Source organism: Pseudoalteromonas sp. 3D05 (genome assembly GCF_002723455.1).
GTDB lineage: Bacteria > Pseudomonadota > Gammaproteobacteria > Enterobacterales > Alteromonadaceae > Pseudoalteromonas.
The window spans coordinates 1-57,671 of record NZ_PDUS01000014.1; the positions used below are offsets into that span (position 1 = coordinate 1).

Annotated in this window: 53 protein-coding genes (1 of these 53 running past the window's edge); 19 read left to right on the forward strand and 34 right to left on the reverse strand. The window is 39.1% G+C overall.

Features of this window, described 5'->3' with window-relative positions:
- Positions 1 to 155: 155 nt before the first annotated feature.
- A complete protein-coding gene (locus tag CSC79_RS13900) occupies positions 156 to 623 on the forward strand; it encodes a YcxB family protein (protein WP_099296368.1) in 468 nt (155 codons plus the stop codon).
- A 26-nt stretch (positions 624 to 649) separates the two neighbouring features.
- On the opposite strand, the gene csrA is transcribed toward CSC79_RS13900, so the two are convergent.
- The 6 genes from csrA to ribA all read right to left on the reverse strand — a co-directional run bounded on the left by csrA (position 650) and on the right by ribA (position 6,726).
- Positions 650 to 841 (reverse strand): carbon storage regulator CsrA, encoded by a 192-nt coding sequence (gene csrA / locus CSC79_RS13905; RefSeq protein WP_099296369.1) that lies wholly within the window; start codon positions 839 to 841, stop codon positions 650 to 652.
- A gap of 83 nt (positions 842 to 924) precedes the next feature.
- Complete coding sequence (locus CSC79_RS13910) at positions 925 to 2,148, reverse strand: aspartate kinase (RefSeq protein WP_099296370.1); 1,224 nt, start codon at positions 2,146 to 2,148, stop codon at positions 925 to 927.
- A gap of 6 nt (positions 2,149 to 2,154) precedes the next feature.
- The gene (gene alaS / locus CSC79_RS13915; protein ID WP_099296371.1) at positions 2,155 to 4,755 is read right to left on the reverse strand and encodes an alanine--tRNA ligase; all 2,601 of its coding nucleotides are present in this window, start codon (positions 4,753 to 4,755) and stop codon (positions 2,155 to 2,157) included.
- A gap of 19 nt (positions 4,756 to 4,774) precedes the next feature.
- Complete coding sequence (locus CSC79_RS13920; protein WP_099296464.1) at positions 4,775 to 5,227, reverse strand: regulatory protein RecX; 453 nt, start codon at positions 5,225 to 5,227, stop codon at positions 4,775 to 4,777.
- Between the two features lie 8 nt (positions 5,228 to 5,235).
- On the reverse strand, positions 5,236 to 6,024 hold the full coding sequence (locus CSC79_RS13925) for a BPSS1780 family membrane protein (RefSeq protein ID WP_099296372.1): 789 nt from the start codon (positions 6,022 to 6,024) through the stop codon (positions 5,236 to 5,238).
- A gap of 78 nt (positions 6,025 to 6,102) precedes the next feature.
- Positions 6,103 to 6,726 carry a GTP cyclohydrolase II gene (gene ribA / locus CSC79_RS13930; protein WP_099296373.1) on the reverse strand — a complete coding sequence of 208 codons (624 nt, stop codon included), beginning with the start codon at positions 6,724 to 6,726 and terminating at the stop codon, positions 6,103 to 6,105.
- 259 nt (positions 6,727 to 6,985) lie between these two features.
- Here ribA and CSC79_RS13935 point away from each other — a divergent pair, with 259 nt between their 5' ends.
- Positions 6,986 to 8,065: an energy transducer TonB gene (locus CSC79_RS13935; RefSeq protein ID WP_099296374.1), complete on the forward strand. Its 1,080-nt coding sequence runs from the start codon at positions 6,986 to 6,988 to the stop codon at positions 8,063 to 8,065.
- Between the two features lie 39 nt (positions 8,066 to 8,104).
- Here CSC79_RS13935 and CSC79_RS13940 read toward each other — a convergent pair whose 3' ends face one another.
- The 4 genes from CSC79_RS13940 to CSC79_RS13955 form a co-directional block, all read right to left on the reverse strand.
- On the reverse strand, positions 8,105 to 8,554 hold the full coding sequence (locus CSC79_RS13940) for a low molecular weight protein-tyrosine-phosphatase (RefSeq protein ID WP_099296375.1): 450 nt from the start codon (positions 8,552 to 8,554) through the stop codon (positions 8,105 to 8,107).
- Complete coding sequence (locus tag CSC79_RS13945; protein ID WP_099296376.1) at positions 8,554 to 8,985, reverse strand: Replicative DNA helicase; 432 nt, start codon at positions 8,983 to 8,985, stop codon at positions 8,554 to 8,556. The genes CSC79_RS13940 and CSC79_RS13945 overlap by 1 nt, the downstream gene beginning before the upstream one ends.
- Positions 8,986 to 9,035: 50 nt before the next feature.
- Positions 9,036 to 9,251, reverse strand: a complete 216-nt coding sequence (locus CSC79_RS13950) for a TIGR02450 family Trp-rich protein (RefSeq protein ID WP_099296377.1) — start codon at positions 9,249 to 9,251, stop codon at positions 9,036 to 9,038.
- A 92-nt stretch (positions 9,252 to 9,343) separates the two neighbouring features.
- Complete coding sequence (locus CSC79_RS13955) at positions 9,344 to 9,679, reverse strand: zinc ribbon domain-containing protein YjdM (protein ID WP_099296378.1); 336 nt, start codon at positions 9,677 to 9,679, stop codon at positions 9,344 to 9,346.
- A gap of 172 nt (positions 9,680 to 9,851) precedes the next feature.
- On the opposite strand from CSC79_RS13955, the gene CSC79_RS13960 reads away from it, so the two are divergent.
- Together CSC79_RS13960 and CSC79_RS13965 are read left to right on the forward strand one after the other, a co-directional pair.
- Positions 9,852 to 11,408 carry a HAMP domain-containing sensor histidine kinase gene (locus tag CSC79_RS13960; protein WP_099296379.1) on the forward strand — a complete coding sequence of 519 codons (1,557 nt, stop codon included), beginning with the start codon at positions 9,852 to 9,854 and terminating at the stop codon, positions 11,406 to 11,408.
- Entirely contained in the window at positions 11,408 to 12,085 is a 678-nt protein-coding gene (locus tag CSC79_RS13965) for a response regulator transcription factor (protein WP_099296465.1), read from the forward strand. The genes CSC79_RS13960 and CSC79_RS13965 overlap by 1 nt, the downstream gene beginning before the upstream one ends.
- Before the next feature lie 30 nt (positions 12,086 to 12,115).
- Here the strand turns inward: CSC79_RS13965 and CSC79_RS13970 are convergent, their stop codons facing one another.
- From CSC79_RS13970 to CSC79_RS13980, 3 genes are all read right to left on the reverse strand, one after another.
- Positions 12,116 to 12,979 carry a delta-class carbonic anhydrase gene (locus CSC79_RS13970; RefSeq protein ID WP_201796683.1) on the reverse strand — a complete coding sequence of 288 codons (864 nt, stop codon included), beginning with the start codon at positions 12,977 to 12,979 and terminating at the stop codon, positions 12,116 to 12,118.
- 220 nt (positions 12,980 to 13,199) lie between these two features.
- Positions 13,200 to 13,448: a hypothetical protein gene (locus CSC79_RS13975; protein WP_099296380.1), complete on the reverse strand. Its 249-nt coding sequence runs from the start codon at positions 13,446 to 13,448 to the stop codon at positions 13,200 to 13,202.
- A gap of 94 nt (positions 13,449 to 13,542) precedes the next feature.
- Positions 13,543 to 14,148, reverse strand: coding sequence for a M23 family metallopeptidase (locus CSC79_RS13980; protein ID WP_099296381.1), 606 nt, complete (start codon positions 14,146 to 14,148; stop codon positions 13,543 to 13,545).
- A 166-nt stretch (positions 14,149 to 14,314) separates the two neighbouring features.
- On the opposite strand from CSC79_RS13980, the gene CSC79_RS13985 reads away from it, so the two are divergent.
- From CSC79_RS13985 to CSC79_RS14005, 5 genes are all read left to right on the forward strand, one after another.
- Positions 14,315 to 15,463, forward strand: a complete 1,149-nt coding sequence (locus CSC79_RS13985; protein ID WP_099296382.1) for a hypothetical protein — start codon at positions 14,315 to 14,317, stop codon at positions 15,461 to 15,463.
- Between the two features lie 143 nt (positions 15,464 to 15,606).
- On the forward strand, positions 15,607 to 16,080 hold the full coding sequence (locus CSC79_RS13990; protein WP_099296383.1) for a YqhA family protein: 474 nt from the start codon (positions 15,607 to 15,609) through the stop codon (positions 16,078 to 16,080).
- A 246-nt stretch (positions 16,081 to 16,326) separates the two neighbouring features.
- Positions 16,327 to 17,226: a LysR substrate-binding domain-containing protein gene (locus CSC79_RS13995; protein ID WP_099296384.1), complete on the forward strand. Its 900-nt coding sequence runs from the start codon at positions 16,327 to 16,329 to the stop codon at positions 17,224 to 17,226.
- A gap of 392 nt (positions 17,227 to 17,618) precedes the next feature.
- Positions 17,619 to 18,158, forward strand: coding sequence for a heme NO-binding domain-containing protein (locus CSC79_RS14000; protein ID WP_099296385.1), 540 nt, complete (start codon positions 17,619 to 17,621; stop codon positions 18,156 to 18,158).
- 1 nt (position 18,159) lies between these two features.
- The gene (locus CSC79_RS14005) at positions 18,160 to 19,881 is read left to right on the forward strand and encodes a response regulator (RefSeq protein ID WP_099296386.1); all 1,722 of its coding nucleotides are present in this window, start codon (positions 18,160 to 18,162) and stop codon (positions 19,879 to 19,881) included.
- 61 nt (positions 19,882 to 19,942) lie between these two features.
- On the opposite strand, the gene CSC79_RS14010 is transcribed toward CSC79_RS14005, so the two are convergent.
- Positions 19,943 to 20,128 carry a hypothetical protein gene (locus CSC79_RS14010; RefSeq protein ID WP_099296387.1) on the reverse strand — a complete coding sequence of 62 codons (186 nt, stop codon included), beginning with the start codon at positions 20,126 to 20,128 and terminating at the stop codon, positions 19,943 to 19,945.
- Positions 20,129 to 20,300: 172 nt separating this feature from the next.
- Here CSC79_RS14010 and CSC79_RS14015 point away from each other — a divergent pair, with 172 nt between their 5' ends.
- Positions 20,301 to 22,484: a response regulator gene (locus CSC79_RS14015; RefSeq protein ID WP_099296388.1), complete on the forward strand. Its 2,184-nt coding sequence runs from the start codon at positions 20,301 to 20,303 to the stop codon at positions 22,482 to 22,484.
- Between the two features lie 109 nt (positions 22,485 to 22,593).
- Here the strand turns inward: CSC79_RS14015 and CSC79_RS14020 are convergent, their stop codons facing one another.
- The 4 genes from CSC79_RS14020 to CSC79_RS14035 form a co-directional block, all read right to left on the reverse strand.
- Positions 22,594 to 23,349 carry a transporter substrate-binding domain-containing protein gene (locus CSC79_RS14020; RefSeq protein ID WP_099296389.1) on the reverse strand — a complete coding sequence of 252 codons (756 nt, stop codon included), beginning with the start codon at positions 23,347 to 23,349 and terminating at the stop codon, positions 22,594 to 22,596.
- A gap of 562 nt (positions 23,350 to 23,911) precedes the next feature.
- A complete protein-coding gene (locus CSC79_RS14025) occupies positions 23,912 to 24,406 on the reverse strand; it encodes a hypothetical protein (protein ID WP_099296390.1) in 495 nt (164 codons plus the stop codon).
- 201 nt (positions 24,407 to 24,607) lie between these two features.
- Positions 24,608 to 25,594 (reverse strand): DNA topoisomerase IB, encoded by a 987-nt coding sequence (locus tag CSC79_RS14030; protein WP_099296391.1) that lies wholly within the window; start codon positions 25,592 to 25,594, stop codon positions 24,608 to 24,610.
- An 89-nt stretch (positions 25,595 to 25,683) separates the two neighbouring features.
- Complete coding sequence (locus tag CSC79_RS14035) at positions 25,684 to 27,750, reverse strand: catalase (RefSeq protein WP_099296392.1); 2,067 nt, start codon at positions 27,748 to 27,750, stop codon at positions 25,684 to 25,686.
- A 519-nt stretch (positions 27,751 to 28,269) separates the two neighbouring features.
- On the opposite strand from CSC79_RS14035, the gene CSC79_RS14040 reads away from it, so the two are divergent.
- Positions 28,270 to 30,861: a cellulose-binding domain-containing protein gene (locus CSC79_RS14040; protein WP_099296393.1), complete on the forward strand. Its 2,592-nt coding sequence runs from the start codon at positions 28,270 to 28,272 to the stop codon at positions 30,859 to 30,861.
- Positions 30,862 to 31,011: 150 nt separating this feature from the next.
- Here the strand turns inward: CSC79_RS14040 and CSC79_RS14045 are convergent, their stop codons facing one another.
- Entirely contained in the window at positions 31,012 to 32,448 is a 1,437-nt protein-coding gene (locus CSC79_RS14045) for a serine hydrolase domain-containing protein (RefSeq protein WP_099296394.1), read from the reverse strand.
- A 242-nt stretch (positions 32,449 to 32,690) separates the two neighbouring features.
- On the opposite strand from CSC79_RS14045, the gene CSC79_RS14050 reads away from it, so the two are divergent.
- The gene (locus CSC79_RS14050) at positions 32,691 to 34,661 is read left to right on the forward strand and encodes a winged helix-turn-helix domain-containing protein (RefSeq protein WP_099296395.1); all 1,971 of its coding nucleotides are present in this window, start codon (positions 32,691 to 32,693) and stop codon (positions 34,659 to 34,661) included.
- 13 nt (positions 34,662 to 34,674) lie between these two features.
- On the opposite strand, the gene CSC79_RS14055 is transcribed toward CSC79_RS14050, so the two are convergent.
- The 3 genes from CSC79_RS14055 to CSC79_RS14065 all read right to left on the reverse strand — a co-directional run bounded on the left by CSC79_RS14055 (position 34,675) and on the right by CSC79_RS14065 (position 37,429).
- Entirely contained in the window at positions 34,675 to 35,478 is an 804-nt protein-coding gene (locus CSC79_RS14055) for a DUF1206 domain-containing protein (protein ID WP_099296396.1), read from the reverse strand.
- Positions 35,479 to 35,807: 329 nt separating this feature from the next.
- On the reverse strand, positions 35,808 to 36,695 hold the full coding sequence (locus CSC79_RS14060) for a hypothetical protein (RefSeq protein WP_099296397.1): 888 nt from the start codon (positions 36,693 to 36,695) through the stop codon (positions 35,808 to 35,810).
- Positions 36,692 to 37,429: a hypothetical protein gene (locus tag CSC79_RS14065; protein WP_099296398.1), complete on the reverse strand. Its 738-nt coding sequence runs from the start codon at positions 37,427 to 37,429 to the stop codon at positions 36,692 to 36,694. The genes CSC79_RS14060 and CSC79_RS14065 overlap by 4 nt, the downstream gene beginning before the upstream one ends.
- A gap of 462 nt (positions 37,430 to 37,891) precedes the next feature.
- Here CSC79_RS14065 and CSC79_RS20345 point away from each other — a divergent pair, with 462 nt between their 5' ends.
- Both CSC79_RS20345 and CSC79_RS14070 read left to right on the forward strand, forming a co-directional pair.
- Positions 37,892 to 38,218: a MerR family transcriptional regulator gene (locus tag CSC79_RS20345; protein ID WP_343256251.1), complete on the forward strand. Its 327-nt coding sequence runs from the start codon at positions 37,892 to 37,894 to the stop codon at positions 38,216 to 38,218.
- 3 nt (positions 38,219 to 38,221) lie between these two features.
- Positions 38,222 to 39,061 (forward strand): class I SAM-dependent methyltransferase, encoded by an 840-nt coding sequence (locus CSC79_RS14070; RefSeq protein ID WP_343256252.1) that lies wholly within the window; start codon positions 38,222 to 38,224, stop codon positions 39,059 to 39,061.
- A gap of 61 nt (positions 39,062 to 39,122) precedes the next feature.
- On the opposite strand, the gene CSC79_RS14075 is transcribed toward CSC79_RS14070, so the two are convergent.
- Together CSC79_RS14075 and CSC79_RS14080 are read right to left on the reverse strand one after the other, a co-directional pair.
- On the reverse strand, positions 39,123 to 39,779 hold the full coding sequence (locus CSC79_RS14075) for a response regulator transcription factor (RefSeq protein ID WP_099296399.1): 657 nt from the start codon (positions 39,777 to 39,779) through the stop codon (positions 39,123 to 39,125).
- Positions 39,776 to 40,915: a histidine kinase gene (locus tag CSC79_RS14080; RefSeq protein WP_099296400.1), complete on the reverse strand. Its 1,140-nt coding sequence runs from the start codon at positions 40,913 to 40,915 to the stop codon at positions 39,776 to 39,778. The genes CSC79_RS14075 and CSC79_RS14080 overlap by 4 nt, the downstream gene beginning before the upstream one ends.
- 284 nt (positions 40,916 to 41,199) lie before the next feature.
- Here CSC79_RS14080 and CSC79_RS14085 point away from each other — a divergent pair, with 284 nt between their 5' ends.
- Complete coding sequence (locus CSC79_RS14085; protein ID WP_099296401.1) at positions 41,200 to 41,508, forward strand: hypothetical protein; 309 nt, start codon at positions 41,200 to 41,202, stop codon at positions 41,506 to 41,508.
- A gap of 77 nt (positions 41,509 to 41,585) precedes the next feature.
- On the opposite strand, the gene CSC79_RS14090 is transcribed toward CSC79_RS14085, so the two are convergent.
- Together CSC79_RS14090 and CSC79_RS14095 are read right to left on the reverse strand one after the other, a co-directional pair.
- A complete protein-coding gene (locus CSC79_RS14090) occupies positions 41,586 to 42,173 on the reverse strand; it encodes an ACP phosphodiesterase (RefSeq protein ID WP_099296402.1) in 588 nt (195 codons plus the stop codon).
- 69 nt (positions 42,174 to 42,242) lie between these two features.
- The gene (locus CSC79_RS14095) at positions 42,243 to 43,382 is read right to left on the reverse strand and encodes an AraC family transcriptional regulator (protein WP_237114027.1); all 1,140 of its coding nucleotides are present in this window, start codon (positions 43,380 to 43,382) and stop codon (positions 42,243 to 42,245) included.
- A gap of 211 nt (positions 43,383 to 43,593) precedes the next feature.
- Between CSC79_RS14095 and CSC79_RS14100 the strand changes: the two genes are divergently transcribed.
- Positions 43,594 to 44,400, forward strand: a complete 807-nt coding sequence (locus CSC79_RS14100) for a DUF2306 domain-containing protein (RefSeq protein WP_237114028.1) — start codon at positions 43,594 to 43,596, stop codon at positions 44,398 to 44,400.
- A gap of 63 nt (positions 44,401 to 44,463) precedes the next feature.
- Here CSC79_RS14100 and CSC79_RS14105 read toward each other — a convergent pair whose 3' ends face one another.
- The gene (locus CSC79_RS14105; RefSeq protein ID WP_099296404.1) at positions 44,464 to 45,483 is read right to left on the reverse strand and encodes a metal-dependent hydrolase; all 1,020 of its coding nucleotides are present in this window, start codon (positions 45,481 to 45,483) and stop codon (positions 44,464 to 44,466) included.
- Between the two features lie 132 nt (positions 45,484 to 45,615).
- A complete protein-coding gene (locus tag CSC79_RS14110) occupies positions 45,616 to 46,308 on the reverse strand; it encodes a hypothetical protein (RefSeq protein ID WP_099296405.1) in 693 nt (230 codons plus the stop codon).
- Between the two features lie 359 nt (positions 46,309 to 46,667).
- On the opposite strand from CSC79_RS14110, the gene CSC79_RS14115 reads away from it, so the two are divergent.
- On the forward strand, positions 46,668 to 48,656 hold the full coding sequence (locus CSC79_RS14115) for a methyl-accepting chemotaxis protein (RefSeq protein WP_099296406.1): 1,989 nt from the start codon (positions 46,668 to 46,670) through the stop codon (positions 48,654 to 48,656).
- Positions 48,657 to 48,686: 30 nt separating this feature from the next.
- On the opposite strand, the gene CSC79_RS14120 is transcribed toward CSC79_RS14115, so the two are convergent.
- The 4 genes from CSC79_RS14120 to CSC79_RS14135 all read right to left on the reverse strand — a co-directional run bounded on the left by CSC79_RS14120 (position 48,687) and on the right by CSC79_RS14135 (position 53,174).
- Positions 48,687 to 49,832 carry a helix-turn-helix transcriptional regulator gene (locus tag CSC79_RS14120; protein WP_099296407.1) on the reverse strand — a complete coding sequence of 382 codons (1,146 nt, stop codon included), beginning with the start codon at positions 49,830 to 49,832 and terminating at the stop codon, positions 48,687 to 48,689.
- A gap of 108 nt (positions 49,833 to 49,940) precedes the next feature.
- On the reverse strand, positions 49,941 to 50,831 hold the full coding sequence (locus CSC79_RS14125) for a DUF2306 domain-containing protein (protein WP_099296408.1): 891 nt from the start codon (positions 50,829 to 50,831) through the stop codon (positions 49,941 to 49,943).
- A gap of 268 nt (positions 50,832 to 51,099) precedes the next feature.
- Positions 51,100 to 52,335 (reverse strand): kynureninase, encoded by a 1,236-nt coding sequence (gene kynU / locus CSC79_RS14130; protein WP_099296409.1) that lies wholly within the window; start codon positions 52,333 to 52,335, stop codon positions 51,100 to 51,102.
- On the reverse strand, positions 52,332 to 53,174 hold the full coding sequence (locus CSC79_RS14135) for an alpha/beta hydrolase (RefSeq protein WP_099296410.1): 843 nt from the start codon (positions 53,172 to 53,174) through the stop codon (positions 52,332 to 52,334). The genes kynU and CSC79_RS14135 overlap by 4 nt, the downstream gene beginning before the upstream one ends.
- A 344-nt stretch (positions 53,175 to 53,518) precedes the next feature.
- Between CSC79_RS14135 and CSC79_RS14140 the strand changes: the two genes are divergently transcribed.
- Positions 53,519 to 53,902: a hypothetical protein gene (locus CSC79_RS14140; protein ID WP_099296411.1), complete on the forward strand. Its 384-nt coding sequence runs from the start codon at positions 53,519 to 53,521 to the stop codon at positions 53,900 to 53,902.
- 237 nt (positions 53,903 to 54,139) lie between these two features.
- Here CSC79_RS14140 and CSC79_RS14145 read toward each other — a convergent pair whose 3' ends face one another.
- Positions 54,140 to 54,775 (reverse strand): SDR family oxidoreductase, encoded by a 636-nt coding sequence (locus CSC79_RS14145; protein WP_099296412.1) that lies wholly within the window; start codon positions 54,773 to 54,775, stop codon positions 54,140 to 54,142.
- 542 nt (positions 54,776 to 55,317) lie between these two features.
- Between CSC79_RS14145 and CSC79_RS14150 the strand changes: the two genes are divergently transcribed.
- A complete protein-coding gene (locus CSC79_RS14150; protein ID WP_099296413.1) occupies positions 55,318 to 56,979 on the forward strand; it encodes an SUMF1/EgtB/PvdO family nonheme iron enzyme in 1,662 nt (553 codons plus the stop codon).
- Positions 56,980 to 57,048: 69 nt separating this feature from the next.
- Here CSC79_RS14150 and CSC79_RS14155 read toward each other — a convergent pair whose 3' ends face one another.
- Positions 57,049 to 57,671, reverse strand: the 3' portion of a protein-coding gene (locus CSC79_RS14155; RefSeq protein ID WP_099296414.1) for a winged helix-turn-helix domain-containing protein. Its footprint extends 1,201 nt past the window's final position; only the last 623 of its 1,824 coding nucleotides appear in the window; the start codon falls outside the window, past its right edge; it ends in the stop codon at positions 57,049 to 57,051.

Genomic DNA, 57,671 nt, shown 5'->3' on the forward strand with positions numbered 1-57,671 from the left:
TATACTGCGTTATCGATTTTAACAATAGAACCACTATTAATTGCAATCAATGCCTTGCCTAAATCGCTTTTAATTCCAACTGAAACTCGAATCTTGAGGTGATTTGGGTATAGTCTTGTTAAAATACATTAACAGTTAAAATCTATAGCCTAATTATGCAATTTAATACTAGCTACACACTTGATAAGCCTTACTTTTATGAATGTTTCGATGAGTCACTTCCCTACAGTGCACAAGCCAAACCTAAATATGCTTTTTTAGTACTTTTGATCAGTTTAGGGTTTATTTCTATTTATGCCTTAGATCAACACTATCTTGGTAACTTTATGATTATGGCAGCCGTTGTTGAATGCGTTGCCTTTTACTATCGCAGGCCATGGTGGGTAACACGTCAAATGCTCAGCCGCGCATCAGGTTCAAAAGCAAAGTTAACGATTGATGAAGCAGGGTTTAGTAGTGAAAACCCACACAAGAGTTATCAAATTACATGGCAGCAAATTGATGATGTTATTTTCACACCTCGTGGAATTTTACTAAAACATAAAAAAGGCATGCAGTATTTATCTAACAGCGTCCTCAGTGATGAAGCTATCGACTACATAAAAAAAAGAGCCGCTAAATAGCGGCTCTTTTATATTAAATAAATTGATTAAACATTACCCGGACTAGGGTTAGACTTTTCAGCTTGAATACGCATGTAAATTTCTTCACGATGAACTGAAACGTCTTTAGGTGCATTAACACCGATACGTACTTGATTTCCTTTAACACCTAGTACAGTGACAGTTACTTCATCACCAATCATTAGGGTTTCACCTACTCGACGAGTTAGTATTAGCATTCTCTTGCTCCCATGTTCCAATAAATTAAAAGATTCCGCTTTCGTATCTTAAAGAAAATAAACCTTAAAAGTAAGTAAAAACTCTAAATCGATTCACTTTCTGTCAAAAAAACTTTATGTAATGCACGAACAGCTAGCTCTAAATATTTTTCTTCGATCAAAACTGATATTTTAATCTCAGATGTTGATACAAGTTGCACCCTAATATTCTCTTGAGCTAATGCATCAAAAAATAAACTTGCCACACCTGAATGTGACTTCATACCAACACCAACCGCTGATACTTTAGCGACCGCACTGTTTCCAGAAATATCGGTACTACTAATAATATGGCGGTTATTTTGCAATACTTCAAGCGCTTGTTCAAAATCATTGGTGTGCACCGTAAAAGCATAGTCTACTTTATCAACATTATGATTAACTTGATTAATCATATCTACTTCGATGCCACTCTCAGCAAAAAGTTTCAAAATGGCCGCCAAGTTATGTGTGCCACTTTGTACTCCATCTATACGAACTAAACTTTCATCACGATTAAAAGCAATGCCAGATACTACGGATTTTTTCATATCGGTTTCTTCAAAACTAATCAAGGTGCCTTGATCTGGGTTAAAACTAGACAATACACGAATGGGTAGATTGTACTTCCCCGCCGCTTCAACGCAGCGAATATGCAATACTTTAGCACCTAGGCTAGCCATTTCTAACATTTCTTCAAAAGTGACATGGCTCATTCGCCGCGCTTTAGGCTCTATTCGAGGGTCTGTGGTATAAACACCATCAACGTCTGTATAGATTTGGCACTCGTCTGCACCAATTGCCCCCGCAACTTCCACGGCAGAGGTGTCTGTTCCACCTCTTCCTAACGTAGTGATATTTCCCTCTATGTCTCGCCCTTGAAAACCGGCAATGATGGCAATGCGGTTATGTTCAAGCTCGTGTTTTAAACGAGTGGCTGCCACATCAGTAATGCGTGCTTTACCAAACATATTGTCGGTTTGAATATTAACTTGGTCGGCAAGTAAGCTCACCGCAGAATGGCCACGTTTAATAATAGCCATAGCAAGTAAAGCGATTGAAACTTGCTCACCTGTGGTGACTAAAACATCAAGTTCACGGCTGCTCGGGCGAGCATCGATTTGTTTTGCAAGATTGATAAGGCGATTAGTCTCTCCAGACATTGCAGAGAGCACTACCACCACTTGATGACCTTGTTGCTTGGTTTTCACAACAAGGTCGGCGACGGCTTCAATACGCTCAATAGAGCCTACCGAAGTGCCACCGAACTTTTGAACTATAAGGGCCACTTAAATTTATGCGCGCTCAGTAAGCCAAGCTGTCACACTGTCTAAGGCTGTGCTTAAGTTCTCTGGCTGTGAGCCACCAGCTTGCGCCATATCAGGGCGACCGCCGCCTTTACCACCGACTTGTGAAGCCATGTGATTGACCAGTTCTCCAGCTTTAACTTTGCCGGTTAAATCTTTAGTAACACCCGCAATCAGGCTAACTTTAGCACCATCAGCAACACCAAGGGCAATAACACCTGAGCCAATCTTGTTTTTCAGGTCATCAACCATGCCACGTAAAGCTTTAGATTCAGTCCCTTCTACATTCGCAACAAGCAGTTTAACGCCATTAATTTCAACAACAGAATCAAGTAGCGATGCGCCTGCGGCACTGGCTAGTTTATCGTTTAGCTGTGCAATTTGCTTTTCAAGACCTTTTGACTTTTCAAGTAAAGCAGTTACTTTTTCAAGTACTGATGCGCTGTCGCCTTTAACAAGAGCAGCTACGTCGTTTAAGTGTTGTTCTTGCTCGCTAACGTAGGCAATCGCGTCAGCACCTGTTACCGCTTCAATACGGCGAACACCCGCAGCAATGCCACTCTCTGATACTATTTTGAATAAACCAATATCACCAGCACGCTTAACGTGAGTACCACCACATAGCTCAATTGAGTAATCACCAATGGTGACTACGCGCACTTCGTCATCGTATTTTTCACCAAATAATGCCATCGCACCTTTTGCTTTAGCATCATCAATAGCCATAAGCTCGGTATTTAACTCAAAGTTACGACGAATTTCGTCGTTCACTACGCGTTCTATTTCACGAAGCTCATCTTTTGTTACGGCTTCAAAGTGCGAGAAGTCAAAACGTAAACGCTCAGGATCAACTAAAGAGCCTTTTTGCGATACATGATCACCCAACAATTGGCGTAATGCTTCATGCAAAATATGTGTAGCTGTATGGTTCTTTTTAACGCGCTCACGACGTGCGTCATCAATTGTCGCTTCTACCTTATCGTTAACACCTACACGCCCAATAACAGTACCGTGATGGGCAAACGCGTTACCTAGTTTAGTGGTATTGGTAACAGCAAACTCACCACCTGCAACTTTTAATGTGCCTGTGTCGCCAATCTGGCCGCCTGACTCGGCATAGAACGGTGTACGATCAAGTATAACAATACCCTGTTGACCATCTTCGAGTACTGAAACAGACTCACCTTGGGCAAACATTTCAATCACAGTGCCACTGTATTGAGTCGCATCGTACCCTTTAAAGTCAGTGTGTTTATCAGATTTTAATTGTTGATTGTAATCTGCACCAAACTTACCTGCTTGCTGTGCAGTTTTACGCTGCACATCCATGCACTCTTGGAAACCTTGCTCATCAATCGTCATAAAACGTTCGCGGGCAACGTCAGCGGTTAAATCAGCAGGGAAACCGTAGGTATCATAAAGTTTGAATACTAATTCACCCGGGATCACATCGCCACTTAAGTTCGCTAAGCTATCTTCTAAAATAGCTAAGCCACGCTCAAGCGTTTTACCAAACTGTTCTTCTTCGATACGTAATACTTTTTCAATAATTTCTTGTTGCTTAGCAAGCTCAGGGTACGCTTGACCCATTTGCTCGATTAGAGCAGAAACTAACTTATAGAAAAACGCGCCTTGTGCACCTAACTTATTACCATGGCGCACAGCACGACGGATAATACGGCGCAGCACATAACCACGGCCTTCATTTGATGGCATGACACCGTCTGAGATTAAAAAAGCACATGAACGGATATGATCCGCAACTACACGTAGAGACTTGTCATCCATATCTTGAGCATTGGTTACTACCGCTGCTGCTTTGATTAAACCCTGGAATAAATCGATTTCGTAGTTTGAGTGCACACCTTGCAAAATAGCGGCTATACGCTCAAGTCCCATACCAGTATCAACAGACTGCTTTGGTAGTGGCTCCATAGTGCCGTCACTTTGACGGTTATATTGCATAAATACCAAGTTCCAAATCTCGATGAAACGGTCACCATCTTCTTCAGGTGAACCTGGAGGCCCGCCCCAAATTTCTTCACCATGGTCATAAAATATTTCAGAGCATGGGCCACACGGACCTGTATCACCCATTGACCAGAAGTTATCAGCGGTATCAATGCGGATAATACGCTCGCTTGGTAAACCAATGTCTTTTGACCAATAATCAAACGCTTCTTCATCTGTGTGGTAAATAGTAACAAGCAGCTTTTCTTGAGGAAGCTTCACTATTTCAGTTAAGAACTGCCACGCAAACTTAATCGCATCTTGTTTAAAGTAATCACCAAAGCTAAAGTTACCTAGCATTTCAAAAAACGTGTGGTGACGCGCCGTATAGCCTACATTTTCTAAATCGTTATGCTTACCGCCAGCACGAACACAGCGTTGTGAGCTGGTTGCACGGTTGTAAGGACGGCTTTCTGCGCCTAAAAATACATCTTTAAATTGCACCATACCGGCATTATTAAATAATAACGTCGCATCGTTACCCGGGATCAGCGAGCTTGATGGAACAATTTGGTGTTGTTTAGCGGCAAAAAAGTCTAAAAACTGTTGCCTGATCTGTGCGGTAGTCATGTGCTGCATTTGAAAGTCTCACCCATTTTTACTGTGCTTGCATTGCAAAATCTATTTGTTCGTAACTGAACCCTCGATACATCAAATAGCGTGTACGCTTGGCTTTTTCTTTGTAATCGAAATCGTTCTGTGCATTTGAATACTTTTTTAAATACGCTTCCTGCGCCAGTTGAAACCAGTCTATCTCCATAGTTTCAACAATTGTACTGAGCAAGGCTCTATCAATTCCCTTAGCCATGGCTTCGCTTTGTATACGCTTTAGGCCATGCTTTTTAGCAATATGGCGACGCACAAACCCTTCAACATAACGCTGCTCATTTATAAAATTGTGCTCTTCACACCAATCTAATAAAGCCTCGATAAATTCAGGCGTCGCCTCTTTTTGCTGTAATTTCTTTGTTAATTCACGCCGTGAATACTCTTGTCGTCCGAGTAACCAAAGTACGTAATTTTTCAGCTTTTTTTTAAGCGTGTCATCCATCTGCGTCATTAAGCGTCAAAACGCCCGGTATCATTAGACTGCGTAGGCTCTGTTGGTTCGCTTTGCGTTGGTGGTACCACAGGCATAAAAATAGCTTGGTATGATACAAAAAAGCTAATGTAGCAAATTGGCATTAAAACCAACAGCGGTATAAAAGTTAAAAACGCAGATATAACAATAAATACGGCACAAATAGCACCATAAACACTTAATGCAGCGACATTATGGTAGAACACCATTAACGAGCTTTTTAATACTTCAAGAATACGTTTTTGCTGATTAAAGTAAACCAAGGGTACGGCATAGGCAAACGCAGTAAGGTAGAACGAAATAGCGATTAAAAACAACGCTATATTGGCCATAGAAATACTGTCAATCACTTGCTGTAATGCAACATTAGGGTCAACATTCGGATCGCTCATAATAGCAACCGCTTCTGCAAATAGACCATTAGCAAGTAATGCCATTAGTACTCCAGCTGCCATTTGATACAGCGCTAAACGCAGGAGTCCAAGGCGGTTACCTTTAGCTGAGAAAGGCTTAAGTATATCCGCCAACATAATTTTGCCGCCTTGCTGTTTGGTCAACACTGCTTGATAGAAGCCCGCGGTTAAAAATGGGGTTGCCAGTGCAGCAATGATTTGTAAGAAAGGCAAAAATAGTGATAACAACCCAACTATGCCGATAAATAAATGCATAAATATAAAAGTAAGCGGCTGGGTTTTAAAAATAAGCCAACCGGCTTTGAACCACTTAACACCAGCATCAGCTTTAAATACTCGTAACTCGATTGACATACATGCTCTTAATTTAAAAACAAAACACGCCGAGTATAACTCGGCGCTGGATGGTATTACAGAGGTGAGGCCGCAAAACTACGGTTTTTTAATCTTCTTTATGTCTAACATGTGCGCGCCATGCTTTATTTTTGTTTCTAAGTAAGACTTATTACCTGCTACACCCGCTTTGATATGAGCGTGAGTGCCAATAACGGCATCAACTTCAATACCGGCATCTTTTAAAGCATTTAGCTTTTTCGGGTTATTGGTCATTAATTTAACATGGGCCAATCCCATTGCCTCAAGCATTAAAACAGCATCAGAAAAATCACGTAAATCATCTGCAAAGCCCAAATGATTATTTGCTTCGTATGTGTTCATACCTTGGGACTGCAGTACATAAGCATCAATTTTATTATACAAGCCTATGCCTCGGCCCTCTTGGCGTAAATAAAGTAAAATCCCTCCTTGATTGTGCATCATCTCAATACACTCATTGAGTTGCTCACCACAATCACACCGCGATGAATGAAACACATCACCGGTTAAACACTCTGAATGCATGCGAATAAGCGGCACTTTTTGCTCACTATCAGCGCGATTAAACACCAAAGCTACATGCTCTTGCCCATCATTTAAGCCGCTGAACGAAATTATTTCTGCGGGGATATCACTGTTTTTTCCAACGTTAAGCTGGACTCTAGCTCTTACTTGCGCCACGACAAATCCAAATATAAAAGTAAATGCGATACATTAAATGTGATACTATCACAAAAAAGACACGGATGTATGATCACCGCATGAAGTGAAGACTATATTGAGGCTATCACTTACAATTCAAGTATTATACCCAAGCAACCTCAAGATGCGAGCGTCGTTGGAATTAAAAGCCACAGTTAACATTTAATATTACTGCGCATAAATGACACCTGCGTACCTATTTGGTAGTATTCGCCAACACAAAGTAATAAGGATTATTATGAAGGTATCAACTTTAGTGCTGTGTCTCGGTTTAGCTTATAGCAACTATGCAGTGGCAAATGAAACTTTAAACGCTGATTTTAAAACCGCCTACCAAAATTATTTAACAGCCCAACAAGGGGATGAAAACGCCTACCCTTTTGCTAAACAAGCCTACACTTTAGGAAAGCAGTTATACGGCCCAACATCAGATAACACAGCAAACCTTGCGACTAATTTTGCAAATGCACTTAAAAACAAAAGCAAAGAGTCAAAAGCTGAGCGTTATGATTTGTTTAAAAGTGCTTATAACATATTAGCCAAAAACCACTCTGAAAATAGTTTAATCTTGGTCGATTCGCTAACAGGTATGGCTAACAGCGCCTCAACCGCCTCTCATGCAGTGGATTTGTATGATCAAGTAATCGCTCTTGCAAAGCACAACAACCAGTTTAAGCTAGCAGCTGACTTGCAACTAGCCGCAGCCAAAGACTTTGCCTATTCACACTTTGGCAGAAAACATCTAACAGCACGCAAATACTTAAAGCAAGCCGATGAATATTACACACAAAATTTACCTGAAAACTCAGTTGAGCGTATCAAAGCTGATTTTTTAGTGGCTGCATTTGCACAAGGAAAAAAGAAATATAACAAAGCGATTAAACGTTTAAACCGCATTGTAAACGTATTTGATAATGCGCTGAGCTTTGATCATCAAGCAGAGCTCAGTGCGCATTCTAAGCTCGTTCACCTTTATGAACTAAAAGGTCAAAGTGAAGAAGCTACCAAGCACTGTATAGCGATTGCTAAAATGGTGCCATGGAATGAAAATCAAGAGCAAACTCCGCTCTATCGAGAAAACCCTGATTATCCTTTAAGTAAGGTTAAACAAGGACGCAGCGGCTATGTACAAATGGAATTTGATGTCACACCAACTGGATTTGTAGAAAACATCAGTGTGTTAAAATCGGTTGGTGGAATTGCGTTTGAAAAAGAGGCATTAAAAGCCATCGAAAAGTGGCGTTATGCACCTAAATTTGAAGATGGCCGTGCCGTACTGGCCAAAACTAAGGTGCAACTTGATTTTAAAATACGTTAAACACCTTATTAATCAAAAATAGCCCTGTTATGGGCTATTTTATAAAGTATCGAGAATCGCTTCGCTCGCCTCTTCAATTAAATCAACTACATGCTCAAAGCCATTTTCTCCGCCGTAATAAGGGTCTGGAATTTCGTCAGTCACTGAATTACCGTAACTTAAAAACAAGGCTAACTTATACTGTAAATGGGATGGGCAAAGCGCGGTCAAATCAGCCAAGTTAGATTTATCTGCCGCCAGTATTAAATCAAAATAGTCAAAGTCGTGAAGGCTAACTTGGCGCGATTTCATACCGTTAAAGCTGTAACCACGCTTTAACCCTGCGGCCTGTGAACGCTTATCAGGTGGACTACCTGCGTGGTAACCGATAGTGCCAGCGGAATCGACCTCTATAGCGACTTTACGCTCAGCCACTTTTGCCTTTAAAACAGCTTCTGCTGTGGGTGAGCGACAAATATTACCTAAACACACCACCAACACTTTTTTCATCACTTATTCCTTGGGCCTTTTAAGTCAGCTAATAAGTCTTCAATTTCCGCTTTGAGTTCTTTATCTGCAATTTTATTCGCACTCACCTTGGCTGCTTCAAGCGCTTTAATAGCTTGCGGTTGTTGGCCTAATTCAACATGCATAGTTGCTAATGAGTAACCTATTGATGACATGTAATCTTTAGCATTAATAGCTGATGCTTTAGCCTGTGCTTTTTCGTATAGCGTAATGGCATCACTGAATTCGTCAGTAAAATCAGCTAACGTTTCCCACTGCACTGGATGATCTTTTTCTGTGTTATCGTTTTCTATACACAGGGCTTTGAGATCATTGTAAAGCGCGTCAAATTTCTTTTGATCTTTTCTCTGCGCAGCATGAACAAGATCGCCAGCAAGATTTAGTACACGTTTATACAGCTTTGTATTCATCATTTTAAAGACCCTTTATTGTAGAAATGAAATAATAACACACTCGCCGATTTTTATTTCCACCCTTGGAGCCACACGTCTTGCTCTTTAAGCTGTCGCCAATCAATTAATTGAGTTCGTTTTGACATTACAGCTTCTATTTCACAATGGATGACCACACCCTCTTCATCAAATTCAATGTCGGTAATTATAAAGTGTTTTTCTTTATTGATCGGTGATACTGCTGTCCACTTACTGCGTAATAATTTGCGAGGATTTATTTGGTTCATTGGCATGCCTTTGATAGTAAATTAAGTTTATACGCTTATCAGTCTTTACTCGTTTTATACAACAAAACTCTAATTACACAGCGTCTGTCTTATCAAGCTTTTTTTACAAACTTAGCAGTTACCATCATTTCACCAACGCCATCCACTTTACAGTCAAGCTCATGATCTTTTGTATCTTTAATCCAGCGGATCACGGCTTTAGTACCAATTTTAATTACCTGAGAGCTGCCTTTTATTTTCAAGTCTTTAACCACAGTCACTTTGTCACCCTCAGCTAACAGTGTTCCATTGGCGTCTTTAACTTTAACAGCATCATCGTCGTCATTTTGAGTGGGATCCCACTCAAACGCACATTCAGGACAAATTAATAGAGTTTGATCTTCATAAACATAGTCAGACTGACATTTAGGACAAGAAGGTAGAGACATAATTAGCACGCATAAATAAATTTTTGCTTATGGTAATAGCTCATCATGGTTTTGTCTATTGAGGTGAATGAGTGAACTTTTTTACAGAGCTGATTAACCTGTGCTCTTTGTTTTATTGCTTAGCAAAAGCCTTACATGTACCCTTAATCGACTTTTTGAATTAGTAATTATTATGTATAAACGCAAACTGTTTTATTTTGGCCTGACAACCGCCTTTTTCTTGTTTTTAGCACTACTAAGCACCGCAATATCATCCCACCTTACACGTGAAAATTTACTGCAAAGCAATATTGCACATTCATTATTGGTGGAGCATGAAAAGTTATCGAGTATCTCATACCGATTATTTAAGCAGCTAACAGATGAAATTATTTTCGGTCAAAATGCCAATCAAGCGTATGTTCGTAAAAAACAAAATCTTATTCAACAATCACTAAATCAAATAAAAAAGCTAGAAATAGAACAGCGTAAAGCATTAGGTATCTCCTTTACAAAAGGCAGTATTGAAGACACTGATGAACTTGTTCGAATGATTGATGAGATCACCGTTGAATTTAGGGCTGTTGTTAGTAGCAAAAATACAGCCCCTCTCAATCAGCAGGCCAAGTTAAAACGATTATTAGAAGTCACGATAGATGATCAGTTCAGAGAAGCGATTAACTCTGCAGTTGCACGTCAGACTCGTGTCGTTGCAGCAATTAACGCTAAAATGGATATGCTTAACACCACCATATTTTGGTTTGCGATTGGCTTAGGAGGCCTTTCAATCCCACTTATTTTGTATGGCTGTTACTGGCTTTTTAATCAACTTTATCAACCGCTTATTTTAATAGCAAACGCCACCAACTCGATAGCAATGGGGCACTACCACAAACCCATATCGGTAAAACTAGACGATGAGTTTGAAGAGCTCGCAACGTCAATTAATCAACTTGCGTTGCGCCTGCAACAACATGAAAACAATGCTGTTCAATCAAGAAAGCAGCTGGAGCTTGAAGTTAAGCAACGTACGAGCGAATTAACAGAAGCTAATCTGTTATTGACTAAAATAGACTCCCGTCGTCGCCAATTTATTGCTGATGTGTCTCATGAATTGCGTACGCCATTAACCATTATACGAGGCGAAGCACAAGTTACACTTAGAATGAAATCAGTGTCCGTAGATGATTATAATCAAACACTCAACTCTATACTCGGACAAGCCATTAGCTTAAGCCGTTTAGTGGATGATTTATTACTCTTAACACGGGCAGAAATGAATCAAATAAATCTAGAAGTCTCCCCCACTAAGATAGTGCCGCTAATAAAAACTGAAGTCACCAAATGGCAAAAACTAAACCCAACTCGAAGTATTACCTATATAACCCAGTCAAATTTAAACCATGCTGTTGTCACTATTGATACCCAACGCATACAGCAAGTGCTGGCTATTTTATTTGATAATGCTGTTAAATATTCAAGCTCAGAGCAACCCATAGAGATTAGCCTCACAATAACACAGTCATTAGTCACTGTTTCTATAGAGGATCATGGTGAAGGAATTTCTGCTGCTGAGGTTGATAATATTTTTGAGCGTTTCGTACGTTTTAGCAAACACAATGAAGGGCTCGGGTTAGGGCTCCCTATTGCAAAAGCAATTATAGAAGCACATAGCGGTACTATTAATGTTACCTCAACCCAAGGGCAAGGCTCTGTATTTTCAATTTCTTTACCAGCTGGACAGCCATGATGAACATCTTACTTGCAGACGATGAATTACCTCTATTAAACTTTTTATCACGTGGCCTGCGTGCTGAAGGCTACGATTGCAGCACCTTAAACGAGTTACACGAAGTGCTGCCATATATTAAAAAGCATTCACCTCATGTTGTAATACTCGACAGGCTCTTTGGCTCGCAAGATAGTTTGTCCATTCTCGAAGCGATAAAAACCCTTTCCCACCCGCCTATGGTGCTTATGTTAACAGCATTGGATGAAGTAGCAGAGCGTGTTAAAGGGCTGGAAAAAGGTGCTGATGATTACCTTTGCAAACCCTTTGACTTTGATGAACTTTTAGCACGTGTTATCGCATTAAAACGTCGTATGAATACTGCACATTCGGATCATCAAGCGTCAACCGCTATTGGCTCCTTGGCTTTACTGACTCAGCAAAGAATTGCATTGCTCAATGAGACTGAGTTAACACTGACAAAAATTGAATTCGAATTACTACTTTATTTTGTCGAAAACCAAGACAAGGTATTGTCAAGAGAGCGAATATTAAGCCGTGTCTGGCAAACTTATAATGAGCCTAATACCAATATCGTAGATGTGTATGTGAGTAAGTTAAGAAAAAAAATTGAGAGTGAGCCTAATCTTACAATTCAAACTTTACGCGGCAACGGGTATAGAATGAGCTTAAAATAGCGCGAGAAAATAACTCGCGCCAAAATTATTTTACTTGCTAATCGGCGATAGTAGTTTTGGGTTTTGTACTAGGTTACGAACACCATGGGCGTGATCTTCTTTAAATACATTGTCGTTACACCATTGGCCAACACTATTGATATTTACCACAGCAACTTCAGGCCTAACACTCCAGCTAACTTGTAATGGCGACGCTTTTTCATTATACCCAGGGCCTGTTGTGGAACCTAAATACTCAATGGGGTTACCGGTATTAGTTGGTATATTTGGCGCTTGATAATAACCATTTACTTTTTCGATGTGAGTGAGCTTTGAAAAGTTAACCGCATTTTTATCATTTGCTAATACAATCACCTGCCCTTCAACACGTAAGCTTGGGTTCATCGTACTATCAGCTAAACATGCACCGAGTGTAGGCCCAGGTTTAACTTGTGCTGATGAATAAACAAAATGCACCTCAAGTGTGTCCCCTACATTCAACGAACTCCCTTTCGCTGAACACACCTTGCCTTTTACAGGTTGTAACTGTGAAGCCGATAACTGGCCATCATAAATGTACCCAGTGTTGTGTCCTTTGCCATCTCCATTGCCTGCAAACGTGGTAAATTCTCCCCCTTTATGCTCTGCATTTTTATGAAAGTGAATATTACATAAATTGAGGTTACCGCGATTTGGAGCAGTACCAAAGCTGCGAAGGTTAGTACCATAAGCTTGGTCAATGTCGCGTGGAGATTGAGGCCCGTAGCCTTGAGTATGAGTGTTTTTTTCAAGCGCGACCCGCTGTGCTTGAATAACGCTATCACTCACTGCTTTTGCATTTATTACATCACTTGTCAGAGCTAGTGCCCCAAAACCAATAATTGTTACACACTTTGAAATCATCGTTTGTTTCATGTTGTTTATGCCTTTAAAAAGTTCATAAACCCATGTTATTGAAAGTATCTAAAAAAAACTTATAGGGAAGATTAAAATTAGATTAAAAAAGTAACGACACTCATAAAATAACAACAATTTCGAAAAGTGAGTAAGAAGAAGGTAAGGCCGACCCACTGCCATTATTTAGCACTGGGTCATTTTGATAAACTATGTGTATAAAAGCCTGCAGATAATGTGACTAATGGGGTTTTTTAGAACCACCACGCACTAGATCTTTACCGTTTTCATATACTTCTTGCGTAACCCAACGGCCCAACAATAATTTATGCTCATCATCAAGCACGGCGATAAATGGACGTTTATTACTGTTGTGGGTTGCCAAAGCCAAGCCTGAAACATTCTTTAAGCCTAAGCCTCCGCTCTCAACTAAACGGATAAATGCGTCGAGCTCCTCAAGGGTGTCAATGACATCGTTATCGTTAATCATACTGTTTACTCTTTAACAAATTAATGAGCATATAATACCAGTTATGAAATATTTGATAAATACGAGTTACTTAATTCGCACACTAATCATCATATTATAGCGCGCGATAACGCATACCTTCCTCAAGCCCACATTGGTGGGGGTGCGTATTTTTAAACGTGACAGGCACTGTTTGTCCACAAGGTAGCTGGTTATACTGCGGTGGTAAATTGGGGCCACATTGCTGCACATCAAAATGCAAATGATGCCCGCCAGTTTGGCCGGTATCACCACTTTTAGCAATCAGCTGCCCTGCATTAACTTGCTCACCCATTTCAACCAATACGCCATTATGAGTAAGGTGTATATATCGTGCTATTGTGCCATCATCATGCTGTATAAATACAAAGTTTTCATGCAAATCTTGACCATTACCATCATGAAACTGTTCACGCAATGCAACCACGTGACCTGCTCTTGCTGCAACAATGGGTGTGCCGATTGGCATAATAAAATCTAGCGCATATAAACCAACTCCATGGTTTGATTTTCGGTAATGCCCAGTCGAGACAACAACCTCATGCTCAGTTCCTGGCTTAAAGGGTAATATATAGGGCGTGCTCTCTTGGGAGCTGTAAACACTGCAATCCACTTCAGGTTGTGCAGTTACGCTAGAGGCACCAATAAAAAACAGCGTGGTGATCAAACAATACATTTTCATTTATTTTGTCCAATTTAAAATAACTTAGACGAAAGAAAAAAAAAAAAGTTTAAACCTCCTGTTAATTAAAGTTGTATTGATACTAATCGATTTTATTTGCGCTAACCTTTTATCCATAGGATAGTAACCCTAGCCTACAAATAAGCTGTAACTAAATAGGATACTCATGAAAAACGTTTTACTTGCTACCGGCATAATCGCTTCATCGTTTAATGCCCTTGCAGCAAACTTAACAACGGAAGAGCTGCGAATTGAAAAAGCCACAGCGGCTATGCCAAATGTAGTTACTGCGTTTTCTGACGACGTCGCTTCGCTAAAAGAATCATGGCAAAGTGTCAGTAGTTATCAGCAAGCAACCGATTTAATTAATAGCTACGCAAAGCAGCTCTGGCGCGATGCTAAACAACGCATAGTCAAATCCAACAGTTTTGACGACCGCGAGCTATACTGGGCTCGCTTGCAATCAAGTAAAGTGATACGCGCTAGTAAACCAGGCTTTGCTATGACCGATGCAGAGCAGTCAGCACTTCTAACGATGCTAGAAAACGGTAGCCGGGGTCGCACTGAGCTTGCTTATACTAAAAATACCGACAAAAAAATTCTACTAACAGGCTTTGACCCATTTCTACTTGATAGACATATTAATCAAAGTAACCCCTCAGGTGTCGCTGCCCTATTATTAGATGGGCAAGTCATTAAATATAAAGGTGTAACGGCTGAGATAAATACGGTTATGGTACCGGTTCGTTATACCGACTTTGATCAAGGTATTATTGAACAATTGCTTGCGCCTTACTACGCATTAAACAATGTTGATATGGTTGTTACGGTTAGCATGGGCGGTAAAGACTTTGACCTAGAGCGCTTCCCAGGAAAACGCCGCAGTGTAACAGCGCCTGATAATGCCAACATTGTTTATGGTGGTACGGCCACAGATCCAAAAATATCGAGTTTAAATGATCGCCCCCTGCCTGGTAATGAGTTTGTGGAATTTAGTCTACCGGTAAAACAAATGCAAAAAGCAGCTGGTCCTTTCCCGATCAATGATAATCACAAAGTAGTCACTCTTGAAAAAGCCTTTGAGCCTAAGTCTTTAAAAGAGCTTGAAGGCGCAACGGCTGTGAAGGGAGGTGGCGGCGGTTATCTATCTAACGAAATTTCGTACCGCAGCATTCGCCTACGCAATGAACTTAATTCAGATATTCCAACTGGGCATATCCACACCCCCCGCATTGCGCAGTTTGAGCCTAAAACTGAAGCTAAAATAGTACAACAAATACAAACAATGCTAGAAATGAGTTTAACTGCATTATAGCGCCATACCATAAGCGGCAACTATCATAAAAAAGAGGAAAGGTGCCCCCTTTCCCTTTTAAATATAAACTGAAAAAATCGAGTAAGGTCGCCAATTTACTGTATGCTTACTAAGAGTATTGTTATGATTTAAAGTGAGTAATCATGGAACGCATTTTCCAGAACAGCCGTTTTCTTGTCCTTATCGCAGTACTAACTGCTGCCATTTCTGCATTTCTTGTCTACATTTCATGCATCAATATCGTATTTCATCTTGTCAAAGCAACAATTTTTAATTTACCTGACTCCGCAAAAGGTGGCAAAGAGCTTATTGTAGAGCTATTAAAGGTTTTAGACTTATTACTAATCGGTATTACACTTCAAGTAATAACGATTAGTTTATATCGCTTATTTATCACGCCAAATAGGCCGCATAAAAGCCAGTTTCTTGCCGCTTTTCATATTGAAGACTTTCATGACTTAAAAATCACTTTAGTGCAAGTTACATCCGTTGTGCTAGTCATTCTATTTTTAGAACATGCTGTAGAATTTGGCGGTACTATTGAGACTCTTTATTTAGGTATCGCCGTCTCGGTGATTGTAGCCGCTTCTACATTTGCTTGGCGATCGATGAAATAAACCGGGTATGCCAACTGGCCATACCCATACTCAATGTATAGCGCAGTTTTAACCAAAAATTGAAGTTAAGAAATTTAAGCGATGATTGAACAAAGCTTAAATAAAGCATCAGTTGCTGCTTTTTTCATACACAAGAGTGACAACGTATCCCCTTCATTTTAATAGCGCTTAATAAATATTGAATTTTATTCACCTATTCTTGTTTTTAATTTATCATTTATTAAACGATAGTTCGGCAATGAATTAATGAAACTTAAATACCCCCCACTACACTTGCTTAGTATTTTTGAAGCCGCTGCAAGATTAGAAAGCTTTAAAGCAGCTAGTGAGGAGCTTTACATAACCCCTTCAGCAGTCAGCCACCAAATTAAGGCCTTAGAGTCACATTTAGGGTTTGATTTATTTCAACGTAAAAGTCGAGGCGTCACAGTAAATAATGCTGGCAGAATCTACCTACAATATATTCAAAAAGGCTTAGGCCAATTTGAACAAGGCACAAAAAAACTACAACTACGCTTTGCATCACCCACCCTTAAAATTACATGTTTTACAACTTTAGCCAGCAATATGCTCATCCCTCAACTCGGTGCATTCCAAGCGGCTCACCCTGACATTGAGATAAGAATCGAAATCGGCAACAAAGTATCTGATTTGCAATACGAAGATATTGATTTAGCTATTAGATTAGGTGATGGAAACTGGCCAAACAGTATTGTTCATAAATTAACTGACATTCAAATCTCAGCGGTATGCTCACCTACTTTTGCAAATGAACACAAACCCCATTTACTCAAAGATATAAGCCACCTACCATTAGTTGACTTCACCTATGTCGACGACGCCTGGTCATATTGGGCAAAATATGTAGGGTTAAATCTAAAAGAAAATAAACGCTCACTGAGCTTTAACGATTACGACTCAGCAATCAATGCTGCCGCACAGGGCCTAGGAATGGCATTAGCGATGTTTCCAATTGAAAATATTCCATTAAGCAGAGGGGTCATTGTAACGCCGTTCCAAAATTCCATGCCTTACGCAAAATCATTATATGCAGTGTACCGCCCTGAAGACGCCGAGCGTCACGATATAAAATGTTTTATTAATTGGCTAAAAAAATCGGACCTCATCTCCAGCAAGGGTGAATAGCATTCACCCTTAGCGTGAATATTATCCTTTTGTCAGACTTATTGTTTGTTTCTAAAATGAGCGTAATTAGAAGCAAATGGAATGATAAATCATGCTCGCCAAGGTCATACAGCTCACTTTTCGCGTAATAGCGATTACCATTATTTTAATGCCAATAATCTTAAATGTGGTAATTCGCGGAAGTGTAGTGACGTCTTTAATTTTTATTCCGCTCATCTCATTGGCTCTACTATTCACCAGTATGTATTTGGACAGTAAACTAGCACAATTATTAACGAATAAATTAAGCAATAGGTAAGCTCCTCAGCTACCTCTTTTAAAGGTGAGACCTATTATTGTATTTTTTACGATTCTATCTACACTTTAATTAATACAGTTCAAAGAGCATTTATATGAAAGGCATAGTCTTTACCGAGTTTCTAGAGATGGTCGAAAATGAATTTTCCTATGAAGTAGCTGATAAAATAATAGAAGAAAATTCACTATCTTCCGATGGCGCCTATACCAGCGTAGGTAATTACGACAATAAAGAACTCATAATGCTCGTAACCTCTTTGAGTAATCACATAAATACCCCAGTTGATGAACTAGTTCATGCCTATGGAAAGTATTTACTAAATCGATTTTTTATCCTTTTCCCACACTTTTTTGATTCGGTAACTAACACATTTGATTTTCTTGACACAATCGACCGTCATGTTCATATCGAAGTAAAGAAACTATATAACGACACTGAGCTACCGAATTTTGAAACAATTCGTATCTGCCCATCAAAAATGCAGATGATTTATCGTTCAGGTAACCCATTTGCTTGTTTAGCCGAAGGGTTAATTGAAGGAGCGTGCGAGCACTTCAAAGAAGATATTGCTATCCAAAGCGATATAGAACCAGGCTATCAAACAGCCACCTTCACGTTAACAAAAGTAGCTTGAAATGGATGAGGAGCTTTATAAAAGGCGCTTAGAACGAGAGCGTCGTGCTCGAAAAGAGGCAGAGTCTCTTTTAGAGCAAAAGTCATTTGAATTATACCAAGCAAATCAAACGCTCAAAAATTCAGCTGAAACACTTGAGCAAGAAGTCGCGGCTCGTACTAGTGCTTTAAATAAAGCAAAAGAAGAAGCCGATGCTGCCAATCGTGCAAAATCAATGTTTTTAGCGAATATGAGCCATGAGATACGCACGCCAATGAATGCTATAATTGGCATGGCTTATCTAGCATTAGATACAGATTTAAATGACAAACAATACGACTATGTCGAAAAAATTCAACAATCCGCTAAGTCATTGCTGGGCATCATCAACGACATTCTAGATTTTTCAAAAGTAGAAGCTAGTAAGCTTGAGCTCGAGAATGAAACCATAAACGTTAATGATTTTTTAGCTAACCTTGCTAATTTAGCCAGTAGTTTGATAGAAAAAAATAATATTGAAGTCAATTTTGAGATCGATGATGCCGTTCCCGATTTTATCATTGGCGACGCATTAAGACTTAATCAGGTTTTGCTCAATTTATTAAGTAATGCAATTAAGTTTTCTAATGGAAACAATGTAACACTTAAACTAACGGTGTTAGGTCAAAAAAAAGACAGTATTGATATTAATTTTAAAGTTTTAGATCGTGGCATTGGTATGAGTAAAGAGCAAATAGAGTCTTTATTTAAACCTTTTTCACAAGCTGATATATCGACAACTAGAAAGTTTGGCGGAACCGGGTTAGGGCTTGTTATCAGCAAGAAGATTGTTGAGTTAATGGGAAGTGAAATACGTGTTGAAAGTCACATAAATAAAGGGAGTTGTTTTGGGTTTGATGTGTCTCTAGGTCAGCCATTAATACAAACTATAAGCACTCACCCTATTTATAAACACAAACGCGCACTTATTATTGAGCAGCTTAACGTGAGCGAAGCCATTCTTTACGACATGCTCAATAAATTAAATATCACCACAGATACAATAAGTTTTCACGATAAGAAACTCACAACGCCTAATATTTTAGATAACTACGATTTTATTTTTATTGACTGGCATATTCTCAACCAACCAGAAAATACAAGGCTCATAAAACTTAAATCACAACTGTCTATTAATATTAAAAAGCTCATAATCCTCACTTCATTTGAAAACAAACAAGTAAAAGATTGTCTTGTTAATTTTAACAAAAGTGCTGACGAACTGTTGTTAAAACCTATTATCAAAGGCAATTTAAACAAAACACTTGAGCATATGATGGGCATGTCTAGAAAGAAAAGCAGTCAAGCTGATAACACCTGCTTAAAAGATCTTCTAGGTGCTAAAATTTTACTGGTGGAAGACAATCCATTAAACCAACAAGTGGCCTCACAAATACTGCGCAAAAATGGCTTTATTGTAGATATTGCATGTGATGGTCTTGAGGCACTAAAAGCTATTCAAGCTGCTGATTACGATTGTATTTTGATGGATTGCCAAATGCCTAATATGGACGGTTACACTGCTGCAATTGAAATTAGAAAGCAGCCTAAATATGCTACTATCCCAATCATCGCGATGACTGCTAACACGATGGCAGCTGATTTAAATAAAGCAAAGCAGTCAGGTATGCAAGGCTACATAGCAAAACCAATCGAAGTAAAAAAAATGTTTGATGTAATTGCAGAGCAACTAGGAAGCAAATAGTAAAGCTGGTTTTTAAGCTTTTAATAGAGGGCCAAACCACACAGTCTGGCCCTTTGGTTAATCAATAAAGATCGGCTCTCATAGTCAAAGACACATAATTGCTAAATTCAGGCTGTGTTATATGCCCACCTTCGGCCATTCTTTCCAATAATGTACGATACGTTGCCGTATCAGTTGCATTGCCAGCATAACCGTATAAGTCTAAGTCCAATAAATCGTTTAACAGCAGCAGTCCTTTTTCAAACATGCCAACTTTAAACTATACTCACTTTATTACTGGTAAAGACTCACATCTGCTAGTGACAAGCCGCGTATTTTATAAGTAAATAAAAAAGCAGCTTCCATTAAAAAATAGCTAATTAGGTGTTATTTCCATAGGATTACTAAATAGTTAAAACTGACAAACATAGAGCAATGTAATGATCAAAGCGCAAATACCCGAAGATGAAATTTCGAGGCTAAAAGACTTGTATGAATATGACATATTAGACACTGAAGCTGAAAAAGTATTTGATGACTTAACAAAACTTGCCGCTGATATTTGTGAAACTCCTATCTCGCTTATTAGTTTAGTTGATCCTACAAGGCAGTGGTTCAAGTCTAAATACGGTATTGAGGTGAATGAAACTGAACGAGATATCGCATTTTGTTCTCACGCTATTTTGCAAAAACAAATTTTTGAAATTCAAAATACGCTTATAGATAAACGCTTTCATGACAATCCCCTTGTAACAAACGAACCAAATATTCGCTTTTATGCTGGAGCTCCCTTATTAACACCAAGAGGCAATGCTATTGGTACATTATGTGTTATCAGTGACGAGCCAAAAAAACTAGATGAGAAACAGGTCAATGCCCTGACTATTTTGGGCAAAGAGGTTGTTACCCAGCTCGAACTTAAACTACACAATAAAAAGTTAGCTAATGCCCTAAAGAGTCAACAAGCACAAAACCAAGAACTAATAAAACTTAAAGAAGAAGCCGATGTTGCCAGCCATTTAAAGAGTAAGTTTTTAGCAAATATGACTCATGAGCTGAGGACCCCACTACATGGGATTTTAAATTTAGCAGAATTTGGACTCGCTGAAACAACACTATCCGATAAGGACAGCTCGTTAACTAATATATTAAATTCTGCACGTTACTTATCAAATATAGTGAATGACATATTAGACTTTTCAAAAATTGAAGCTAATAAGCTAGAAATAGAACACATCAGTTTTGATCTTAAAGAAGTTGTTAATCATGTTGTTAAACCTCATTTGAAGCAGGCAACCAAAAAAGGAATAAAACTCAGTTTATTTATAGATCCCAAATCAGCCGCCACTTTACAAGGCGACCCTATCAGAATATCCCAAATTTTAAATAACTTATGCTCAAACGCCATTAAGTTTACCAAACAAGGGAAAGTAGAGGTTAATATCAATGTCAAAGAGGTCGCCAAAAACTCACAAACCATAGAATTTGAAGTTATTGATACCGGGGTGGGTATTGACGAGTCAGTGCAAAATAATTTATTTAAAGAGTTTCACCAAGCAGATATATCAACGTCTAGGCAATATGGTGGGACTGGGCTTGGCCTGACGATTTGTGTTCGCTTAAGTGAATTAATGAATGGCAAAATTCATTTTACAAGTACAAAAGGTAAAGGGTCTAGGTTCACTTATTTACAAACTTTTGATACTTCAAACTCTAGCAAAATCCAAAGCTCAAAAATGGCAGTGACCGACTTGCAAGGCTGTCATGTTTTGGTTGCTGAAGATAATAAAGTGAATCAAATAATCGTTAGTAAAATGCTCAAAGCGCATAACGCCAATGTGATATTCACTGATAACGGCAAAGAATGCGTTGAGTATTTTAAAGCAAACCCTGTCGACCTGATCTTTATGGATATCCAAATGCCTGAAATGGATGGTATGCAGGCAACTAAAGCTATTAGAGCAACTCAGAATGGTCAATCTGTTCCAATCATCGCGATGACCGCAAATACAATGAAACAGGATATAGAGTACTATTTAGATATTGGTATGGATGGTTATTTGACCAAACCTTTTGATAAAACAAAGCTTAATCGCTTGTTGAACGTATACAACCCAAATAACCTTGATTTAAAAAATTTAGCCATAAAGATAAGCGACCCTAATACATCGCGAGATTGGAAACTAAAACAAATCTGCAAGGAGTTAAAAGCCCTCATCCCAAACTCAAACCGCGTAAGCCTTTGGTTATTTAATAAAGATTACAAAGCCATTAATTGTTTGATTTGCCTCGATGAAAACAATCAAATCATTTGTGATACATCGCTTACGGCCAATGACTTCCCTGAATACTTTAATTACATTTTAAGAAACCAAGTGCTTGATGCCTCCGATGCCAGAAACAACGAAATTACCAAGCAGTTTAATCAATCATACTTTGAACCGTTTGATATTTATTCATTACTAGATTACATCTATTTAATTGACAATAAGCCTCTAGGCGTTATTTGCTGCGAAAGTGTGGGATCACAAGTCATATGGAGTCAAGAAGATAAAGAATGTTTAGTTAAGATTGCTGATATTACAAACTTATTCTTATCTCAGCAGATAAAACAAGTTAAATAATACCCATTTTAAAAACCTTGTTGAGCTCAAGAAACAGCTAAGCACATAGCAGCAATAATTAACCCCCCTAAATAATAGGGGGTTTTAAAAATTGATTTAATCAAAACGGTTATTGATAACTCATTACTTTTTGCTGCCATTTGCTGTCATGCTCAAGTGTAGTTACTAAGTCCTGCAAATGATGAAAAAGTAGCTCCTGATTTTTAGGCACTAATATGCGTCTATGGTATTTGTCATGGGGCTGGGCTGATAGGTGAAATACAGTTTCCTTAAGGGAGTCAGGCAAAGAATACTCATACATGGAGCGTCCAATAATTGCCGCATCAATCCGCTTCTTGGTTAACATAGCTAGTAATGCTTCTTCATCAACAGTATCGATTCGATGCACCAATCCTTGCGCAACAACTTCGTTGATACCAGCATAATAAAACCCACGAACCCCTCCTAATGTCTTCCCAGTTAAAGAGTCTGCCGATTGATATTCAAAAGGCGACGATTTTAAAGAAACAACTTCATCTCTATCATCAAACACTTTACTAGTCCAAAGGTACTTTTGCTCAGCGCTATCTTTAAACCACTTAGGGTTTACACCCAGTAAGATACCATTCATTTCACTACGCTCGAGCATCACCTCAATACGCTTTCTTGGCACGTATACTAAATTAAATGTGTATTTGCTACTAAGACGGTTTAAATGTTGAGTAAATTCAAAATATAAACCTGCTTTAGTTTCAATATCGATAATTAATGGCGGTTGCAAATGATAAGCATACACCGTCACCTCTGCTTTACTTTGTTTAGCAAGCACTAAAGGGCTTAGTAATAGTAATAGTAATAATAATAATAAAAACCAATACTTTGTCATATAGGCCTTATGTTAAGAAAAATGCGTGATTTAAGTTTTTACAACTCAAATATAGCTCATGGTTTACAGTTTATCTTTAAATGTATGATGTGCTCTGTAATGATTGGCAAAAATAAAATAGATATTAATGCGTTATATAAGTGAATTTATCTTGCGCACCTGATCTAATTTAAAGGTGATTGATACAATCGTGAGATATAACTTCTTACAGGCAAGTAATTAGAGACCACAATTACATAAATGCTGATAGTGGCTTTGATTAATAATGAGTGACAAGTTTGAATAAGCTTATATCAAGACTGTATATAAAAATGATCAAATTCAGCATCACCTAACGCCTCTTAAGAAGCCTCTGTAATGAGTGGCAGTTTATATAGTTTTGAAAAGTATATGGCTCAACGTTTGTACCGATATTAAATTAACTATTACGTGGAAAAAAGCTATAAGCTTTTATTTAAGCGGAATTTTCACACACAAAACACAACCTAAAAGGGAGTGAAACACAGTTTCACTCCCACTAACTTAATAAGCTGAACTTAAGTTAATTATTTAAAATACTAATCTATGCTGAAGAAACATTGCTGGCGCCAGCATTATTGAGAATCTCTTCAATTGCGTTTTTGTTGTCACTGTCATATTTAACACCGATCAAAATTGAGCCTTTCTCAATAGCATCTTCATAGTACTTAATTTCATGCTCTGGGATAAACGCACCGATCGCTGCGCCTAGTGTGCCACCTACAGCCGCACCAGCACCACCAGCGGCAAAAGCAGCCACTAAAGGACCAGCAACAACTAGACCTGCACCACCAGTAGCAACAGTACCTACCGCTGTTAAACCACCCACAACAGCAGCAAGAATACCACCTGATGCAGCACCTACAATTCCGCCTTCAGCAGCTTTTGTGCCCTCATCAACAGCAAAATCTTCCTTTGCATATGAGTCGTTTGCTACGATACTAATATCAGACTCACTGATACCTAATGCCTCAAGTCTATAAATCGCAAGTGTAGCCTGTGAAACATTATCAAATAACCCAGTAATAACAGTACTCATAATAACTCCTTTATTTGTTTAAGAAAGTACCCTTAAGACTAAGCAACATCCAGACCACAAACAAAACCATTAAAATCAACAACTTAAAACCATGCAAATACTCTATTCTTTTATCTAAACGTAAAAATTGCCATAAGTTGTAAAATGTTCACATTCATTTAAGTGGTTAGTTTAATTGAAATACTCGTTATTTTTTGCATATCATCCACATTGGTCTTCTAAAAACGCCAGCAACCCACGTTCGTAACGACTCAAGTATTTGGCTTTACGGGGTAGTTTACCCAAGTTATTAAAGTCCTTTAGGGCCTCATTTTCTCCTTTACAGAGCTCAATCAACTTTGGATGAATATATGAATTACGAGCTATTGTCGGAGTATTGCCTAAATTGCTTGAAACACTATCTAACATATCTTTAAGCGAGAGCTTGGCGTTTGACTTGAGCAAGGCTTCAAATGCCAAAACACTGGCCCGCCATGTTCTAAAATGCTTTGCACTAAACTGCTCGCCCATCACACTTTGAATAAATTCATTCACCTCCTTGGAGGTAACATCACAACACTCCCCTTCATCAATATATTGAAATAAGCTCTGTCCAGGCAAGTCTTGCAACTGCTGTATGATAGAGCTAAGCACCTTATCTGTTATGTTCACTTCTCTTTGTTTGCCAGATTTTGCTTTATACTTTAAACGAATATTTTTACCCGTTAGTTTTGCATGCCGACTACGTAACGTCGTAGCACCAAAGCTATTGTTCTGTTTGGCATTTTTTTTAGAACCAACACGCAGAGCTCCAAGGTCCATTAAACGCACAACAGCTGCGATTGTACGCTGGCAATCAAGCTCATTACCTTGCAAATATTCCGATAGTTTTGCCCTTAATAAAGGCAGTTTATTACCAAATAAAACACATGCTTCAAACTTTTTAAGCTCTTGCTGCTCTCTAAACTCGGGATGATAAAAGTATTGCTTACGGCCTTTACTATCGTAGCCTGTAGCTAATATATGGCCATTTTCCTCAGGACATAGCCATACATCTTTGTATGCGGGGGGAAACGCAAGACCATCTAACCGCTCTATTTCATCTTTATCGTGTATTTTTTTTCCTGCTGGATCGTAATAAATCCATTGTTTTGCATGCCTCTTACGGGTTATGCCCGGCAAGTTATCATCGACATAAATTAATTTCATTTTTAATCCTTTAAAAGCAATCTTTTCATATATTCATACGCTCCAATAAACAAAAAAGGCCAGTAAAACTGGCCTTTAACTAACTGGAATTATCTTTTCCAATATCTAAGTTGACGAATTGTCGCTATAAATTTATCTGATGATATTTTGCCTAAATCTAACCAACCATCATCACATTGTCCTTTTAAGCCTGAAGCGTCAATCAAAGAAGCAGCTTCACCAGTAAAGCCTATGTACTTCATATGCGCATGCGCATCGCTGACAAAATCTTTCGCTTCTGGAATTTCAGCCAATTGCTTAGCACCCGCTGGCGTAGTTAGCACAACCACTGCATCATATAACACAGAAGGACCACCATTAATCACCTGATCTGCATCAACATGTTCTCCATCGCTGCTTTTAGCCCCCCCCACTTGAGCAGCAATCACTTCGTAATTCGCTCCTTCGCTTGCAAGGCTTTTTGTTAAATCAGCAAAAATTTTCGCATCAAACCCTTCACTCACTAATATGCCCAGCTTTCTACCCTTAAATGTATTAGGCGCATTCTTTAAAATACTCAATGCATCAGATAAAGGTAAGTCTTGGCGAGTTTCTCTTGCAGCTTCTGCTGGCTCTGGCATGTTTTGTAAGCCCAGCCCTTTACCAACCTGCTCAGCCAAATTGTCATCAATATTTAGTAAGTGGGATACCATACGTTCTCTAATATGCAAATGCTCTACTTTAGATAACTCAAAGACTAACGCATCTTGAATATGCGTTTGTTCAACGTCAGTTTGACTTAAGTAGAATTGGCGCGCTTGGCTATAGTGATCACTAAATGTCTCTGAACGATAGCGTAGTTTACTACCTTGTACTTCTGAATCTGAGCTTTTAAAGCCGTGAACCGGGCACTCTCTGGGGTTACTCTCATCGCCGCTCCAAGAGTTTGGCTCATAATTTACTCGACCTTTAGGGTTCTGCATTGCCATATGCCCGTCTTGTAAAAAGTGTCGCATTGGGCATTTAGGCGCATTGACAGGAATTTGAGTGAAATTAGGACCGCCTAAGCGCTTAGTTTGGGTATCTAGGTAAGAAAAATTACGTCCTTGCAATAATGGATCAGGCGTAAAGTCGAGGCCAGGCACTATATTCTGTGTGCAAAATGCAACTTGTTCAGTTTCTGCAAAAAAGTTATCAACGACTCTATTAAGCACCATTTTGCCGATGATTTTAACAGGCACTTGTTCCTCAGGTATCAGTTTCGTGGCATCAAAAACATCAAACTCGAATTCGTCGGCAAATTTTTGATCAAATATTTGCACACCTAATTCCCACTCAGGGTAATCACCTTGATTTATTGACTCCCACATATCACGGCGATGAAAATCAGGGTCGGCACCATTTAGTTTAAGTGCTTCATTCCATACAACTGATTGCATACCGCCTTTTGGCTTCCAATGAAACTTAACAAACGTTTCTTCGCCTTTAGCATTAATAAATTTAAAAGTATGTACCCCAAACCCTTCCATAAACCTAAGTGAGCGCGGAATAGTTCTATCTGACATTGCCCACATAACCATGTTCATTGACTCTGGCGATAAGCTCACAAAGTCCCAGAAGTTGTCATGAGCTGTTTGCGCTTGCGGGAAACCGCGATCAGGCTCTGCTTTTGCGCTGTGAATTAGATCAGGGAACTTCATAGCGTCTTGAATGAAAAACACTGGGATATTATTACCTACCAGATCCCAATTGCCCTCTTGCGTATAAAATTTTACGGCAAAACCTCGCACATCGCGTGCTAGATCAGGAGACCCCTTATTACCTGCGACTGTTGAAAAGCGTGCGAAAACAGGCGTTTTTTCACCTTTTCGCTGAAATACATCAGCAGAAGTTAAATCATCCAAAGCATCGTACGTTTCAAAATAGCCATGTGCACCATACCCTCTTGCGTGCACAACTCGTTCAGGAATTCGCTCGTGGTCAAAATGAAACAGCTTTTCGCGTAATACATGATCTTCTAATAACCCTGGCCCACGCTTACCTGCTTTTAATGAATTTTGATTATCACTAATAGGGCACCCTTGGGCTGTCGTCATTATCGGGTGATCCTCATCAGCTTTTTGATGAAGTTCTCCTGCGTGACCTTTATTATTTGCATACTTAAATGACTCTGCCATAAATTTTCTTCCTTAAATGATTTGTTTTAATTGCTGTATTATTTATAAGTTTATAAGCGGCATTTAATAAGCAAAAAAAAGACCATTTAAAAAGTCATATTTATCAGTAACTAAGAAGCTTTAGTTTCCGTAACGGTTCAATCAATGGCAAAAAGTTACACGCTGGATGTAAGCTTTTCTTTATATAAAAAGTAAACTTATTTTGGAGTGGCCAAACCAAGTCATATTAAATTACTTTCACAATTATCTCAGTCGTATTGTCCTTATCAAAAAATAGGAACACTTCGTTGTAAATAAAATTTTTTTCCTTTTTAGGTAAAAAATAAACACGTTGCTTGATATTAATCCTTAATTATCAACACTGTGATAAATAACAAACCTATATACTTATATTTTTAGTGTGAATTTTACCCAACACACCTTTGACAGCGCTGTCAGCCCTGTGTTAGGTTTTAATTAAATGTTAATAAAACATTAACAAAGCGTCACACACATTAATTAAAGGTAAGGAATGTAAAAATGAAAAGTATATCTATTGGGTTTAAGCCTAGTAAGACTTTTATTGCGGTATCACTCGCTACTAGCGCCATATTTGCAAACAACGCGCTTGGCGCAAGTTGCGATAACATCAACACCTATCCAAACTTTCCTCAGGTTGATTGGCAAGGCAACCCCAGCCATGCCAGTGGCGGTGATTTGATGCAACACGAAGGAAATGCTTACAAAGCCAAATGGTATACAAGCTCAATTCCTGGAAGTGACAATACTTGGCAGTTTGAACACTCTTGTGGCAATGTAACTGACCCCACAGATCCAACTGATCCAACAATACCTACTGAACCATCCGATCCCAAGCTTGGCATTTTATGTAAGGATTATACACTGTGGTCTCAAGGCGATGTAGCCAAGGCTGGTGATGTCTTCGTCAATGATGAATATATAGCTTACGCAGCTAAGTGGGAAACCTCTTCACGTCCTGGCAGTGATGACACTTGGGTTTGGGAGGTAAATTGTGATGGCACAGCACAAGGTACAGCACCACTGCTATCATTACCTAATGCAAGCGATCCGGTTAACTTAGAGATGCCAGGCTGGCCAAGTGACTTTGTGGTTGCAAGCCCCTCTTCCGCTGCCCCAGCCCAGACCACAGCAAGCGTTATTAATAGCGCTGATTTAACCGATATCACTAAATTAACCAATGACTTTGTTGCACTCATCCAACTGGCAGCACAAGCAGGCACTTCATCCGTTATTTTACAAAGCAATGTGCTCGATAACATTACCCAAGATAAAGGCGTATCATTAGGTGCTATTAGTGTTAAACAGGCATTAACTGATGCACTTGCAACGACAAATACCAGCAGTATTAATGTAGCTGACATTGAGGCTTTAAGTGATGACGCTGCAGGCTGGGCACAAGCTCAAAACTTGATTATGAGTAGTTTAGCGCCCAATGCTACATTTGGTTGGTCATTAAGTATTGGTACCTTTGCCTATGATACCCATTCAGGTAAACGCTCTGTTTGGGACGCGGCTTCAAAAGCAACAGCCGATCTTCTCGATACCCTCTCACTTTACAAAGGCACTACAAAAGCTGACTTTATTGCCTTTACTAAATCAAGCAGCTCTGCAAGCTTAACCAACGATCAATGGCATAACGCCCTTGAATACGTAAAACAAGTAACCGATTTTGTACAAGCTCCAGCGCTACTTTCATCAGTACCAACAGCGCAAGCGACGACTTACTTTATGGGTAACACTTTAGGCGAAAGCAATATTCGCAAAGCCGCGCACAGTAATATCTTTGCTATCTTATTTGATACTGACAGCACTGATTTAACAGATAAAATAGCGCGTTATCAAAATAGCCCTGTTCCTCTTTATTACATAGGAACACCTGCAAATGTCACATCTTTAACCAGTATTGCATCATTAAATAATGACTTAACGAATGCTGAAACAGTGATGGACAGTGAAGTATTTTTATATGAAACACCTAATTCAACTTGGGTTCCTTCCACTATTTATAAATGGGCTGATTTTTTAACGGGCTTAAACTCAATGCATAACGTGGGGGTTGCTGGCGAGAAGTTTTGGTTAATAGATGAAACCAAAGATGATGCAACTAATGCTCTATACGCTAAAGTCGCTATTGCTGCCTTTTTATCTCAAAGTATGCAAGAAACCATACGCTTTGATGCCTGTGATGAAAACAACTGGTCTGAAGTAAAATACGGCGCAGCCGTTGACTACCCAATGACAGCAAGCTGCGGTCAATTAGGTCAAAAATATGCTGACTATGGCACACATCCGGTAACAGGAAACGACCACCCATATTCGTGCCCGCGAGATGACAAAATGGAGCAAACAGCGACCACCCACGCTAAATGGTATGGTGCTCCAGCGCCCATATTTGTAGCTCCTGATGCTGTACTGGAAGAGCAAGGATTATTAGTTAACGGTAAAGTAGGCCGTTGGACCAACGCTGGTCACTGTAATACGGTACCTACGGCAATTGATACATCAAAACAAGTTTACGAACGCGAAGAGTGCAAGCAATATGTTGGTCAAAAAGCCGGTAGCTTTATTTGGGATGGTAGTGATCAAAGTGTCCAAGGCTGTGGCTGGTGGGGCCGTGGGGTTATTCAAACTACAGGTCGACAAAACTTCGGAACACTGAATCACTTTGTCGGTCGCTCACATGTTGACCCTGATACCATTGGCACAACGGTTGACGGTGTTACTGTTGCAGCCGCTCCAGATAGCCCGCTCTATGCTGACTTAGATTTATGTTCAAACCCAGGGCTTGTATGTAGCTCTGAGGAACATAAAGAGATTAAATGGATTGCCGGTCTATTCTTTTGGGTAAACTCAGTACAAGCTTACAATAATGAAGGTGGCCCTTATGCCGATTGGAACTATTATACCGAGCTTAAAAAGTATGTTGATGGTGGCCTTCAGGGAACGGCGTTTGTTGACGCGGTATCAGGCATAGTAAACCGTGGTTGCCCAGACGATCATTGCCCTGTAAGTGGTGAAGTGCACGCGATTGAAGAACGCCGCGCTAACTTTAAACTAGTACTACAAAAACTTGGGTTAAATCCACTGTAGTAAAACGCCAAAGTAATACAGTTATGTATTAAAAATATGCCTGTTGATGACCTATCAGCAGGCATATTTGTATCTACTGTTATTGCTATAACAGCATTGCATCATACAAACTTATATAATTGTAATCATCGTATTGAGCTGAGAATACCACTAAAGCTGTTTCATCAGGCTATTAGTCGCAAGCACTATTGGCTCAGCCGCATCGGCACTATTGCCTAAAACAGCGAGTATATAGCCTTTATCACGATAAATATTAAGCTGTGCACTCATGCCTAAATGCGCGCCATTATGTCCTATAATTTGATTACCCTTATCGCCTCTGACCGAAAAGCCATAACCATAACGAGGTGAATGAAGCTCTGGTTTTGCAGACGTAGCTTGAGAAGTTAACTCAGCATTTAATAACTGATGATTAATTAATGAAAGCGCAAATCTATGCAAATCACCAACAGTTGAGTACCCGCCACCAGCAGGCCCTCCTTTGACTGCTTGCTTCATCAAATTCTCTGTAATGGCGTTGGTTTCAAACGAATACCAATAATTTCTTGCCGTATTTTTAATTGGCACGTCTAAATCAAAACTGCCACTATCAGTCATACCCGCTTTTTGATAAATATGCTGTTGAATAAAAGCGTAATAATCTTGCTTTGAAACAGACTCAATAACATGGCCCAGCATACGCATGCCGGTACTACTGTATTGCCACTGACTACCAGGCTTAAAATTTAATGGGGTATTTTTATATAAGGGCAGTGAATCTTGCAATGAACGGATTTGTGATTGCTTAGCTTCAAAACCGACAATGTCACCCAAACCTGAGGTATGCGTCAATAATTGCTCTATGGTGATAGAGTCAAAGTCGCCCACTCCAAAATAATTTCTATCCATGTATTGAGTAAGCTTATCATCAAGCGAGAGTTTATTAGCTTCAATCAGTTGCATAATCCCCACACTAGTGAACATTTTATTCATAGATCCAATTTGAAATTTAGTTGTGAGGTTATTTTTTACATCATAGCGCCTTGATGCCAAACCATAGGCTTTTGTGAATAACACCTTATCATCTTTAGCAAATAACACTGTGCCCGAAAACACCCCGTTTTTAGCCAGCTTTTCTGTTAATTTTTGAATCGCTTGAGTTACTTTTAATTCAGTTACAATTTCATCAGCTAGTTCAAATGTTTCATTCAGCGAGAGATACCAATTGGTAATTTTATGATGTTGATCAAATGAAATGACTGAATCATAATTAAGCCCTGTCGCGTTAGAATGAACATGACTAGTGACCCTAAGTATTTGGCCTTGCTGATCGTGTTTTATACTTTCTAATTTCAGTTCCTTGTGTAAGTTGGCCATATTCGTTATGTAACCTATATAACGTTCACGGCCAGACCCCTGCCAACGATTAAGGCTTTGTTGTGCAAAGTGTTCATCAACATACTTAGTGATAGTCTCAACATCATTGCTGTTAAATACAGTTAAGAACTCTTCGACTACTATGGAGGGATTTAATTGAGATTCATCAGGCTGCTTTGCAGCAACAGAGTATGGTAATACCAAGAGTAATATTATTTGCATCAGTCGCATATTAACGTGTTCCTTTTTTCATTATTTGTTTATTATAAAAACAGAATTAGCTGGCTGACTTTGATAACGTTTAATTCAGCAGTAAGCGATGAATTAGTGCTTAAAAAACACTTAAGAAAAAATTAAGGTGTAAAATAATCAATAATAACAATAAAATAGGTGAAAACTTTAACACCCAATTACTCTTTGATGTTTTCTATATTAACGAGGCACAGGTAAATCCAACCTCAGGGGAAGTCTCTGTGCATGGTCGTACACAGCTGCTAGAACCTAAAGTAATGACAATGCTTGCTGTTTTGTGTGAACACGCAAACAGCATAATCTCTGCCGAAGAGTTATTTAAGCGAGTATGGCCTGACTCTATTTACAGCCCTAACTCGGTAAGACGTAATATTGCATTACTGCGAAAAGCATTGTGTGATGACGATAAAGAGTTAATAAAAACACACCCTAAACGTGGTTATAGTTTGCAAGCAATAATCTCTTCACCAAGTAACCCAGCCAACGCCAAAGTTTACACAAAACCTAAAGTGAACAGCCATAAAGTAGCTCTCTATGTCACCGTTCTTTGTACCTTGATCTTTTTAGTCATTACTTGGGCTATTTGGCAAAACACGCCAGCATCACAACAGATTTTAAATAATCTAAAGCCAATTACCGCAAGTAAAGCAATTGAGCATTACATGCGCGTTAGTCCAAATAATACTCACATGGCAATTATAAGAAGTAAGTCACACCAAGGCACAAATAAGCATATTTACATTAAGGATTTAAAGCGTAAAAAAACATGGAAAATTACGAAAGAAGCACAAAACTACACATACCTAGCATGGCGCAACGCTAATTCATTAGTCTATTCAGCATCACACGATAGTACTATTGAGTTTGGGCAAATATTTTTAGATGCCGACTTACAACCGACACAGCAAACATCACTTATTACACGTGATGACATAAGCTGGAATAGCCCATTTTTTATAGATAAAAAACAACAACTATTTTACCTCGCAAATATTAACGCCTCTGAACATAGCCGCAATGTAACGCTTTACCAGCACGATCTTATTTCAGGTGAGGTGCGCAAACTTCTCACTCCAAATGATACGTTTAAACCATATAAAATTAGTTTATCACCACAACAAAATAAACTTGCAGTCATTGGCTTTAATACAGATTCAATCTCTGTGGTTAAAACTTTTGACATTAAAACAACACAATTTAAGATGATAAAAGCGCTTGACCATAATTGGTACTTTTTAACTTGGCAGCAAGACCAACAATCACTCTTACTCAGTAATGGAAAAGACTTATCTAAACTTGATGTTAGCGGTGACTGGCAACCAATTTCATACAACAATTATCATTTTGTTCAGTATATCCAAGCGGTTGCAGGCAAGCTGTACTTTCTAAAAAGGCGAGTTGATGAAGACTTATACCTTGCAAACAGACGTGACGTTTCAAATATAAAAACCATTTCAGATTCAAATAATGTAGATACAAGCGCTGCTGTATCACCAAATGAAAAAATGGTTAGCTATATATCCAGTAAAAACGGTATTCCACAGTTACTTTTAAAAGAGCTTGATTCAAATAATGAATCTATTATTTTTGACAATCACACACAAGAACTCGCACTTGCGCCTCCTGTATGGCTCAGTAACACACACCTTATAAGTGCAATTAATAATCGCCCCTTTGTAATAAGCATGCTAGATAATAGCGAAAATATAAAATGGTTAGACAACCTACTCGGCATTCCTCTCATAGCGCTAGAAAACGATGATACATTTATGTATGTTGATAAATCAGCTCAAGGAGATTGGCTTTACACATACAACCTAATTACGTCACAAAAAAAACCATTGCAAGAACAGCTAAATGCTCGCCAAATATTTAGAAATGAACAGCAGCAGTTAATCGCAGCTTCCAACAATACAATTGAAAATATTAGTACCAAAACAAAACTAGTTACAGTACTAAGGGCAAAGCTGCGTGTGTTTCCTAGCAAAGACGGTATTTACTATCGCAGCTTTAAGAACAACAAATATCAACTTGGGTTTTACGGCTATAAAAGTGAAGGATTAAAGCCTCAACACGAGTTAGCTACACTTTGCGAGCAAATTTGTGACCAGCTACAGGCTGTTACCGACAGCTATTATCTACTTTCAAACAAAGTCACTCAGGCAGATATAGTGTCACTTGATATCCAATAAAATGATTATTCTCTTACTGTTTCTTAGTCACTCTATAACGTCCTTCAAACCCGCAGAATACACCAAAGGCAAACATGCAAATGCCTACAGCTACTAATAAATAAGGGCCAAAAGGCTTATTTAAAATAATCATCAACGCATCACTTAGTCCTCCCGCTTGAGAAGGGTCATGCTCTATAGCGGCTATCGTTATAAAGCCACCAATAATAACATACACAATAGCTCTACCAGTGAAGCCTATTCGACCTGATAAATATATCGCTCGGCGTTGTTTATCAGATAACTGTGTACGGTCAAACTTAGCTATAAAATCTTGTTTAATGGCGTGTTTGAGTTGAATGCCAGCAAAAACAATAATAATTGCTCCAACCCCAGCAATCAGATACACACCAAACGGGTGTTGAAGCAATTGGGCAACTAAAGTTTGGCTGCTTTGACTTTGCTCAGTGCTATTGTAAAGCACGTTAAAAGCAGTATATGCAACAGAGACATAAAGTAACGCCGAAATAAAATAAAAAATACGTGTAGTTAGCTCCATTGGTTTGTGTTTATCAAGGTCTTCGGGATTTAACAAAAACTGAACCAAGCGCCAAATGACGTAGCAAGCTAAGCCAACAAGCACCAAAAAAAGAATTATTGAGCCAAACATAGAGGAATCAATTTTTTCAAAAATATCTTTTTTTGATATATTTTCTACACTACCTGCATACAATGCAGCATAGACAATCATGCCGCCAAGCAAACTGTATACAACACTTTTAGCGCAATAACCTGCACGTGCGATGTAAGTCACCATATTTTTATATTCATTCCTCATTTTCAGCTCACTATGTAAAGTCACTCTAGTGAATGAGCAATAAGCAAGCCAAAGGAAAGTTCTCTACTGCACTTTCAATAAAGTCTCTTTTAAATAATTTTTTCCTATTAAAAGCAATGCATTAAAAACAAAAAACCACCTTATCAGTTTAGCGTTAAGCTTTTTTACTAACCATAGCAATCAAGCTAAAGCCTATTCTTGGTAAAAAAGAACGTAACTTTGCAGTTTTTACAAATAATCACCAACATGAAGTAGCAGAAAAGTTGGCCATTCCTGTTAAGGTTAATAGCTAAAGAATAAGCATGTTATTCAAGCAACTTCTGCAATACTCATTTATATTTAAATGATGTTTGGGCTAATCGCTCAATTAATTGTTTATCCGCAGTAGCACTAGCAAGCAAACGGTATTTACTAGCAGCATCAATATCATTAGCCAGCATGTATAACTGCGATAAACGATAATGAGCCCAACCCAAACTAGGGAGTGATTCATTTAATTCACTTTTACTATATTCAGTTAATGATTTTATACCTAGTTGAATATACTTTTTACTGAACACCGCATTACGGCCAATTTGATACAAAATATTAAGTCGTAAAGAGGCGCTTTTTTTACGGTTCTCCAGAGCACTCATAAACTGCTGGTGAGCTTTATCAAACTGTTTAACATGCTGAAAAAGTAACCCTAGCTCATACGCAATAACGGCTGTTTTTTTCGCACTCTGTTGATACTTCAACAATTTTACTGTCAAAGCTGAATCATCGAGTGTGCGTTTATAAAAATCTAGCTCTGCTAATACGCCTTGTTCTTGATCACGTAATTTAATTGCTTTTACTTGTTCAAGGGCAAGTGTTTCACTGCCACCAGCAATTGCGGGTGCACCAAGGTAAAAGCTAATCAACCCCTTTTTATATGTGATATTTTCAGGCGCTAAAGCAACCGCTTTTTTCATACATTCAAGGGACTTTTGGGCGTAACTTATAGCTTTAAAAAATGCTTCTCCTGCTTGCCTGCCCATGATTCTGCCACAATAAAAATGAGTTAAATGATTTTGTGGATACTCCTTTATTAACTCACTTATTAATGCTTCAGCGGCATCTAAGTCACTATCAATCATCGCAATTGCTTGTGCATTTAATGTATCTACTTTCTCACTCGCGTTCACTGATGAACAAAATAGCGCTAATAAAAACATAACCTGCATTATTTTTTTCATTTATTTAACCCTTTAGTGTCATTGGCGTATTTGCGAGAAAGAACAGAGATAAATATAACCCCCACTAGTCCAGGTGCGACCCAAAACATAATTTGCATAAACCCTGTCGAAGTAAAAATATGCCTTCCACCAAATGCAATAAATGCGGTGTACGCAGCAATACCTGAGCCGATATATCCGCCCAAATGCTCAACCAACCAATCGGTTTTTTTTATGTGTCGCTTAAAGGTAAAATGTAAGTTGGTAATAGAAATAAACAAACCTAACGAGCCAAATACCAACATTAATATGTGCCCTGTCGCAATACCAAACCATAAAATAAGTGCTCCACTCACTAACAAAGCAAACGTTATAAATAGCTGGAATGGTCCTTTTATACTTTGCTGATTTACTTTTGCTTTGAGCACAAGTTTGCCATAGCGAACAGACACCAGGGTCAACAACGATAAATGAAAAAGTAGCAACGCAAAACGTACAATCCCCTCACGCACCATGGCCTTATTTTCACTATTTACAAAAGCCTCAGGTTTTACCCACTCAGGAATAGCAATCGATAATAACGCCATCGCCATACCGGTGATAACCACCCCGTACATGGATAGGGTATACCAGTTACCAAACTTTTTATGCCGTGGTGAGCCTTTTTTACTATAAGCAGGAAACCAAAATAAAAATAAGGCGCACATTCCTACGCTAATATGCCCAGCCAACATAATCTTAAAAATAATGTCCATAATTTATAACCTCAAATAAAGTGTTGATTTGAAGTATCTAGAAATACGCCTTGTAATAAGAGTGCCAAAAGTCACTTTTTTGATTAGGGTCTGGTTATCTTTCAAGGTTAAATTTACAGCAGTCTGTTTGGTATTTAGTGTGGTGTGGTTATTCCCCATAAATAGGCGATAACGCAGCATCAATGCAAAACAGGCGCAGCCCTTGGGTTCTGCCTAGGGGCGATTTACTCATTGTTGCCTACATGGATGGTGGTAAGAGGCGTGAGCAGAACGCGCAAGCTTTGCTCGGTTTTGACTTAGCCCACTAGGTTACAAACCTCGCGCCGCGATTAAACAGACCCTAAGCACTTGAAATAGATTAACTCTATATTATGCTCGCAAAAAATTGCACAGCCCAGCTTGACCTGTCTAATGCTTTATAGTTTACATTAACTATCGCATTTTAAATGTATGAGGTTTTATGTGTATCGTATATCGGAGTTAGCGAAATTAGTTGGCTTATCAAGAACGGCTTTGCTTTATTACGAAAAACTCAACTTAATCTCAGCAAAGAGATTAGAAAATGGCTATCGAGTCTATAGCGAAAGAGATGCACAACAGGTGCGCCTAATCCAGCAGCTGCAAAAGGCTGGTTTCAGCTTAGCTGAATGTAAACATTGCTTAGAAAGTAAGTTAGATAAGACCGTGCTTAGGCTACGTTATAATGAGTTAAAAAATGAGATAAACCAGAAAGAACGTTCATTGGCTTTGTTATCTTCCCTTCTTGGTGATGATACGAGTAAACCATAGCACATGACGCTTTCTGAAATAGCACCAGATGCACATATAGACTGGTTAAAAATCCAAGGGTTTGATGAAAAACAAGCTCTAAGAGTCAAATGGTTATCAAAAGATATGAATGAACATGAAACGTATATGCAAGACTTTATGGAAGTATTTGAAACACTCGAACTTTGGGGGCCTAGTAGTAAAGAAGATACTTCAAAAGCGTACTCGTTGCTAACGAGTCATCCAACGCATATTTTAGAGATAGGTTGTGGCAAAGGTAATTCAACAATAACGCTTGCCAATTTATCGAAAGCAAAAATTATCGCAATAGATAATGAACAATCAGCCCTAGTGCAATTGCAACTTAAAATTAAGCAGCACAACCTCAAAGGTTCGGTGTCAGCTCAATGTATGAGTATGACTGAATTGAATTTTGGCGCTGATAAATTTGATGTCATTTGGGCGGAAGCATCTGCCTATATTATGGGGGTTGAAAAGGCACTGGCCAATTGGCAGCCTTTATTGAAAACACACGGCTTTATTGTTTTTAGCGATTTAGTATGGCTAACAGATAACCCAAGTCAAGATTCTATAGAACACTGGAAAAATGATTACCCAGACATTCAAACAATTAGCACTAGAAAGTCACAGATAGAGCAAGCAGGGTTTGAGCTAAAACATACCTTTACTGTTTCTGAGCAAACTTGGCAAAGCTACTATCAGCCACTTGAAAAACGTGCAAATGAATTAGCATCAGAACGGGTAAACTCACAAGCAATCTTGGATATAAAAAACGAAGTAAATTTGTATAAATCGCGTCTTGGTGAGTTTGGTTATCAATTCTTCATCGCCCAAAAAAAATAGGCAGTCGCTGCTTACTTATGTAAGCAGCTTAGTTGTCATTTAGCGTTAGCAGCATTTACTGTTATTTTATTAACCCTACTTCTATCGCCTTTAACACCGCTCGAGTACGATCTCTAACACCTAATTTTGCAAGAATAGTAGAGACATAGTTTTTAACCGTCCCTTCAGATTTGTACACCGCAGCCGAAATTTCACGATTGCTACACCCAGCTGCCATAAAGCGCAGTATTTCTAATTCTTTGGCGTTGAGTTCAGGCAGCTCAACTATACTTTCAAATTGGCTGTCACTGGCACTTAACTGTTTTACCACACGTTCAGAAATTGCTGGCTGTATTAACGTTTCGCCCTTATGAACACACTCTATCGCATCTACCAAGGTCTCTAATGACACATCTTTAAGTAAATAACCCTTTGCGCCTGCTTGCAGCGCGCTAACAACGAGCTCATGGTCATTAAACGTTGTTAACATAATCACTGGCGGCTGCGGTTTATCAAGCACCGTTTGATTTAACGCTTGCAACGTATCAATTCCCGACATGGCAGGCATGCGTATATCCATCAGTACAACGTCAGGTTGTTTTTCTTGAATTAACCATATTGCTTGCTCACCATCAGACGCTTCAGCGACCACATCAACGGCTTCAGAGAGCATTAATAAACTTTTGATCCCTGAGCGAACCAACATTTGATCATCAACAATCATTACTTTAATTTTCATTGTGGCTCCACCAGCGTGATCTGTGTTACAAAACCAGTTTTAGTATGTTGAAACTGCACACAGCCACCTAAATCGTTAACACGCTCTTCAATACCTTTGAGGCCGTGTCCTTTTTGCAGCGGCTCGATGGTTTTAGAGTGAGCATTATCAACAATCGTTAAATGAATAACATGCTCTGCATGTGTTATATCTATTGTCAGCTCAGTAGCATGACTATGTTTTAGTGTGTTAGTGATGCTCTCTTGCGTACAGCGAAGCAAGGCGTCAGCAACCCTAACATCATTAATAACGGCTTCATCCACAATATTAAGTTTAACTTTTAACTGCGGTACATTTTTAATAAGTGCCTGTAAGGCTTGTTTAATTTCTATCGCTGATCTGTCTCGAATCTCTGAAACGGCCTCTCTCACATCGCTCAATAACAGCTTAGCCAAACTATGACATTGCTTAATATTTTCATGCACAGCTCCTTCTGACGTTCGTTGCGCTACTTGTAAATTAATCGTCAAAGCGGTTAAGTGATGCCCTAATAAGTCATGAATATTACGGGCAATGCGAATTCGCTCAGCTTGCTTGGTGGCTTCACTTAACAGCGTTTGTGTGGCAATTAACTCTCGGTTTAATGCCTCAGACTTCTCACGAGCTAGACTTTCGTTTCGTGTGGTATTCATGACCACTAATGCAAATAAATTAAACGTCCAAAATAACAAACCGGTCAACAGGCTATCGTCTTTGCCCCAGTAAAAGGTAAAAATAAGAAAAAGCGGCACTAAACATAATAACGATAAGCATACAGCGTATCTCAAACGCATAAAGTAAGGCAGTTGAGCACACCATATGGTGCTCAATATTGCAATGTAGGTATAGGGTACAACCGTCGCTACTATCAACAGTACACCATATTGAATTGTTAAAAGCCCTTGCTTGAGTCCTTCATTTAAGCGGGTCTTATAGTTCGCGTTAGCAATCAAAAAGCAGCCGATAAAGACTAAAAAACACAGAGTTACTATTATTAAGTCAGGTGCAGGATAATCTTTTGACTTGACCATCAACCATACCGCTGAACCGCTCACCACAGCCCACGCAATAATCGCAGTAAAACTTTCTATAGAAATGAGGCGTTTTATTTCAGTCATTTAACTTAGTCCGTTAATAAATACATCTTCAGTGGCTTCTTAAACTTAGTCTACAGTAGGCATGCCTAAAATATTAAGCGCTTTTATAAAGAATCTGGTTTGGCTGGTATAAAAACAAACAGTGAGACGTCACCAATCTATCGATGCCTTCATCTTCGTTGTGTTCATTAACCTAAAGTGGGAAATGCTGGGTTATTGAATATGTATGGTTGTTGCTTGCTTAAAAGCTTGAGTATAATACACCACTGCAAGCGTATTTAGCTTACCTAATTTGGAACACCACCATGAAAAAACTATCGAAAGTACAATTAAAACAACAAGCACTTGTACTTGATGTTGCTGATAAAATAGAAGCACAAGGGCGTGCTGATATACCGGGTATGCTGCAATGCTGGTTTGATGTTGAGTACCACTTATTTCCTGGTTCGTTACTTATGTGTTTCCAGTTTGAAGATGAACAGGCACTAGCTGCCGCTGAGCCTGACCTTCTAAAATGGCAAAAACGTTTAAGTGGCGCCATGTTAAAAAAAGGCGTAATTTTAAAAGACATGCGCAAGCATTTGGTATTTACCCTCAAAGGGCCTGATGATTAATTTATTAAGCAACGAGAAACAGGATACGAGCTTCGAAATTTGCGCCTCGCCCCTCAGCTCTCGTAACGGCTGAAAGCTTATAGCTCTTCAAGAGCTCGTTGATTTACATGCTCAATCAACTCGGGAAAAAATGCCAGAAAAACGGCGTCTAATTGCGTGTAATAACGTGCTATGTCCTCTACCGCACCAGTAAACTGATTAGTAAAACGAATTCGCGCAGCAATATTATCAAGCGCTAAGCCCACCCCATCGATAGTTTCGTACTCTTTAAACCAATCGTTTTCTATTATGCTAGTTACTACGCGCTGCATTCGCGCTGGCATAACTTGTATACGTTTACCCAAAAGTCCATAACTGGTTTGCTTAAAGTCAGTGAGTGGTTGATGATTAAAGCTATGCCAATGCTTAATTAAAAAGTGGTCAAACAACACATCAACCGCTACCCCAGCAAAACGCTTGCGATGTGGTGAAAAATATTGTTTAGCCTCTTTTACAAGTGAGTGCGAATCAGTGAATTTGTCGACTAAATAATGGTTATCTAGCGCATTTTTAACAGTTGCGGGTATCTGTGTTAATTGCCGTTGGCCACCAAAATCTCCCAGTAAATTCCCAAAATGTGAGTCGGCAGTCGGCTTTGCTAGATACAGGTGAGCTAAATAATTCAAGGCACTCTCAAAACAGTTAATTCAACACATATTATACTTTAATGTATGCCACGAAGAATAAAAAAGCATCTACTCAACCAATCCTGTCAGGGTATGGCTTTGATAGTTACTATTTTGTTTTCGATATTCATTAGGGATACCGCCCACAATGCTTTTAAACACCCGATTAAACGTAGCGAGTGAAGAAAAACCGCTCTCAAGTGCAATACTCAAAATACTCCACTCCTTAGCTTGCTCACTAACTAATAATGCCTTTGCATAGTTCACACGGTATTGGTTAACAAACAAATTAAAGTTAGCTACCTTATAATGATATCGGATAGCCCGGCTAATTTTATACTCAGGCATATGAAGTGCTTGTGCAAAATCTGCAATTTTAAGATTTGTTTGTAAGAATAACTGCTGCTCGTTCATAAGTTTAGAAATGCCTGCTACCAACTCGGGGGGGATTTGCTCTTGTTGATTACTATCACTGGGGGCCTTTACTTCATCACTATCAAAACCAACCTCATTCTCATCATTTTGAAGTGGCGTTTGCTTGATTGAGTTGCTTGTTTGAAGAGTCATGACCGTGTGCATTGCAAATACAATTAACAGCGCAGAAGAGGTGGTAATTAGCGGATTATATAGCGCAATTTCCGCAGGGCTAAATATAAATACAGGTAATATACTGGCATTAACAACCGCTAAAAAGTACGCACTAGCAAAAATCACTGACTGCACTTTTTGAGCGTGTGTTTTACTATTGAAACCTCTCAGCGATTCCCAAAAAGAAAGCACTAAAATGCACGATGAAAGTAAACCTGTTATTTCATTTATGCCTTGTTTTAATCGCCACATTATATGGCTAGCAGAGAGTGGCTGCGGGTCAAGACTAACCAAATAATGCCATGTTTGATTAAACATGAGCAAAACAGCAATGCCACCAGCAACTGCCACATGCCTGCGTGAAATAGGGTTATGCTCACGAAATAATGCTCGTGAAATTAACCACGAAACATTACACGTTGCGCAAGTAAACAGGCCAATAAAGTACTGATACTCCCCCAAGCTTGGAGCACTAATTTTTTGCGCCCCTACCATACACAGCGAGCCACAAAATATGACAAATAAATAGTGAACTAGCTGCTTATCTTTTTTAAGTGCATTTAAAAGCATTAAGCTCATACAAACAAAAATTAGCAGAAAATAAGGAGACGTATTTTGCATTACAGTGCGCTTTTAACCTGACATATAAACTTGCCTAGTTCACATAGTACAAAGTAACTTTTCAGTTAGCAAAAAGACTTTGTTAGAGAATGTGTCTATAGAAGTTAATTAATGCATGTATCATTACTCAAATTTCAAATTTGATAAGAAACCGCCCTGCAAGCCCTTTATATTTACGTTATTCGTTTTATGAAGAAAAAAGAAAATACACATGTATAAAATCAAACTTAACCCAAATTCACTGCTTAATAGCAGTAAAAAAATATGGTTTACCTGCCTGCTCATGGCACAGACCTGCTTTGTTATATACCTCACATTAGGGTACGGGCTCACGGGCGCCACTAGCGGAATATCTGATTGGAATCGCCTAAATAGCACGGCTTATGTTGCTAACGATGAAACAGGAAACTTCATGTATGCGGCACATGTATTATTAGCCATCGTAATGATTATAGGCGGCAGCTTACAATTAATCCCCGCTATGCGAAAAAAACACCCTCGCTTTCATCGTTATAACGGTCGTATTTTTGTGTTGCTTGCCTGTACCATTTCATTGGCCGGCATATACCTGATGCTAGCCAGAGGAACTGTTGGCAACACCTTGATGCATGGGTTAACGATATTTGGCGGTTGCGTGGTCATTTTATCAAGTATATTAGCTGTAATAGCTGCCAGAAAACGTAATATTGGTCTTCATAAAAGATGGGCAATACGCTTATACCTTGCAGCAAATGGGGTTTTATTTTTTCGCTTGATGATTTTTGCTTGGTTCTTATTATTTGGAACTTTGGGAGTCGATCCCACCACGTTTACCGGCCCAGCTGTGTTAGCTGTAAGCATTTGCTCTTATGTGCTCCCTTTACTTATTGCTGAGCTGGTAAGGTACGCTGAAGGTACAACGAATAAAGTTATTACAATCGCCACCGCAAGCTTAATGGTGATGATAGCCATTATTTTTCTAGTGGGTTTATTTGGGGTCGTATTAGCCAATTGGTTCCCGACGATAGTTAACTTATAGACATACTACCCGCTATTTAAAAGGGGGACTTTTCTGATTAACGTCCAATCAAAAGCCACGTTTTTAATCAGTGGCTTTAGCTGATAAATCAACACTAGGATCTGTAATGCGCGAAAAAATTAGTTCGAGCTTATCTAGCGGAAGTCGGTTATTCAGTTTTTGAAAGCCCCCAGCCTCCCATTGTTGGTTGTTTTTCTGTGCAACCACAAACGAGAATACGTAATAGCCCTCTTGGCCCATTCGTAAATCACTAAGAATTACGCGCCCATCTTGTGTATAAACACCATAAAGTCCCTTAGTAAAATTTTGCAGTAACGTGATGGGCTTGGCTTTATTAAGCTCAGAGAGTAATGCGTTATCACTAGAGTAAAAATCTATATCAACCTTTTCTGTTGTATCAAATACCGATGCATAAATCTCATAATGACCTCGATCAGTTACAGCGACAGCCCGCCAAAGTAGCGTATTTAAAGCTGTAGGCGTGCTTTCATAATGGGTAAACTCAATTTTTTTATTGCCCAGCGCATGATGGATTTTATTATCTACATGCCATTTAGCTACCATCCCCCAAGCTAAGTAAATTGAACTAAGTATCAGTGCACTTGTATTTATTCGCTGAGCAAACGGCTTTTCGTGCAAGAAGCACAATAGAATAAAGGATAATAAAAGCGGCAGTGTATACAGGGGATCAATAATAAAAATACTTGATATTCCAAACGGGTGGGTCGAAAGCGGCCATAACAACTGAGTGCCATAAATAGTAAAACTATCAAGTAGTGAGTGAGTACTTAGTACTAAGAATAAAGCCACTGTCCAGCGTTTCATCGGCACACACCGTGCCCAACTCATTTTCAATAGTAGCCACGCAAAGAGTGGACTTACCAACAACTGTATGAAAAACGAATGGCTAAAACTGCGGTGATATACAAAGTTCTCAATGTCACCACCAAAGTTGATCAGCACATCCAAATCAGGCACAGTGCCAAATACCGCTCCAACGAGTAACGACTTTCGGCCGAGTTTATTACCCAGCGTCGCGTAAGCAACACCACTGCCTAAAACGATTTGTGTCAGTGAATCCAAAAAGATCTCCTTCGCGAATTTTTTATATCCTAACATTCTACTGTTTGATATTCATTTACGATCTTTATACCTAGGCGTTTTGAATTATTGACACAAAAGCGCCACTTATAGTTAGTGGCGCGCAAAAAGCCATTAATGCTCACTAAGTAATGTTTTCGCCCAACCGTAATCAGGGTTGATGTTCAGTGCAAGTTGCCAATCTTGTTTTGCTTTCGTTAAATCTCCAGACTGCATCTTAACTAGGCCACGCCAAGTATAGGTTTCTGCATACCCCCAATGATAATTTGAATTTGCGTCTAATTCATAGGCAGTTAGTGCGTTATTAAACGCCTCTGTTGCCTCAGTAAGACTACCGCCAAAAATAGCTGGTGTGTTTAACTTTGAAATCCCTTGTACTAAGTACGTACGCGGATTATTAGGCGACAGCGCCTTTGCATCTGCTAACATCGCGTTTGATTTTGAGCCATAAAACATGCCTTTCATTGGCTGTAGTGCAATTTTATAGCCGTAAACCTGTGCTAATAATGTTTTGACTTCAGCATCGTTTGGTTGAGCCTTTTCAAGGGCTTCAAGCAGCGAAATAGCTTTATCATTCCACTTGATTGCAGGGTCAGATTCACCCAATAAATTTGAGCTTAATGCCAAGCGATAATAAGCCAAAGCTTGATCGTACCCTTGAACTTGCTCAGCAATAATTTTCAATTCACTTACATCTAACTTACCTGCTGCACGCTCTATTTGATCAATTTCATACTGACCAGCAAAGGTATGTGCACTGGCTAAAATTGTTAACGCTACACTGCATACTTTCATCATTGTTTTCATGTCGTTTCTCCGTTTAAGTGACACGATAATTATTGATGAAAGCAAACAGATTATTGAGGGGCATTTGTCATCAATACTCAATGACAAAAGTCATTAACTGACACACACAATTTTTTGTAAAGTAGATATCAGCCCCTTACTTTTGAATGTTGATTACAGGTTGTTGTCAGTATCTGCAAAATAGAGACCTTATACAATAAGTGACTATGTACGTATTCAATTTAATCACAGTGTTACAGTGAACTTCTCTAAATTTAGACTACGCTTTATTGAGAATGAAACAAATGGTTAATTTATAAGCTCGTGCTCGACTTTGTAAGTCGAAAAATACGTAAATAATACAAAATAGGACTGTATTTATGAACCGCCTTCTTGGACGACTTTCCATTATCCAGCTCTCCCTGCTCACATTAAGTATTTTAATGATTTTTATATGTGTACTGCTCATACAGAACACGGCAAATAAATGGGAAGAGTCAAAAACCCTCGAGCAAGATATAGTGTTAATTAGTTTGCTTGATGCATTAGAAAAGGTTGCTCATAGCCATGCCGTAGAGCGTGGTTTAACTGCGGGCTTTTTAGGCAGTGGTTCTGAAGCAGCAAGAAGTAAGGTAATCGCCCAACGTGAAAAAGCAGACACCTCAATACAGCATTTAAAAACACTTAGTGCTCAATTAAATAATAGCTCACCGAGAACATCTCAAAATTTAGATATTTTATTAGCTCATGATGCAGGAAAAGCAGCATTACGCAGGCAGGTCGATAACCAAACTGCACCGGCTGCGTTTCAATTTTACAGCACACTTAATAAAATCGCGCTTGATGTTGCCTCAAACCTTAGTAATCAAATTAAACACCCTGTGTTGTCTAAAGATCTCAATATCGCATTTCTATTTGCTCAATATAAGGAGCGATTAGGTCAAAACCGAGGGAAAATAAACGGCACGCTTGCGAAAAAACAATTATCTAGCTTAACAAAACAAGATATTGCTTCTTACAATGCAGAAATAAGTTTACTCAACCAATACCTAATCGCCAATTTAGACGGTGAGCAGCTTGAAAACTTTAGCTCGAAATTGCAAAGCGCCGAGTCGAGAAAAATTGAAACCATAACCAATTCATTGCTTAACAGTAACTCACCCGATTTTAACGCTTTACCGTCAGCATCGGCGTGGTTTCCAATGGCGACACAACAAATATCACACATTAAAACTTTGCTTGATAGCCAATGGATTACAATTAATAGAGAAGGCGAAGAATTAAAACAAGCGGCTGATTTTTCTCTTGTTGTTACCATCGTATCGTTTTTAATTACACTGGTGGTGATCATCGTGCTCAATATACATTTATTGACCACCCTTAGAACAGAGTTAAATCAACTTACCTCGTTATTACTTAAAGCTGAAAAAGGCGACCTGACCATTGATATCCGTCTAAAAAGTAAAGATGAGTTAGGTGAAATATCGAATGCTATTCATAATACTGTTTATGCTTTTAAAGATTTAATGCTCGGCTTAGATAACTCAATTAATTCAGGCAATGAGCTTAGTAATAATATGAGCCACGCAACACAAGCCGTACTGGATGATTCAAACAAAACCTTAGCAATGGCTACCAATATAGCAACAGCTATCGAAGAAATGGCAGCAACTAGCCGCGAAATAGCAAGTGCAGCCTCAACGACACTTAGCTCAAGCGATGAGTTAAACAAGCAAGCTAACTTACTCATCGAAGATAATAAGCTCAGCCAAAAATCAATACATGAGCTTGCCAACAGCATGTCGGGCGTTGAAGAGCTTGCAGCGCAAATGGATCAACAAGTTGGCAGTATATCATCCATACTTGATTCAATAAGCAGCATTGCAGAACAAACTAATTTACTGGCACTTAACGCTGCAATTGAGGCCGCTAGAGCGGGTGAGCATGGAAGAGGGTTTGCTGTTGTGGCAGACGAGGTAAGAAGTCTTGCTGGAAACAGTAAGGAATCATCTGAAAAAATATCGACATTACTCAGTGGGCTACAAGCAATTAGCGAACAAGTGGTTAGCTCAATTGTAGCCAGTTCAAATCTATCGAAGGCAACGCTAGATAGATTTGAACAAGCAAGAATCGTATCAGAACAAGTTAATCAGCAAAGTAAAATACTTGAAAGCTTAGCTATGAATGTCTCTTCCGCATCTGAAGAACAATCTGCCGTCGCGTCAAATATAGCGGTTGATGCGGCAAATGTGCTTGAATATGCAAATCATGAGGTAGATGCAGCTTTAAAACTAGAACATGTATTCAACGAGATGAAGCTCAACACTAAGACATTACAGCGCACAATGAAAAACTTTAAGTTTCAGTAGTATGTAGAATACTTTTTCAACTTTAGCCTGTTATTCAACAGGCTCTTCTTCAAGTAAGTGATTACGATAAGCTGATGGGCTTTGCCCAACTATTTTCTTAAATGCCGCATTAAACGTGGACTTAGAACTAAACCCAGCATCCAACGCGATAGTCGTTATTAATTTATTTTTGTCTCGTAAGGCCATTTTTGCTTCTTCGATTCGAAAGCTATTAACAAATTGAAAAAAGTTCGTTTTTAGATATTGAGAAAGCGTTTCTGAGATATGGTTTTCAGTTACTGAAGTCGCTGCTGATAGTTTGTTTAATGATAAACTATCTTGCAAATACAACTTATCCTCGACCATTATACGTTTAAGTTTGACGGCAATAGTCTGCATTTTTTCGTCACTCAACAGTGCTACCCGCGCTTGATTTTTGCGAGGTACTCCTTTTTCAGATGCAGATAACACTTTTTGACTAAGTGCTTTATGTATAAACAGTGTTAGGGCAATGGTTTCCAAAATAGGCAGCACAACCCCGCTACCAAACCATGGCCAGCCAAGCGCCCCCAATGAGAATTCAATAGCATACATTAACCATGTCGCACCCCAAATAATCAGCACCGTGTTAAACCATGCTAATGAACGTTGTTCAATTTCAGAGTAACGCTCTTTAAGTTGCCTAAGGTGAGTATGGTGCAGCTTGAATGCCATCCCCAAAAACAAAGCTGTAAAGGCGATAAAGATAAAGGTCGCCGCGATGCAAGTTGCAATGGCAATTTGCCAATGTTCTGGATCTCTGGTGGCTGGTGTTGCAAGAGCCAGCTTTTCAGAAGGACTCAGCATGAATATAAATGGCAGCATTACCAGCACCACTAAAATAGGGCCTGATAATGCCAGCATAATATGACGTTTATTGATCTCTTTATCTGACGACATAGTCGCATGAGCATAAAAATAAAGCGCAGGTCCAAGTAGCACTCTAAACGGGAATTGAGCCCCAGCAAGCGCCGGCGCATATACGTATGCACCTGAATATATAAATAACTCACCCGCTATGTGAGTAGCTAACAACAACAATAAACCTTTTAAAAACAAGTTTTGCCTTGCTTTGGGTCGATTAAACACATCTAACAAAGCAAACAGTGTCATGCCCATCATGCAGGAGTAAATAATTGTTGGAAAAAGGTTCACCATGTAAATACCAAACAAAACACAAAGACGCGCAAAGTATAAAGTTAATTACTCTATGAATCTACTGAACCCAAAATATCGAATTCATTCATATTAACGGCCTAATTCTGCTTAAAAGCTGATTGGTTCGCCTGACATTACTAACAATAAAAAAGGTGTAAAACCTATCATGCCAATAATCATAAAGAGAGTAAGCACACACAACACCCCACTAGCCATAAACTTTAGTCGAGTGCTTGTTTTTCTTTTGGCATAAAAATACAACTGCAACATAGCTAAGGGCATTACAAAACAACCAAATGTCCAAAGCGGGAAAAAAACATCACCAAAGGCTGGATTCATGCCAAGAATACTGCCTGAAACCATATAACTAAAGACACCTACTCTTAAAATCCACTGTGCATTGGATACTAAAAATAACCGCAATGCCCACTCTCGATGATTCGCTATCTTTTTATTGATAGCATAACGAACCGTAAAATAAGCAAAGGCAATAATCAAAAAGCCATTTATAGTGGTGCCGACACCAGAGAGAGTGAGCGGTTTTGTGTCACGGATCCACACTAAATAAAACCCAGATATTGCTAAACAAAGCACTGTAGATAAAAATACATAACCGTTTATTTTATGAAATCGTGGATATTTATTACGAACTTTAGGTATTAATTGTAGCGCCCCACCAAAGGCAACAATGCCCGCACCAATTGCATGAGCGGCAAAGGCCAAATTGCCTGAAAAGTCCCCAGCATGATAAGGCGTACTGCCCATGGGCTCCCAACGATTCCAAATCTGCATGTTATCGTTAATTACCGAAAACCCATAAAACGACATAATATAATAAAAGAAAAACCACTGCCCAATAAGCACTGTGACAAACCAAAATACGCTCGTGTATTTTAACGATTTATCGGCCAAGTTACTTAATGGCGTTTTGCTTGAAAGTGGGTTTAACGTATTTATATTGTACTGCGTGTTAAATTCTTCGCGCTTTGTAGCGTTCATAATAATCTCTCTAGATCTGCGATATGCCAAATTATGCGCACTAAAGCAGGTCCAATTCGCCCAAATGGGCCTATTTGAACGTATTTTTTCGATTATTTTACAATTAAAGGGCTTTTTGAGTGGTTAACTCGAAGAAATCCAAATGACTCTACAACATATACAGGTTTACCACTGAGAGTGATAACTAAAAACACACATGTATGCCTATCTAAATACGAGCAGTACATTGAGGGGAAAATCACCTCCCTCAATATACTTTAAAAAGAGATTAAGTCACTTTTCCCGCTTTGTTAAAACGTGGTTCTTTATACAAGTGTGTTTGCACAACCTCGGCTAAAATAGTGACCGCGTTCCATATATCTTCAAATGAGTTATAAAGAGGGGTAAATCCAAAGCGTAAAATATTTGGCGCCCTAAAATCAGCAATCACCCCTTTTTCAATGAGTGCTTGGCAAATAGCAAAAGCATTATCGTGAGCAAATGCCAATTGGCTGCCACGTTGTTGTGAATCATTCGTTGAACGTAAACGTAAATCAGCTAAACATGACTGCGACTGTATAAGTTGAGTAAATATACTAGCCAAGGCGATAGACTTTTTTCTCACTTGCAAGATGCTCACACCTTCCCATACATCAAGCGCGGCATCTAATGCGCTCATTGCAAGTACACTAGGAGTACCGCATAAATACTGATTTATACCTTCTGCTCCCTGATACTGGGCATCAAATGCAAACGGTTTTACGTGCCCCATCCAACCACTTAGTGGCTGTTTAACAGCAGTTTGATGGCGCTTAGCCACATATAGAAATGCCGGCGACCCTGGCCCCCCATTTAAATATTTGTATCCGCACCCTACAGCAAAGTCGGCGTTACATTTATCAAGCTCAACAACGGTTGCACCTGCGCTATGGGCTAAGTCCCAAATAACTAAAATGCCTTTTTCATGGGCAAGCTTAGTAAGCGCTTGCATATCTAATAGCTGCCCTGTTCTAAAGTTTACTTGAGTTAATAGCAACACAGCCACGTCTTCAGTTAAGCTTTGCGCTATTTGATGCTCGCTAACAAGTTTAAGTTGGCATAAGTCTTCGCCTAATAGATCGCTCAACCCCTGCACCATATACAAATCAGTTGGAAAGTTATCTTCAGTGGACAGCACAACATTACGGCCAGAATTTAACGATAAGGCACTGCTTAATAATTTAAATAAATTAATCGATATAGAATCACAACAAATTACTTGGCCAGCTGCAGCACCAATAATAGGTGCTATTTTTTCGCCAACTTGAGTAGGTAAATCAATCCACTGGTGGTCGTTCCAGCTTCGAATTAAATGTTCTCCCCATTGCTGACTGACTACCTCAGCCACACGAGATTGAACCACTTTTGGTAAAGCACCTAATGAATTGCCATCTAAATATATGGTATTAGCGGGCAACGCAAATTCATTGCGTTTATGAGCGAGTGGATCGGCTTTATCTAGCGCAGTTATATCATCAAAATTCATTTATCGATTCCATTTAATTTTTCAAGCAAAGTTTTAAACGCGTGAGAACCTGGGTGTATCCAATCAAAGTGCCCTGCATCTTCTAACATAACCACTGGGCGATTAAGTGCTTTTAAGTTATAGGCCGGAACAATGGTATCTTTGCCGCCTTGCAAGATAACACTATTTAAATGCAACGCTTGTTCACTCGGATTTGCCTGTGTATAGGCATCAGGTTTATCACTCGGCATTCCCTGCATAAAGTCTTTTGTCACCTTTTGACAACTGTTATTACCATGAGCATAAGCTTTTATATCAGTGATCGGCGCAAGGCCAATGACCCCTTTAAGTTCACTTATTTGACCACCGGCAAGCAACGCTAAATGGCCACCAGCCGAATGTCCCACAACAACGGCATTATTTAAATTAAACTCACCACTATTGTAAGTGCTTGAGGCTTGAATGCCTGCTTTTATATCATCAAAGGTAATGGGCCAACCGCCACCACTGTCGCCTGTCCGTCGATACTCAACTGACCATACATTGAAACCTGCTTGTGCCAAGCCGGTGCTCAATGCATAGGTATGTTTAATATCATAAGCACTAAGCCAACAACCACCATGCAGTAATATAACTAGGGGTCTAGCGGTATTTTTTTCATTTTTCTTGGCACGCCAAAGTAACGCGTATTGAGATTTATCTAGGCCGTAAGTTACATTATCATTGGGCAAGGCATATTCCAGCGAAGCGACTTTAGTGTAAGCAACATTGTTCTCCACCGAGGGAAATTCAACCACGTTTTGCATTGCGCAGCCACTCAAAACCAATAAGCTTAAAAGTAAAACAACATTGCTTTTCACAATAAAAAACCCTTTATAAACCTCTTAAAATAAAGCACTTAGCCAAAGCAATTACTTGCTGGTTTATTAAGTACCTACTCACAATTATTTTTAACAGTGATGCGTCATAGCAAAACAATTAAAAACAACATTGTCGCCCAGTTAACCACGGCGCCAACTTGTAGTAAAGCAAGCTCAAGTAACTCGATTACAATTGTATTTTACTAATTCAGTAACGAGTCAGGCCGTTTTTGCTATCACTGTGGCTGCATTTGGTGCTGGATAAGTTATGACATCTTTCTTTGCCATCACTATTTTAAATGCGTATATAACTAAAATTAGTGCATAGAGGCCGCCAGCAAATTATGACAAGCACCTTTTTAAATGAATCAGAGCAAGTTGCACTGCAACAAGCGCTTTATAGTAGCGAGCTTCTCCCCTGTAATATTAAAGTAACACCTACCAGCCTATCAACTCATAGACAGGATGCGTATAGCCTTATCGCTGTTATGTTGTTTTGTTGTAATTTAGGTAAAACAAAGTGGCCCTGTTTTTTAAAAACAGCGATTGCTGTCGCAACTGATGAGTGTCAATGGTTAACCTGCGAACTGATAAGGTGCCAACAAGAATACACAGCGCAACACAGTGATGCTGTTATCGTTGAACAGAGTGCTTTATTTAATGGTATTTTTAGCGAAGAACTCGCTTATATTGATGAGGTTTTAGCAGTTGAAACACAAGCCGATTAAAACGCCACAGAGCATAAGTGACTACGCGACCCAAATCGCGTAAATCACCATGCCTCTAACAATTAATAGGTTTTATATTGGCCTGGGTTTTGTGCTGATATTCTCACGCAATCCCCTGTGATAAAACCCCTTGAAACACCTAAAGGCGAGTAAAATTATAAATGACGGGTTACCCGCCAACCTATATTTAATTAACCTGATGTAATGGAATTTGCTATCACAGGGTATGGAACAAGGCTAGCTCATTACTTCATCTAAATGTTTAGCGCCATTAAATAGCTCTTTTACCGTATTACTTTTAGCTTGATGTGCAACGCAATACGAAAGCGCTTTAGCCACATCTGCTCGGGTTATAATTGCCTCATCCTTATTGCTAGGTCGCTGTGTTGTAAAGCCATTATGCGCTTTATTATTAGTTAATGTACCTGGCCTGATAATAGAGTAACGCAGACCACTGTGCATCAAGTGCTCATCAGCCATGTGTTTTGCTACTAAATACGGTTGCATTTCTTCAGGCCCCTCTGCAGGTGCATCAGCCCCGATCGAGCTGACCATAATGAAGTGCTTTATGTCATGCTGCTTTGCGTAATCTGCAGCGCGACACGCAGCCCAAAGGTCAATTAATATAGTTTTATCCGCCCCTGTATTACCACCTGAACCGGCAACAAACACAACTGTTGAGCATCCTTTAAATGCATGGCTAAAATCATCAGTCAGATCAGCCTCTACAATTGTCATATTTTCGCTTTTAATATCTGATAGCTTTTGCTCATCTCGAACAAGCGCCACAACATGCTGTCCCTCATTAAGCATGTTTTGAGTGAGCTGTTTACCAATTTGTCCACTGGCGCCAATAATTAAAGTGCGATTCATAGTATCTCCTTTCTATCAATTTATTTTTACTGCGAACGCTTTATGCAGCAAAAGTTATTCCGCAATAAAAACCTAGAAAAAACATAATTTATTCATTAAGTTAGTTTTTAACATTAAAAAAGTCCTCCACATCCTTGTAAAGTTGAAGCACTTACAATGTAAATCTAACAACTAAGACATATATACGAATAGCTTCGACTTTTAATAAAAAACTCACTGAGGGCGCTGTCTCGGTAGTTTTCTTTTCGGTTCATATTTTGCTGGAATTTATAAACCTTATAACCGATTTAGAAGCCCTCAGAGCAATATCGCCAAACGCCATCTAATATCATGTCATTAAAGCCTGCTCATTCATTTTCACACTACAAATCACGATGCAGACTGAACACCAATGAAGAAAACGACTAAATTTCACAACCACTTGAACTTCAAAGTAAAAATAATAGTTAGGTTTTTTCTATTTTTAGGGGATTTTAGATTTTTTATAAGATTTTTATTACTTAGTTTTCCACTATTACTCCCTCATTAAAAAGGAAAACTAAATGAAATTAAACACGTTAATAATCCCTATTTTGCTATCAGTTAATAGCTCTACGCTTTATGCAAATGAAAGTAACAGTGGTTTGATTGAACCCATCATGGTTACGATTCCAGCAGGTACTTTTCAGATGGGTGATATCAATAAAGAAGATGCTCAGCCGATCCGTAAAGTAACGCTACCCGAGTTTAGCTTAGGCAAATATGAAGTAACCGTCAGAGAGTTTCGTCACTTTGTTAATGAGTCTGGCTATGACATGCCAACTCAATGCATTCACCAATTAAATGGCTGGTTTAATTATGGAGCAACAGCAGGCACTTGGGAGAATAACTCGCTCAACACCAGTGACTTTCAACCCGTTAATTGCATTGGTTGGAAAGCAGCTAATGCGTACGTTAAATGGTTAGCTGAAAAAACAGGTCGCCCTTATCGCCTCCCCAGTGAAGCTGAGTGGGAATACGCGGCAAGAGCTGGCACAAATAGCACATATTATTTTGGTGACGACCCCAGTCAAACCCTTGTTTGTGAGTACGAGAATACAGCTGATTTAACCGGCGAAAATATACTACAACGCGATGCTAACACCAGCTATGTTAATTTTTTTAATGGTAAGTCAAACTGTGTTGATCACTCAGCTTATGCAAGTATTGTCGGCATGTATAAACCAAACCCGTTTGGCCTGCATGACATGGTGAGTAATGTAGTTGAGTTTATTGCTGACTGCTACAAAAATAACTACGAGAATGCCCCTACCAATGGTCAGCCTTGGACAAAGGATGATTGCAAAACCCACGTAGCACGAGGCGGCAGTTGGCATTGGAATACATTTGCGGTTAGTGAAAGAGGCGTCATGGGTTTGAATTTTATCGGCGCAGTCGAAGGATTAAGAGTTGCGCTGGACGGTGCAGCCCCACCAATGGAAGGCAACACAAAGCAGTTTAAAAAAGCGCTAAAAATAGCACAACACAGTGAACAACTAAGGCGTGATGCGGTTTTGCCCTACCCAGACAAAGTCACTAATTTGACCATAGAACAACAGCACGACCTTGTTACTTTAAACTGGGACAAAAGCGAACAAGCAGACATTGAAAGTTACCGTGTTTACAGAAACCCTGCTGCTGGTAGCACGTTTAAACTGTTAGCATTAAACATTGTAGAAACAACATTTAAAGATGCCAATATTGATAACCACCAATATGAATACACAGTCGTCGCAGTCAGGCATCACCAGCAAAGTGATTATAGTAATACGGTTAAAACACGAGCCCCTTGGGTAAAAATACCAGGAAGGTTGGAAGCAGAATCAGCAACTGAAATCACTGGTTCCTCAGTGACAAGAACTTCGGACCTTGATGGTAAATTTAATTTAACAGGCCCCGGTGGCATAAGTGACAAGGCACTAATGAACTATCAGTTGGAGGTCACAAAATCAGGGCTTTATTCACTAAGTTACCGAGTAGCGGCTCCTAATGACACTAGAGGCTTTGCAATACTAGTCAATGACAAAGAGCTCACTACAGAAAAAGTCACAAGCACTGGGGGCTACCATCAATGGCAAACCCAAACAGGCGCTACCGTATACCTAAACCAAGGTAAGAATAAATTAACGATACAATCACATGATAAAGGCTGGAAACTAAACTGGGTTAACTTCAAACAGAATTAGCGAGTTTAATAAAGCGTAAAGGCCCTACCATCGTTGCCTTTACGCTGTTAAATAGGCGCTTAATGCAATTCATAAGCTCAAAGAGTTTAGCTTCTTTTCATTTATGCGCCGCCAATAGTCACTGCCTTTTTCGTTGATATATTGAGAATAAAAATCATAATTTACTTGCGGGTTTTCAGTGCCGCAGATCAATAGCGCGACATCTAAGCTAAGAGAAAGATTACCCGCCAATTGTGCTTGCTCAAAAGTACGTTCTGCATGGGCAATAAATGCTTCAGTATCGTTTTGTGCATCGGCTAGCAGCGTTTTCAAGTAAGAGTTATCTGCGCTATCAAATGTAATACCTGCCATAAGTGCTTGAGCATCTGTAAGGCGGTTTTTACTAATATAAAATTCCATTAACTGCTTGCGACTAGTTCGTGCAGCCCAAAATTCAGGCGTCAAGGTTGCAAGTTTCACTACTTGTTTTAAGTGAGGTTCTTTATCCTCACGGCTTTTGGCAAAAATAGCATAATGAAACGGTACTATAGCCAAGTGATAACTAGGAAATTGATAAGCCTTCATTTTGTGCTCGGCTTCTCTTAAATAGTGGTACTTATCATCCTCTTGTTTATTTTTATGCGCCAACACTGATAAGTAAGTCAAAGCATCTAACTCACGTTGTTTGTCGCGAGCCTCGAAGGCTAACTTGG

What these genes read in the sequence shown, in the direction of transcription:
- CSC79_RS13900 (WP_099296368.1), top strand. Translation starts at nt 156, where the DNA reads ATGCAATTTAATACTAGCTACACACTTGATAAGCCTTACTTTTATGAA.
- csrA (WP_099296369.1), bottom strand. Translation starts at nt 841, where the DNA reads ATGCTAATACTAACTCGTCGAGTAGGTGAAACCCTAATGATTGGTGAT.
- alaS (WP_099296371.1), bottom strand. Translation starts at nt 4,755, where the DNA reads ATGCAGCACATGACTACCGCACAGATCAGGCAACAGTTTTTAGACTTT.
- CSC79_RS13920 (WP_099296464.1), bottom strand. Translation starts at nt 5,227, where the DNA reads ATGGATGACACGCTTAAAAAAAAGCTGAAAAATTACGTACTTTGGTTA.
- CSC79_RS13925 (WP_099296372.1), bottom strand. Translation starts at nt 6,024, where the DNA reads ATGTCAATCGAGTTACGAGTATTTAAAGCTGATGCTGGTGTTAAGTGG.
- CSC79_RS13935 (WP_099296374.1), top strand. Translation starts at nt 6,986, where the DNA reads ATGAAGGTATCAACTTTAGTGCTGTGTCTCGGTTTAGCTTATAGCAAC.
- CSC79_RS13940 (WP_099296375.1), bottom strand. Translation starts at nt 8,554, where the DNA reads ATGAAAAAAGTGTTGGTGGTGTGTTTAGGTAATATTTGTCGCTCACCC.
- CSC79_RS13945 (WP_099296376.1), bottom strand. Translation starts at nt 8,985, where the DNA reads ATGATGAATACAAAGCTGTATAAACGTGTACTAAATCTTGCTGGCGAT.
- CSC79_RS13950 (WP_099296377.1), bottom strand. Translation starts at nt 9,251, where the DNA reads ATGAACCAAATAAATCCTCGCAAATTATTACGCAGTAAGTGGACAGCA.
- CSC79_RS13955 (WP_099296378.1), bottom strand. Translation starts at nt 9,679, where the DNA reads ATGTCTCTACCTTCTTGTCCTAAATGTCAGTCTGACTATGTTTATGAA.
- CSC79_RS13960 (WP_099296379.1), top strand. Translation starts at nt 9,852, where the DNA reads ATGTATAAACGCAAACTGTTTTATTTTGGCCTGACAACCGCCTTTTTC.
- CSC79_RS13965 (WP_099296465.1), top strand. Translation starts at nt 11,408, where the DNA reads ATGAACATCTTACTTGCAGACGATGAATTACCTCTATTAAACTTTTTA.
- CSC79_RS13970 (WP_201796683.1), bottom strand. Translation starts at nt 12,979, where the DNA reads ATGAAACAAACGATGATTTCAAAGTGTGTAACAATTATTGGTTTTGGG.
- CSC79_RS13975 (WP_099296380.1), bottom strand. Translation starts at nt 13,448, where the DNA reads ATGATTAACGATAACGATGTCATTGACACCCTTGAGGAGCTCGACGCA.
- CSC79_RS13980 (WP_099296381.1), bottom strand. Translation starts at nt 14,148, where the DNA reads ATGAAAATGTATTGTTTGATCACCACGCTGTTTTTTATTGGTGCCTCT.
- CSC79_RS13985 (WP_099296382.1), top strand. Translation starts at nt 14,315, where the DNA reads ATGAAAAACGTTTTACTTGCTACCGGCATAATCGCTTCATCGTTTAAT.
- CSC79_RS13990 (WP_099296383.1), top strand. Translation starts at nt 15,607, where the DNA reads ATGGAACGCATTTTCCAGAACAGCCGTTTTCTTGTCCTTATCGCAGTA.
- CSC79_RS13995 (WP_099296384.1), top strand. Translation starts at nt 16,327, where the DNA reads ATGAAACTTAAATACCCCCCACTACACTTGCTTAGTATTTTTGAAGCC.
- CSC79_RS14000 (WP_099296385.1), top strand. Translation starts at nt 17,619, where the DNA reads ATGAAAGGCATAGTCTTTACCGAGTTTCTAGAGATGGTCGAAAATGAA.
- CSC79_RS14005 (WP_099296386.1), top strand. Translation starts at nt 18,160, where the DNA reads ATGGATGAGGAGCTTTATAAAAGGCGCTTAGAACGAGAGCGTCGTGCT.
- CSC79_RS14010 (WP_099296387.1), bottom strand. Translation starts at nt 20,128, where the DNA reads ATGTTTGAAAAAGGACTGCTGCTGTTAAACGATTTATTGGACTTAGAC.
- CSC79_RS14015 (WP_099296388.1), top strand. Translation starts at nt 20,301, where the DNA reads ATGATCAAAGCGCAAATACCCGAAGATGAAATTTCGAGGCTAAAAGAC.
- CSC79_RS14020 (WP_099296389.1), bottom strand. Translation starts at nt 23,349, where the DNA reads ATGACAAAGTATTGGTTTTTATTATTATTATTACTATTACTATTACTA.
- CSC79_RS14025 (WP_099296390.1), bottom strand. Translation starts at nt 24,406, where the DNA reads ATGAGTACTGTTATTACTGGGTTATTTGATAATGTTTCACAGGCTACA.
- CSC79_RS14030 (WP_099296391.1), bottom strand. Translation starts at nt 25,594, where the DNA reads ATGAAATTAATTTATGTCGATGATAACTTGCCGGGCATAACCCGTAAG.
- CSC79_RS14035 (WP_099296392.1), bottom strand. Translation starts at nt 27,750, where the DNA reads ATGGCAGAGTCATTTAAGTATGCAAATAATAAAGGTCACGCAGGAGAA.
- CSC79_RS14040 (WP_099296393.1), top strand. Translation starts at nt 28,270, where the DNA reads ATGAAAAGTATATCTATTGGGTTTAAGCCTAGTAAGACTTTTATTGCG.
- CSC79_RS14045 (WP_099296394.1), bottom strand. Translation starts at nt 32,448, where the DNA reads ATGCGACTGATGCAAATAATATTACTCTTGGTATTACCATACTCTGTT.
- CSC79_RS14055 (WP_099296396.1), bottom strand. Translation starts at nt 35,478, where the DNA reads ATGAGGAATGAATATAAAAATATGGTGACTTACATCGCACGTGCAGGT.
- CSC79_RS14060 (WP_099296397.1), bottom strand. Translation starts at nt 36,695, where the DNA reads ATGAAAAAAATAATGCAGGTTATGTTTTTATTAGCGCTATTTTGTTCA.
- CSC79_RS14065 (WP_099296398.1), bottom strand. Translation starts at nt 37,429, where the DNA reads ATGGACATTATTTTTAAGATTATGTTGGCTGGGCATATTAGCGTAGGA.
- CSC79_RS14070 (WP_343256252.1), top strand. Translation starts at nt 38,222, where the DNA reads ATGACGCTTTCTGAAATAGCACCAGATGCACATATAGACTGGTTAAAA.
- CSC79_RS14075 (WP_099296399.1), bottom strand. Translation starts at nt 39,779, where the DNA reads ATGAAAATTAAAGTAATGATTGTTGATGATCAAATGTTGGTTCGCTCA.
- CSC79_RS14080 (WP_099296400.1), bottom strand. Translation starts at nt 40,915, where the DNA reads ATGACTGAAATAAAACGCCTCATTTCTATAGAAAGTTTTACTGCGATT.
- CSC79_RS14085 (WP_099296401.1), top strand. Translation starts at nt 41,200, where the DNA reads ATGAAAAAACTATCGAAAGTACAATTAAAACAACAAGCACTTGTACTT.
- CSC79_RS14095 (WP_237114027.1), bottom strand. Translation starts at nt 43,382, where the DNA reads ATGCAAAATACGTCTCCTTATTTTCTGCTAATTTTTGTTTGTATGAGC.
- CSC79_RS14100 (WP_237114028.1), top strand. Translation starts at nt 43,594, where the DNA reads ATGTATAAAATCAAACTTAACCCAAATTCACTGCTTAATAGCAGTAAA.
- CSC79_RS14110 (WP_099296405.1), bottom strand. Translation starts at nt 46,308, where the DNA reads ATGAAAACAATGATGAAAGTATGCAGTGTAGCGTTAACAATTTTAGCC.
- CSC79_RS14115 (WP_099296406.1), top strand. Translation starts at nt 46,668, where the DNA reads ATGAACCGCCTTCTTGGACGACTTTCCATTATCCAGCTCTCCCTGCTC.
- CSC79_RS14120 (WP_099296407.1), bottom strand. Translation starts at nt 49,832, where the DNA reads ATGGTGAACCTTTTTCCAACAATTATTTACTCCTGCATGATGGGCATG.
- CSC79_RS14125 (WP_099296408.1), bottom strand. Translation starts at nt 50,831, where the DNA reads ATGAACGCTACAAAGCGCGAAGAATTTAACACGCAGTACAATATAAAT.
- kynU (WP_099296409.1), bottom strand. Translation starts at nt 52,335, where the DNA reads ATGAATTTTGATGATATAACTGCGCTAGATAAAGCCGATCCACTCGCT.
- CSC79_RS14140 (WP_099296411.1), top strand. Translation starts at nt 53,519, where the DNA reads ATGACAAGCACCTTTTTAAATGAATCAGAGCAAGTTGCACTGCAACAA.
- CSC79_RS14145 (WP_099296412.1), bottom strand. Translation starts at nt 54,775, where the DNA reads ATGAATCGCACTTTAATTATTGGCGCCAGTGGACAAATTGGTAAACAG.
- CSC79_RS14150 (WP_099296413.1), top strand. Translation starts at nt 55,318, where the DNA reads ATGAAATTAAACACGTTAATAATCCCTATTTTGCTATCAGTTAATAGC.